Raw genomic sequence first — 56,409 nt, 5'->3', positions numbered from 1 at the left:
GAGGGCGAGCATGAGCAGCTCGCGCAGGCGCTCGCGCAGCGGGTGGGCGGCGGTGAGCGCGGTGAGTTCGGAGACGGCCTCGGCGTGGCTGCCGACTTCGAGGTCGAGGTCGAGTCGGGTCTCCAGGAGCTGGAGGCGCCATTCGCCGAGCCGCACGCGTTCGGTCTCGGCGTAGGGGCCGGGGACCCCGGCGAGGGGTTCGCCGTCCCACAGGTCCAGGGCCCGGTTCAGCAGGGTGCGGGCCAGGGGGCGGTCACCGGCGGCGCGGGCCTTGTCGGCGTCGGCGCTGAGGGCGCGGGCGACGCCGAGGTCGAGGGCGGCGCTGGAGCCGAGCCGGATGGCGTACCCGCCGGACTCGCTGACCAGCAGCCCGGTGTCGAGCACCTTGCGGAGCCGGGACGCGTAGGTGCGGATGGCGGCGAGCGCCTGCGGGGGCGGGTCCTCGCCCCAGATCGCGTCGATCAGCTCGGGTGCGGTGGCGGTGCGGCCGTCGCGCAGCAGCAGCGCGGCGAGCAGGGCGCGCTGCTGCGGGCTGCCGGAGGAGAGGGCCTCGTCGCCGCGCCAGGCGCGGATGGGGCCGAGTACGGCGAACCGAGAGCCGGGCGCGGACGTGTCCCCGGCGGGGGTCGAGGCCGGCCGGGCGGGGGCGGCCTCGGGGAAAGCCTGGCGGGCGGCCGCGCGGGCGCTGTCGGCAGCGGCCTCGCGGGCGGCCTCGGAGGAAGCCTCGGGGGAAGCCTGGCGGGCGGTCTCGGGTGCGGTCGGTGTCACGGGAGCCGGTTCCGGTTCGGGCGGGGCGGGCGGAGGGGGTACGGCGGACCGGGCTGCCGCGGCGCCGGGCCGGGATGCTTCGGGGTGGTTCCGCTGGTGCGGGATGGCCGGCATTCCGTCCATCGTCGTCCCCCCTGCCTTCCGTCGGTGTGGTGGCCAGTCTGCCCTGTCTTGCGGTGGCACGTCAGTCCGCCGGGGACCGATCGCCGTCCAACTAGCTGACGCATCGTCAGATCAGCGCTACCGTGGTGCTCATGGAGACCTTCCCGAAGATCATCTCGGTGGACGACCACACGGTGGAGCCGCCCCACGTCTGGCGGGACCGGCTCCCGTCCAGGTACCACGACGTCGGCCCCCGCGTCGTCCGCGCCCCCCTCAAGGAAATGACTTTCCTGGGCGGCAAGTTCGCCCCGGTCATGGGCGCCAAGGGCGACGACGGGCCGATCGGCGACTGGTGGGTCTACGAAGACCTGCACCGGCCGCTGACCCGACTGGACACGGCGGTCGGATACGACCGCGACGAGATCAAACTGGAAGTCATCACCTACGAGCAGATGCGTCCGGGGTCCTTCTCGGTTCCCGAACGCCTCGCCGACATGGACGTCAACCACGTCCAGTCGGCCCTGTGCTTCCCCACCTTCCCGCGGTTTTGCGGGCAGACCTTCACGGAGGCCAAGGACCGCGACCTGGGGCTCCTCGGCGTCCGGGCCTACAACGACTGGATGGTGGAGGAGTGGTGCGGCCCGCTCGCGCAGGGCCGGCTGATCCCGCTCACCCTCATCCCGCTCTGGGACGCCGAACTCGCCGCGGCGGAGGTCCGGCGCAACGCGGCGCGCGGGGTGCGGGCGGTCGCCTTCTCCGAGATACCGCCGCACCTGGGCCTGCCGTCCATCCACACGGACGCGTGGGACCCCTTCCTGCGGGCGTGCGACGAGACCGGCACGGTCATCGCCATGCACATCGGCTCCTCGTCGAAGATGCCCTCGACCTCGGCGGACGCACCGCCCGCAGTCGGCTCCACGATCACCTTCGCCAACTGCTGCTTCTCCATGGTCGACTGGCTGATGAGCGGCAAGTTCGAGCGCTTCCCGAACCTGCGGATCATGTACGCGGAGGGCCAGATCGGCTGGATCCCCTACATCCTGGAGCGCGCGAACGTGGTCTGGGAGGAGAACCGCGGCTGGGGCGGCGTCGCCGACAAGGTGCTGCGGCCGCCGTCGGAACTCTTCGCCGAGCACGTCTTCGGCTGCTTCTTCGACGACGCCTTCGGGCTGAAGAACCTGGACGCGATCGGCGTGCCGAACGTCCTGTACGAGACGGACTACCCCCACTCGGACTCCACGTGGCCCAAGTCCCGCGAGGTCGGCGAGGGTCAGATGGGCCACCTCGCCCCGGACGTCGTGGAGCGCATCGTCCGCGGCAACGCGATCGACCTGCTCGGTCTCTCCCCCGAAGGGCTGTGGGTGGCTTAGGGGGCGCCGTCCCGGGTATCCGGTGACCGCCTCCACCACCTCCCGTGTCCAGTGAGAGGGTGGAGCGCGGCGGCCCGGGGCGGGCCGCCCCTTGCGGTCGGCGTGGCCTCAAGGCATGCTTCGCCGGAGCAAAGGGGAAGGGGCGGCTGTGGTGGACAAGCGGACCGTGGTGACCGTGGTGCTGTGCGCGGTGGCGGCGCTCGGCGCCTCCGCCGCCATGACCCAGGTGGTGCCGGCCCCGGAGGCGCCGTCCTCCGCGCACGCCAAGGCCGCGCCCGCGGCCAAGCGGCCGACCACTTCGCCATCGCGATCGCAATCATCCGCCCAGTCGCAGCGGACCACCCCTGCTCCGGGCGGCACACCCGCGCCGTCCGTGTCCGGCACCCCCGCCCCGGCCGCCCCCTCGTCCCCGCCCGGCACGCCCACGGCCATCGCGGGGGCGCTCTTCACCGGCGGTCTCGACGGGGACCACTTCTGCACGGCGACCGTCGTGCACAGCGCGGGCCGCAACACGATCGTCACGGCCGGGCACTGCCTGGTCGCCGGGGACCAGGGAGGCGCCGGAGCGGTCTTCGCACCCGCGTACGCGAACGGGAGCGCGCCCTACGGCACCTGGAAGGTCGAGAAGGTCTTCGAGGACCCGCACTGGTCCGAGGAGAACGACGACGACTTCGACCTCGCCTTCGCCCGGCTCGCCCCGGACGCCGCGGGCCGCTCCATCGAGGACGTCACCGGCGCCGCCCCCTTCGACGCCTCCGGCCGGTCCGCCGAGGAGGTCACGGTCACCGGGTATCCGGCCGACCGCAAGGTGCCCCGGACCTGCACCGCCGTCACCGTCCGCGACAGCGCGACCGAACAGCGCTTCGACTGCGCCGACTTCCCCGGCGGCACGAGCGGCAGCGCCTGGATCGCCCGCGACGGAAAGATCATCGGCATCCTGACGGGCGGCGACACCGACGACGTCTCCACCAGCACCGTCTTCGGTGCCTGGGCGTCCGCGCTCTACGCGAAGGCCACCGCGCCGAACGCCTGACGGGCCCGGCCCCGCGCGCTACCGATGACCTGCGCCACCAGCCCCGGGTCCCCGGCCCCGCGCGCTACCCGATGACCTGGTCCACCAGCCCCAGGTGCACCGGCCCCGCGTCCGGTCCCGCCGCCAGCAGGTCCGGGAGCAGCGGGGGCCACAGGGGCTCGCCCAGGGCGGCGAGGTGCGGCGGGGAGAGCCACTGCCAGTGGGCCTCCGGGTATTCGGGGACGGGGTCGCGGTGCGGGCCGGTGGTGACGTAGATGTGCTCGTGCTGGCGGACCGGGATGCCCTGGTGGGTGAAGTCGTGCTCCCAGGTGCACAGCAGCCGCTGCGGGGCGAGGTCCGTCCAGCCGGTCTCCTCGCGCAGCTCGCGCCGCACGCACTCCTCGGGGCTCTCGCCGGGGTCGATGCCGCCGCCGGGCGGCAGCCAGTGGATCCCCACTTCGATGTTGTTCTCGCGGAACAGGAAGACCGATCCGCTGGGCGAGAGGACGACAATTCGCGCTGCCTGCCGTGGAGTTCTCATCAGATCAATGTACGACGGGACCCCCGGCGGGCCGTAGGGGTCTGCACGCACCCGCACGCACGCACCCCGCACGCACCCGCACGTCCCCGCCCGCCGCCTCCCGCCGCCGCTACGCCGCCTGCAGGGCCAGCGTCGGGGACAGGCGGGCCGCCCGCACCGCCGGGTAGAGGCCCGCGACGGTGCCGATGACCAGGGTCGCGCCGAAGCCGCCCGTCACCGCCCACGGCGGAACCACCCAGGGCAGGTCGCCCGCCCGTGCGTAGACCAGGGTGGCGATCCCGCCGAGCGCGATGCCGGCCAGGCCGCCGAGTCCCGACAGCAGGAGGGACTCCGTCACGAACTGCACCCTGATCTGGCCCCTGGTCGCGCCCAGGGAGCGCCGCAGCCCGATCTCGTGGCGCCGCTCCAGCACCGAGATGATCATCGTGTTGGCCACGCCGACCCCGCCCACCAGCAGGGCGATGCCGCCCAGACCGAGCAGCAGGGTGCTGAAGGCACCCTCGGTGGCCGCCTTCGCCTGGAGCGCCGCCGACGGGTCGGTGACCGCCACCGCGCCCGGCGACGCCGGGTTGGCGGTCCTGCCCATGAGGGCGCGGACCGCCCGCACGCGGTCGTCCGCGGAACGCTCGTAGACGGACGTGGGGTGCCCGTCGAAGCCCAGCAGGCTCTGCGCCGCCTCCCAGCCGATCAGTGCCGAACGCTCGATTTCGGGGGCCAGCGGGACCGGGTCCAGGACGCCGGTCACGGTGAAGTACCGGCCGCCGATGAAGACCTGGCCGCCCGGCGCCGTGATGCCCAGGCGCTCGGCCGCGACGTGGCCGAGGACGACGGCGGGATAGCGGCCTGTGGCGCCGTTGAGCCAGCTGCCGGCGCGCATCCGCGCGCGCAGGGTTTGGAGCAGGTCGTCCTTGGCCGCCTTGAGGGCGATGCCGCCGGTCTCCTCCTTCGGGATGTTCTCGCTGCGGCGGACCGTTTCCTTGACGTCCCCCGTCGTCCCCACCGACTCGACTCCGTCGATCCGGGCGATCATGCCCGGGGCTTCCTTCGGCAGGCTGGTGTCCTGCCCGGAGAACATGGCCGCGGCCGGGGTCGCGACCAGCATGTTCGTGCCCAGCGCGTCGAGTTCGCGCAGCAGCTTGGCCTGACTGGACGAGGAGACGCCGACCACCGCGATCATCGTCGCGATGCCGATGGCGATGCCGAGCGCGGACAGGAAGACGCGCAGCGGACGCGAGCGCAGCCCCGCCGAGCCCACGTGCAGGACGTCCCCGGGTCCCAGCCGCGGCGGCGCGAGCCGGCGGCCGGAGCGCCGGGCGCGGGCGTGCGTACGGGTCGCCCTCACGCGATCACCCCTGCGGCGCCCCCGTCGGGCGAGCCGGCGTTCCACCCGTCCGCCACGATCGCGCCGTCGCGCAGGCGGACCTGCCGGGGCAGGCTCGCCGCGATCTCGTTGTCGTGGGTGATCACGGCGATGGTGGCTCCGTCCTCGTTCAGTTCGCGCAGCAGTTCCATCACCGAGGCGCCGGACGCCGTGTCGAGCGCGCCCGTCGGTTCGTCGGCGAGCAGCAGGTCGGGTTCGCCCGCGACGGCCCGGGCGATCGCCACGCGCTGCTTCTGGCCGCCGGAGAGTTCGTGCGGCCGGTGGTCCATGCGGTCGCCGAGGCCGACGCGCTCCAGGGCCCGCTCGGCCCGCCGTCCGCGCTCGGCCCGGGAGAGGCCCGAGTACAGCAGGCCCTCGGCGACGTTGGCCCGGGCGCTGATGCCCGGGACCAGGTGGAAGGACTGGAAGACGAAGCCGACGTGCCGGGAGCGCAGGGCGGAGAGCGAGCGGTCGGAGAGGCTCGCGATGTCGTACCCGGCGATGGCGACGCGGCCCGCGCTCGGCCGGTCCAGGGTCCCCACGATGTGCAGCAGCGTCGACTTGCCCGATCCCGACGGGCCGACGATGGCGAGGAGTTCGCCGTTCATGACGGTGAGGTCGACCCCGCGCAGGGCCGAGACCCCGCCGGGGTACTCCTTGGTGACCGCGGTCAGCTCGACGACGGGACGGGCGTGCCGGGGGGCGGGCGGCGCGGGCGCGCCCGCGAAGGCGGGATCGGTCATGACGCCGGTACTCCCACGCGCATGCCCTCGGTGAGGGCGTCCCCCTTGACCTCGACGCGGCCCTTGCCGAACATGCCCGGTTCGACCTTGACCTCGCGGACCGTGCCGTTCTCCACGACCTGGACGCCGAAGCCGCCTTCGGCGAGGGCGAGGAGGGAGTTGACCGGTACGGAGAGGACGTTCTTGCGGACCTCGCCGGTCAGGTTCACCGAGACGGGCGCCTGGTCGGGGCCCTTGGCCCCGGCGGCGTCGTCGAGGGTGACGTCGATCCGGACCTTCGGCTTCTTGTCGCCGCCGCCGCCGCCGCCGCTGCCGCCGTTGGCCGGGTCGTCGGGGTTGGCGGTGCTGCCCACCGACTCGATCTTCCCCTGGGCGACGCCGCCGCCGGGCAGGCCCACCGTCACCGGGTCACCCGCCTTCACCGTGCCCGCCTTGGCCACGTCCAGCTGGAAGCGGACCATCCGCTCCGTCCCGGTCAGGGTCAGCAGGGGCGTGCCGGCCCCCGCCTCGGCGCCGACCGCCATGTCGTTCTTCTGGACCCGCTGCGGCCCCGGGGCGAACGCGATGTCCTCCCTGCCGATCTCGCCCGTCTCCTTGAGACCGTGGGACTTCTGCCAGCGCTTGACGCCGGTGACGGTGCCCGCGGTGAAGGTGGCGTCCGTGGCGTCCAGACCGGTGCCGAAGCCGAGGGCCTGGAGGTTGCGCTTGAGCTGCTTGACGTCCTCGCCCTTGTCCCCGCCGCGCATGGTCCGGTAGACGGGGGTGGTGCCGTACATCAGGCGCACCACCCTGCCGTTGACCTCGTAGAGCCTGCCGTCGCGCTCGACCGCGGAACCGGCGGGGGCGGTCCAGGTCAGGGTGGCGGAGCCGGCTCCGGCGCCCGGGCCCGTACCGCTGCCGCCCGTACCGCTGCCGCCTGCCCCCGGCGCGCCTCCCGGGGCGCTGAGCTTGCGCTCCTGCGCGTACCCGAGCGTGCCGTCGACCCGCAGGCCGGAGGCCAGGTCGCCGCGGGTGACCGGCGCCGTCGCGCCCGGCAGCCCGTCCGTGCGCCGGTGGTGGGTCCCCCCGCCGTCCGTCCCGGCCTGTGCGACGACCGCGTACCCGCCCCCCGCCACGGCGAGCACGAGGGCCACCGAGCCCAGGAACCACTTCCGGCGCCCGCTCATTCGCCCGCGCTGCACTTGTTCATCCGGGCGACGAAGGCGTCCTTGTCGACGCCCTCGGGTATCGAGGTCGCACTCATCGCACTCCCGTTGAACTCCGGGTCCGGCACGTCGAAGCCGTGGTCCCGCATGCACTTCGCCGTCTTGAGGGCCCTGTCCTTGTCCGCCTGGCGGACCTCGCCGGTGCCCGGGGCCTGCATGCCGCACTTCTCGAACGCCTTCTTCACCGCCTCCGGGTCGCCGCCCGCGCCCAACGTCATGCCCCGCGGGTCCTCGCCCGGCTTGGGGTCGGGGGCGTCGATGCCGTTGTCGCGCAGGCACTTGCGCGTCTTGAGCGCCTTGTCGGCGTCCGCGCCGCCGTTTGCGCCGCCGTTTGCTCCACCGCTCGCGCCGGCCGAGTTCGAGGACTCCTGTCTTCCGTCCTTCTTACCGTCCGGGCCGCCGGCGCCGCCCGCGCACGCGGTGACGAAGAGGGCCATCCCGGTGAGGAGGGCGGCCGTGGTCGTGGTCGTGGATCGCTTCATGCGGCAGAGCCTGCGCGAGGAGGGGATCTCCCTTCTCTAAGGCCCCGTGCTTACAACGGCGAAATGCGCCTCTCCGGTAAAGAGGACACCATGCGAGTTCTGGTGGTGGAGGACGAGGAGTTCCTCCGGGAGATGATCGCCGAGGGTCTGCGCCGCGACGCGCTGGCCGTGGACGAGGCGAGCGACGGCCCGGAGGCCCTGCGGCGGCTGCGCCTCGGCGCGTACGACGTCCTCGTCCTGGACCGCGACCTGCCCGGGCTGCACGGCGACGAGGTGTGCCGCCAAGTGGTACGCGAGCGGCTGCTCACCCGGGTCCTGATGCTCACCGCCTCCGGCACGGTCCGCGACCGGGTGGAGGGCCTCGGCCTGGGCGCCGACGACTACCTGACCAAGCCCTTCGCCTACGACGAGCTCCTCGCCCGGGTCCTCGCCCTGGGCCGGCGCGCCCGGCCCGCGCTGCCGCCCGTGCTGGAGGCCGCCGGGATCGCCCTGGACACGGCGCGGCGCAGCGCGGTCCGCGACGGGCACCGGCTCGCCCTGTCGCGGAAAGAGTTCGCGGTCCTGGAGGCGCTGCTGCGTGCCGAGGGGGCGGTGATCAGCAACGAGGACCTGATCGAGCAGGTGTGGGAGGCGGACACCAGCTACCGCACGAACGCCGTCCGGGTCACGCTCAGCAAGCTGCGCGCCAAGCTGGGCGAGCCGCCGCTGATCGAGACCGTGCCGGGCGCGGGCTACCGGATCCCGCGATGAGGGGGAGGCGCGGGACCCCCGGGGTCCGCGGGGCGCACCCGGTCCGCGGGGCCGGCCGGCTCCGCCCGTACCTCTCGCCGGCCGCCCTGCTGCCGCGCAGCGAGCGCGCCCGGCTGACCACGCTCTACGGCGCGCTGCTGGTGCTCGCGGGCGGCGGCCTGGTCGCGCTGCTGAACGTCCTGGTCCGCAAGGGCCTGTTCCGCAGCATCAACCAGGCCGTCACCACCTACGCCCCGGCCCTCCACCAGACGCAGACCCTGCGCGAGGGGCCGGCGCTCGCGGTGCCGGCTCAGAAGGTGCCGGGCGCCGCGCTGACCCCGGAACAGTTGGCGACGTACCGGGCCACCCGCGACCTCAGCAGCGCCGCCGAGCGGGCCGCGCTGCACGAGCTGCTGACCGTGTCCCTGGTCGCGCTCGCCGTGTTCGCGGTGCTGTCGATCTGGCTGGCCTGGTGGATGTCGGGCCGGGTGCTGCGCCCCGTCGGGGTGATCACCGAGACGGCCCGGCGGCTGTCCGGGGCGAACCTGCACGAGCGGATCGGCCTGGCCGCGCCCCCCGGCGAGCTGAAGCGGCTCGCGGACACCTTCGACGGGATGCTCGACCGGATGGAGGACCTGGTCGGCGCCCAGCGGCGGTTCGCGGCGAACGCCGCCCACGAACTGCGCACCCCGCTCGCGGTGCAGCGGGCGGCGGCCGAGATCGGGCTGGCCGGGGAGCCGGATCCGGCGAAGGTGGCCCGTATCCGCGAGAAGCTGATCGGGGTCGCGGACTCCAGCGAGCACCTCATCGAGTCGCTGCTGCTCCTCGCGGTGTCCGAGGAGGGTCTGGAGAGCACCCGGACGGTGGACCTCGCCGCGCTGGCGGCGGCGGAGCTGGCGGAGTGCACGGGGGAGGGGGCGCACGGGCCGGACCGGCCGGCCGGGCTGTCGGTGGAGCGGGCGCTGGCGCCGCTGCCGGTGGCGGGGGACCGGCTGCTCCTGGGCCACCTGGTCCGCAACCTCCTGGCCAACGCGGTGCGCCACAACCGCCCGGGCGGCCGCATCGCGCTGCGGACCGCGCCCGACGGGGTCCTCACGGTCTCGAACACCGGCCCGGTGATCCCGCCCGGAGAGGTGGCCCGGCTGCTGGAGCCGTTCCGGCGGCGCGCGGAACGGCGTCACACGGCGGGCGAGGGCGCGGGCCTCGGGCTCTCGATCGTCGCCTCGATCGCGCGGGCGCACGGCGCGGCCCTGACCGCCGAGGCCAACCCGGCCCCGTCCGGCGGCCTGACGGTGCGGGTCCGCTTCCCGGCGGCCGGATCCCCGCCGCTCCCCGAGGGGTGACCTGGTGCGCGCCCCGCCGTAGGGTGCACCCCATGAGCCCTGAGATCACCGTCTACTGGCGGCCCGGATGCGTCTTCTGCATGAAACTCTGGCTCAAGTTGCGTCTCACCGGCACCCCTTACCGGCCCGTCAACATCTGGCGCGACCCCGAGGCGGCCGCCTTCGTCCGCAGCGTCGCGAACGGCAACGAGACCGTCCCCACGGTCCGCGTCCGCTCCGCGACGGGCACCGAACAGGCCCTGGTGAACCCCTCGCTCGCCGCCGTCAAGCGGGCTCTGGCGGCCTGATCCGCCGCGCGCGGTCCGTGTCCGTGTCCGCGTCCTTGTCCGTGACGGGCAGAGCGCGCTCGCGCGCCAGCAGGGCGATGTAGGCGAGGTCGAACACCGAGCACAGCAGGCCCAGTCCGAGGACGAACGGCGCGTCCTCGATCACCCCGAAGAGCAGTGTCGGGGCCAGCGTGCCGAGCCATTTGGCGACGGCGACGACCAGGCTCTGCCCGCGCGCCCCGCCGCGCCCCGCGAACAGCGCGATGAACAGCCCGGACATCAGCAGGTTCTGCAGGAACGCGGAGTAGCGGGACGCGTCGTGCGCGCCGAAGTGCGCGAGGAAGAGCCACTGCACGGCGAACGCGCTGCCGAAGACGAGCACGCTCCAGACGGCGAACAGCGGCCGGGTGACGAACCCGGGCAGCTCGGCCCGCCCGAAGCGCAGGAACGTGCAGACGATCACCAGGTCGGCGACGGCCCACACGATGTTGACGACCCCTTGCGCGGAGATCCCGCCGCGCACGTCGTTCACGGCGTACGTCGTCTCCCACGCGAAGTTGAGCGCGAGCGCGGCCACGGGCATCGCGTACGTCCGCTGCCGCAGCCCGAGCCGGATGGCCTCGACGTAGACGACGGTCCAGGCGATCCCGCTCACCAGGGTCAGCAACAGCTCCACGCGCGTCTCCCGCACTCGCACAACCCACTCGCACCCGCACTCCGCGCCCCTGCCGGCCCGGGCACCGCACCCTAGCCAACGCAGGGCGCGGGGCCCAGGCCCCGCGAGGTCAGAACCGCTGCTGCTCGACGCCGGGCGGCAGGAGGCAGGGCGTGTTGACCACGTAGGTGAAGGTGTTGCCGTCGAGATCCCCCGCGCTGACGAACTGCCGGTCCTTCGGGTGCTCGGCGTCCACCAGGTAGGCGGGATCCACGCTGGTGTCCTCCCGGTAGCCGACGATCTCGAAGCCCTGGGTCTTGAGCTCCTCCCGCAGCGCCCGGATGGCCGCCTGCTGCTTGTCGCGCGGCACGGTGGCGCGCCCGTTGTACTGGAGGGTGAACCGGCCGTCCTCGGCCGTTTCGCTGCCCTTGCCGGTGCATTCGGAGAAGTGGGCCTCCAGGGTGCCGGGCAGGGTCTCGCCCTGCGTGGTGCGCACCATGGATTCCACCCAGTGCCGGCCCCACTCCTCCGCCTTCTCCCTGCTCATCCGGGGCAGGGGATCGTTGATTCCGTCGTCGGACATGCAGCCTCCCAGCAGCAGGACGAGCGCCAGCGCGACCGCAGCGTTCTTCCGTCGGTTCATGAGCGGGGCCCTTCGGGCGTCTTGCCGGCGATGATGCGGCCCTGATTGTTCAGGCTCTTGCTGCCCTCGTCCCAGTAGCCGCTGTGCCCGGCCGTGTCCACGTACATCCGCTGCGCGCCGAACCCGGGATCCTTCGGATCCTCGCCGAGGGTGAGTCCCGAGAGGTCGTTGGAGACGAAGTCGTCCGCGGCGGCGCCGACCCACATGTGCCGGGGGTCGACGTGCAGCTGGTCCGCGCGTTCCACGGTCAGGCCCGGGCTGCCGACCACCAGGACGTCGTCCGCTCCGAGCCCCGCGCCGCCGGCGTCGGCGGCGCCCGTCATGGTCGAGCCGTAGCTGTGTCCGATGACGGTGAGGTGGGCCGGGTCGCCCTGGTGGGAGGCGCGCAGTCCGTGCGTGAAGTCGCGCAGGTCCTGCGCACCCGCCTCCGCCCTGCCGCGGGTGGCCACGCTGAGGTCGGGCTCGGGAGCGTCGTAGTCCATCCAGCTGATCACGGACACATCCGTTCCGGCGCCCGGACTCCAGGTCGCGGCGGCCTTCTGGAGCTTTCCGATGCGGTCGACCTGGCCGCCGAACTTGTCCAGTTGCGTGTCCGTGCCCGGGACCAGCACCGCAGTGTGCCGGGCGGTGTCCGGGTTGCCCAGGGCGACGATGGCGCGGCCGTCCTTCTCGGTGCCGAAGCCGAGGAGGTACAGCTGCTTGTGGGCGGGCCCGCTGTCGGACTTCTCCAGGCGGTCCTTGAGGGCGGTCAGCCCGCGGTAGCCGTAGCGGTCGTGGTAGCCGAGGCTGCTCTCGCGCAGCGCGTAGTCGTTCAGGCGCTGGTCCAGGACGTCCCGGTTGGCGTGGTCGCGGACGGGGGTGGGCAGGCCGTCCAGGGCGCCGATGGCGTCGGGGTAGGCCGCGAGGTAGAAACCCCGCTTCTCGTCGTCCAGCGAGGCCCACCACTCCTGGGAGCGCTGCGGGTCCTTGCCGTCCGGGATGTCCTTGGGGCTGATCCCGGCGAACGCGGCGACCGCCGCCGCGTCCTTCTGCGCGTTCTCGCCGCCGTAGCGCTTGTCGAGGTCGAAGGGGTCGAGCTGGCGGAGCGTCTCGGTGGCGTTGGCGCTGACGCCGACCGCCTCGTTCACCGCCGCCTCGATCCGCGCGCGGTAGCCGCCCAGGCCGCTGTTGGCCTGCTGCTGCACGGCCTGGTAGTCGGGGTCGTTGTGGTAGGCGGGATCGACCGCCTGTTTGGCCTCGACCCAGCCGTCGTCACGGACCGTGTGCCCGGCCTGTTCGGCGTCGGACACGGCGTGGCGCAGGGTGCGCTGGGCCGCCTGCATCTTGGTGGTGAGGGCGTGCAGGACGACGGAGATCAGGACCGCGTTGCGCTGGCCGGTGCCGAGTTTGGTCTCGGTGGCCTCCATCGCGTCGAAGCCGTTGGTCGCGGCCGCTCCGGTCCAGCCCGCCTTGTGCAGCGGGCCGCTCACCCGCCTGCGGCTGCCCGACTGGGTGTCGTCCAGTGCCTTGGCGAGCTTCTTCCAGGAGGCGGTCGCCGCCTCGATCTCGGCGAAGTCCTGCCGCATGAGCTGTGCGAAGAGTTCCGGCATCGCGGGCGCTCACCAGCCCCGGAACTTGGATATGACGTCGTGCTCCAGGGCGTCGTGTCCGTCGGCGAGCAGCCGCAGGCCTTCGGCATGGCTCGCGAAGACGTCCTGAAGGGTGCCCAGCGCGTCGCCCCACCCCTGGCTCGCCCCCGTCATCCTGGCCCCCGCGGTCCACGGTGCGAAGGACGCTCCGGCCTCGGCGAGGTCGGTCAGCGCCTTCTTCAGGTGCGGCCGCAGATCCGTCACCAAGGTGTCGACCGCGCCCGCCGAGGCGCGCAGGTCGGTCTGTGACACGTTGAGGTCCCACCCCATGTCGTTTCCCCCCGTTACTCGTGCGAATTCGTTGATCGTATGGACATTCGAGGCGGGTGGCCAGCCGGTCGGTCCCGGCGCCCGTCCGAACGGGGCTGCCGGGGGCCTTGCCTGACGGTGCGTCAGCTACGACGATGGCCCCACGGCTCCACGGGACGGCACGTCGGTCCGTGCGGCGGTGAAGGCGGCTTCCACGACGAAGGCGAGGCGGGGACGGCATGGCGCGCGTGTTTGCGGAAGGTCGGCTGGTCTACGGGATGCAGCTCCCGGTCCAGTCGCAGAGCACCCTCTACGCCGAGCCCTGGGAGGCCTCGGCCGGCGCGGCCGATCTGGTCGAGGTGGCGCGGGCCGCGGACCGGGCCGGGTTCGGGTACCTCGCCTCGTGCGACCACGTGGCCATCCCGCGGCGGCTCGCCGGGCCGATGGGCACCGTCTGGTACGACCCGGTCGCCACCCTGTCCTACCTGGCCGCGGTCACCGAGAACGTACGGCTGCTCAGCCACGTCGCGATCGTCGGCCTGCGCCACCCGCTGGTCAGCGCCAAGCAGTACGCGACCCTCGACCACCTCTGCGGCGGCCGGCTGATCCTGGGGGTCGGCGCCGGGCACGTCCAGGAGGAGTTCGAGGCCCTCGGCGTGGACTTCGCCCGGCGCGGGCCGCTGCTCGACGAGACCCTCGATGCCCTGCGGGCGGCCCTCGGGCCCGGCGAGTACCCGGAGTTCGAGGGCGAGGCCTTCGCCTTCAAGGACCTGGGGCAGCTGCCGCGCCCGGCCCAGGAGCGGATCCCGGTGTGGATCGGCGGGTCCTCGCCCGCCGCCCTGCGCCGGGCGGCGCTGCGCGGCGACGGCTGGCTCCCGCAGGGCGATCCGCGGGAGGAGCTCCCCGACCGGATGGCCCGCATCCGCGAGCTGCGCGCCGCCGCCGGGATCACCGCGCCCGTCGAGATGGGCGCGATCACGGAGGCGCTGTACGTCGGGGAGCCCGGATGGGACACCGGCCGGCGCACCCTCACCGGCAAGGCGGAGGCGCTGGCCGAGTCCCTGCGCGCGTACAAGGCGCTCGGGGTGGACCAGATCCAGGTGCGCTTCCGCAGCCGCGACCGGGCTGAACTCGTGAACCAGATCGCCGCGTTCGGGGCCGAGGTCGGTCCCCTCCTCAACGACTGAGCGACTGAACGGCCAACCAATCCATCACGGAGGGCATCGGCATGGGCAAGCTGGACGGGCGCGTCGTCATCATCACGGGGGCGGCGCGCGGCCAGGGCGAGCAGGAGGCCCGGATCTTCGCCGCCGAGGGTGCGAAGGTGCTGCTGGGGGACGTGCTGGACGAGCAGGGCGCCGCGGTCGCCAAGGAGATCGGCGAGGAGCGGGCCCGGTACGTACGGATGGACGTGAGCCGGGAGGAGGACTGGGCGGCCGCCGTGGCCGCCGCGAAGGAGGCCTTCGGCCAGGTCGACGGGCTGGTCAACAACGCGGGCATCCTGCGCTTCAACGAGCTGGTGAGCACCCCGCTGGAGGAGTTCCAGCAGATCATCCAGGTCAACCAGATCGGCACCTTCCTCGGCATCAAGGCCGTCGCCCCCGAGATCGGGGCGGCGGGCGGCGGCACCATCGTCAACACCTCGTCCTACACGGGTCTGACGGGCATGGCCTACGTCGGCGCCTACGCCGCCACCAAGGCGGCGATCCTCGGCCTGACCCGGGTGGCCGCGCTGGAGCTGGCCGCCGGGAACATCCGGGTCAACGCGATGTGCCCGGGGGCCGTCGACACCCCCATGGCGAACCCCGGGCTGCTGGACCCGGCCGGGATGACGGACGAGGCGCGGGACGCGATGGCGGAGCTGTACAAGCGGGTCGTGCCGATGGGGCGGGTGGGCCGCCCGGAGGAGATCGCGCGCCTGGCCCTGTTCCTGACCAGCGAGGACTCGTCGTACATCACCGGCCAGCCCTTCGTGATCGACGGCGGCTGGATGGCCGGCGTCAGCATCCTCTAGGTGCTTATCTGATGGAGCGTCAGCTATTGACGGCTCCCGCACGCGGTGGAACAGTCAGGCCCATCGATCTGACGCAACGTCAGAAACCTAAGGACGGTGAACCCCTTGGAATTCGGGCTCTTTGTGCAGGGATACGTGGCTGAGGCGCGGTCCAAGGTCGACCCCGAGGCAGAGCACAAGGCGCTGATCGAGGAGACCGAGTACGTCATCCAGGCCGACAAGTCCGGCTTCAAGTACGCCTGGGCCTCGGAGCACCACTTCCTGGAGGAGTACTCCCACCTCTCGGCGAACGAGGTCTTCCTCGGGTACCTCGCCCACGCCACCGAGCGCATCCACCTCGGCTCCGGCATCTTCAACCCGCTCGCCCCGGTGAACCACCCGGTCAAGGTGGCCGAGAAGGTCGCCATGCTCGACCACCTCTCCAAGGGCCGCTTCGAGTTCGGCACCGGCCGCGGCGCGGGCAGCCACGAGATCCTCGGCTTCCTCCCCGGCATCGAGGACATGAACGGCACCAAGGAGATCTGGGAGGAGACCATCGCGGAGTTCCCCAAGATGTTCCTCCAGGAGGAGTACGAGGGGTTCCAGGGCAAGCACTGGTCGCTGCCGCCGCGGAAGATCTTCCCCAAGCCGTACGGCAAGGCCCACCCGGCCATGTGGTACGCCGCCGGCTCGCCCGCCTCGTACGCGATGGCGGCCAGGAAGGGCCTCGGCGTGCTGGGCTTCAGCGTGCAGAAGGTCTCCGACATGGCGTGGGTGCTGGACCAGTACAAGACGGCCATCCAGGAGGCGAAGGCCATCGGCGCCTTCGTCAACGACAACGTCATGGTCACCTCGACCGCGATCTGCGCCGAGACCCACGACAAGGCCGTCGAGATCGCCGTCAACGCCAACATGAACCGCTTCCAGTCGCTGGTCTTCCGCTACCACGACACCTTCCCGCGGCCCGAGGCGATCCCGCAGTGGCCCGAGATCCTCCCCGAGTACAACGCGGAGATCATCGAGCTGCTGATCGCCGAAGAGCTGCTGATCTGCGGCGACCCCTCCGAGGTGCTCCAGCAGTGCAAGCGGTGGGAGCAGGCGGGCGCCGACCAGCTGTCCTTCGGCCTGCCGACCGGGGTGTCGTACGAGGACACCATGACCACCGTCAAGCTCATCGGCGAGCACGTGATCCCGCAGATCGACACGGACCCGGTGCACCGGACGACCCGCTTCCGGGACGCCGTCTGATCCCGGGGGGCCTTGCGGTGCCGCTGCCGGGGCTCCGCCCCAGACCCCGCGCCTCAAACGCCGGCGAGGCTGAAAAATCCAGCCTCGCCAGCGTTTGAGGCGCCGCCGGAGGCAAGGAAGCCCAATGCCAGAAGGGACGTCATGCTCGACCACCTGATCAAGGGCGCCACCGTCGTGGACGGTACGGGCACCCCGGCCCGCATCGCCGACGTCGGCCTGCGCGACGGTCGGATAGCCGTCATCGCACCGCCGGGGACCGTCACCGAGGAAACCCGGACCAGCGAGGACGCGCACGGCCTCGTCCTGACCCCCGGCTTCATCGACCCGCACACGCACTACGACGCCCAGCTCTTCTGGGACCCCTACGCGACCCCCTCCATGAACCACGGGGTCACCACCGTCGCGGGCGGCAACTGCGGCTTCACCCTGGCCCCGCTGCACCCCGACCGCCCCGAGGACGCCGATTACACGCGCCGGATGATGAGCAGGGTCGAGGGCATGGCGCTGGCCGCCCTGGAAGAGGGCGTCGACTGGACCTGGTCCACCTTCGGCGAGTACCTCGACGCCCTCGACGGCCGGATCGCCGTCAACGCGGGCTTCATGGTCGGCCACTGCGCGCTGCGCCGCCACGTCATGGGCGAGGACGCGGTCGGCGGCCAGCCCACGCCCGAGCAGATGGACCGGATGCTGGCGCTGTTCCACGACGCGATGGACGCGGGCGCCTGGGGCCTGTCCACCACCCAGTCCTCCACCCACTCCGACGGCGCGGGCGCCCCCGTCGCCTCCCGGCACGCGAAGCCCGCCGAACTGCTCGCCCTCTCCCGGGCGGTGGCCGAGCACGAGGGCACCCAGCTGGAGGCGATCGTCGCGGGCTGCCTGGACCAGTTCGCGGACGAGGAGATCGACCTCTTCGTCGAGATGAGCGCGGCCGCCGGCCGCCCCCTGAACTGGAACGTGCTGACCATCGACGCCGCCGTACCGGAGCGGGTGCCGCGCCAGCTGCTGCCGAGCGAGCGGGCCCGTAAGGCGGGCGGCCGGATCGTCGCCCTCACCATGCCGATCCTGACGCCGATGAACATGTCGCTCGGCACCTTCTGCGCGCTCAACCTGATCCCCGGCTGGGGCGAGGTCCTCGGCCTGCCCGTGCCCGAGCGGATCGCCCGGCTGCGCGACGCGGACGTACGGGCCGAGATGCTGCGCCGCGCCGACAGCAAGGAGGCGGGGGTCTTCCGGCGCCTCGCCGACTTCGGCCGCTACGTCATCGGGGACACCTACACCCCGCAGAACGCCGGGCTCTCCGGCCGTGTGGTGCGCGACATCGCGGCCGAGCGCGGCCAGGACCCCTTCCACTGCCTGGTCGAGATCTGCGCGGCCGACGACCTGCGCACCGTGCTGTGGCCGATGCCCACCGACAACGACCCGGCCAGCTGGGCGCTGCGCCAGGAGACCTGGCAGCACGAGGACGTCATGCTCGGCGGCTCGGACGCGGGCGCGCACCTGGACCGGATGTGCGGCGCCCCGTACACGACGCGGTTCCTCGGGGACTGCCTGCGCGGGCGCAAGCTGGTGCCGCTGGAGCAGGCGGTACGGATGCTGACGGACGACCCGGCGCAGCTCTTCGGGCTGCGCGAGCGGGGCCGGATCGCCGAGGGGTTCCACGCCGACCTGGTGCTCTTCGACCCGGAGCGGATCGAGGCGGGGCCCGCCACGCTCGTGCACGACCTGCCGGGCGACAGTCCGCGGCTGGACTCGCGGGCCATCGGCATCGTCTCCGTCCGGGTCAACGGGGTGGAGACGATCCGCGACGACGAGATCACGGGGGCGGTCCCCGGGACCGTGCTCCGTTCGGGCCGGGACACGAGGACGGTGAGCACGCGGTGAGCGGGGCGAGCGGGGCGGGCGCGGACCAGCCGCAGCAGCTCCTGATCGACGGTGAGTGGGTGGCCCCTGCGGGCGGCCACTACGAGGTGATCAACCCGGCGGACGAGTCGGTGGTCGGCCTCGCCCCCGAGGCCTCGCGGCAGCAGGTGCACGAGGCCGCCGCCGCGGCCCGGGCGGCCTTCGCGAGCTGGTCCCGGACCAGGCCCGAGGAGCGGGCCGCGATCCTGGACCGCGCCGCGGACATCATGCAGCGGGAGTACGAGCCGTGGGCGCGCCTGGCCCGGGCCGAGACCGGCGCGCCGACCGGGATCGCCCGCGGCATGCAGGTCGGGGTCGGGGTGGCGCGCTTCCGGCGGTACGCGAAGGGCGCCCTGGAGCCGGTCGAACGGGGCCTGCCCCCGCAGGTCACCGAGGCGGGCCCGATGGGCGCGGCCAGTGTGCTGGGCGCGCTGGAGATCCGTCAGCCGGTCGGCGTGGTCACCTGCATCACCTCCTACAACAACCCGTGGGCCAATCCGGCGGGCAAGGTCGCCCCCGCGCTGGCGATGGGCAACACGGTCGTGGTCAAGCCCGCTCCGCAGGACCCGCTGTCGGTGTTCCGCATGGCGGCGGCGCTCCAGGAGGCGGGGGCCCCGCCCGGGGTGGTGAACGTGGTCAACGGCGCGTCGGTGGAGGTCGGCGAGGCGGCCGTGGACGGCCCGGACGTGGACATGGTGTCCTTCACCGGCTCCACGGGCGTCGGGCAGAAGATCGCCGAAGTGTGCGGCCGGACCATGAAGCGCCAGCTGATGGAGCTGGGCGGCAAGGGCGCGGCGGTCGTCTTCGACGACGCGGACCTGGACGCGGCGGTGCTCGGCATCGGGACGACGTTCTCCTTCTACAGCGGCCAGATCTGCACGGCCCCGACCCGGGTGATCGCCCAGCGCGGCGTCCACGACCGGCTGGTCGAGAAGCTGATCGGCTACCTGGGCTTCATGAAGGTCGGCGACCCGGGCGCGCGCGGCACGGTGGTCGGCCCGGTGATCTCCGCGGCGCACCGCGACCGGGTGGAGTCGTACGTCGAGCTGGGCCGCAAGGAGGGGGCGCGGGTCGCGTACGGCGGCGAGCGCCCGGTGGTGGGCCCGGACGGCAAGGGGTTCTACGTCGCCCCGACGCTGCTCGTGGACTGCACGAACGACATGCGGGTGGTCCGGGAGGAGATCTTCGGGCCGGTGGTCGTGGTGGTCCCCTTCGACGACGAGGAGGAGGGGATCGCGCTGGCCAACGACAGCGACTTCGGCCTGCTGCACTACGTGTGGTCCGGGGACGCGGCGCGCGCCTTCCGGGTGGCGCGGCGGATGCGGGCCGGCGGGGTCGGCGTGAACACCATCGGGCGCAACATGGAGGCGCCGTTCGGCGGCTTCAAGCGCAGCGGGGTGGGCCGGGACGTGGGCTCGTACGCACTGCACGCCTACAGCGAGGTCCAGTCGATCGTCTGGGGCTGACGCGGCGGGCGGGGCCGGGCGCGGTCGCCCGGCCCCGGCCGCGCTCAGTGGTCGTTGTAGTAGTCGGTGACGACACAGCCCTTGGCCTGGGCGTTCGTCTTCACGTAGCCGCTGGGCGCGGTGAAGCCCGGGTGGCAGTTCAGGATGAGGAGACCGCCCGGGCGGGCCATGGCGGTGATGGCGTTGTCGCTCGTTGCCAGGACGGCGAAGTCCTGACCGATGAGGAATCCGCCGGTGAGGCCCCGGTCCGGCGACTGGGCGCGTTCCTTGTCCAGGTCGGCCTTGTAGGCGGCCTGGAACTTCTTCATGTCCTTGACCATGAAGATGCGGGTGCCGCGGCCGCAGTAGCCGCGCTCGGTGACGGACCAGCCGGCGTCGTACTTCGCGTCGTCGGCGGGGCTCTCGTCGTCCGTGGGCTCCGTGGAGACGGAGGGGCACCGCGTGTAGCCGCCCACGAAGCGGGCGGCGGCGGCCATGGTGCCCGCCTTGGGCAACTGCTGGAAGGGCGTGCCGTCCTTGGGGGCGTTGCCGTTGACGCCGCCGTTCCTGGTGGGGTTCTCCAGGGTGCCCTCCATCCCGTCGCCGTCGCTGCCGCCGTCGGCTCCGATGCCGCCGACGACTCCGACGTCCCCGCCGCCGGAGCCGCTCGCGCCCGTACTCGCGCCCCCGCAGGCGGTCAGGACGAGCAGGGCGGTGACGGCCGCGCCGGAGGCGAGGGCTGAGGTGATGCGCATGGAACGGACTCTCCCCGTGAAAATGACCTTGAACGGCGGCGACTGTAGGGGCTTCGCCATGTCCACGGCAAAGCGGGCGCCGGAGGGGGGTCGTACGGAGTCCGGGAAAGTCACACGGGAAAGTTTCGAACTGTACAAAACGGACACGGCTGCGATTTCCGCATACCGGAACACGTTGTCCGGTGCCTTGTGAAGTGCGGACGGGTAGAGTTCATGGCTTCCATTGCCAGCCAAGAGCGCACCATTTGGTCAAGATTCAAAGGTCATCTGGCGTTCACTTAAGTGGACTTAAGCCCTCCGAATGTGGAAACCGCACCGTCTAACGTCCTGAGGCATGACACAGCTGGACGTTCGGCCCCCGGCCGCAGACACCGTGAGCGGAGCCCCCGAAAGCGCCGCCCGAGGCGACGTCCGGGGCAAGGGCCTCGGCAAGGGCTCCGTGGGCCTCCTGGGCAGCGCCGTCATCGGCATCTCCACCGTGGCCCCCGTCTACTGCCTGACCTCCACCCTCGGTTCCACCGCGGGCGAGGTCGGCGTCCAGATGCCCGCCGTGTTCCTCGCGGGGTTCCTGCCCATGCTGCTCGTCGCCTTCGCCTACCGCGAGCTCAACAAGGCGATGCCCGACTGCGGCACCTCCTTCACCTGGACCGTCAAGGCCTTCGGCCCGCGCGTCGGCTGGATGTGCGGCTGGGGGCTGGTGATCGCCACGATCATCGTGCTCTCCAACCTGGCCGGCGTCGCCACCTCGTACTTCTGGCTGCTCGCCGGTGAGATCACCGGCAACCCCGCCCTCGCGGCCCTGGACGACAGCAAACCCGTCCACATCGCCACCTGCCTCAGCCTGATCGCCGTCGCCACCGCCATCAGCTACCGAGGGATGACCGCCACCAAGGGCATCCAGTACACCCTGGTCGGCCTCCAGCTCGTCGTGCTCGCCGTCTTCGCCGCCATGGCCTTCCAGAAGGCCTCCGCCGGGACCTTCGACACCGGGCTCGACTTCTCCTGGCAGTGGATGAACCCCTTCGCGGTCGGATCCATGGCCTCCTTCACCGCCGGGCTCTCGCTCTCGATCTTCATGTACTGGGGCTGGGACGCCTGCCTGGCCACCAACGAGGAGACCACCGGCTCCGCCAAGACCCCCGGCCGCGCCTCGCTCATCGCGATGGTCGTCCTGGTCGGCTCGTACCTGGCCACCGGCATCGTCGCCCAGATGGCCGTCGGCTCCGGCGACAAGGGCTTCGGCCTCGGCAATCCCGACACCTCCGGCAACGTCTTCGCCGCCCTCGCCGGCCCCGTCATGGGCCCCGGCCTCGGCGTCCTGCTCTTCGTCGCGGTCCTCGCCTCGGCGACCGCATCCCTCCAGACGACGTTCATCCCGGTCGCCCGCACGGTGCTGGCCATGGCTACCTACGAGGCCCTGCCGTCCGCGTACGCGAAGGTCCACCCCCGGTTCAAGACCCCCGGCCGGGCGACCGTCATGGCGGGCGCGGCGACCGGCACCTTCTACACCGTGATGACCCTCGTCAGCGAGAACGTCCTCACCGACACGATCTTCGCCCTCGGCCTGATGATCTGCTTCTACTACTCGCTGACCGCCTTCGCCTGCGCCTGGTACTTCCGCGGCGAACTGCGCCGCTCCGGCCGCGACCTGCTGTTCAAGGGCGTCTTCCCGGTGGCGGGCGGGCTGCTCCTCGCCGCGGTCTTCTGCAAGACCCTCGTCGACATGTGGAACCCGTCCTACGGCTCCGGCTCCACGGTCTTCGGCGTCGGCAGCGTGTTCGTCATCGGCGTGGGCCTGCTGCTCCTGGGGCTGGTCATCATGCTGGTCACCGAACGCCGCAGCCCCGCCTTCTTCCGCGGGCGCGTCCTCACCCGAGCGACCCCGGCACTGGTCGTCAACGACTGAGGCCGGGGCGGCCGACGGACGGGTCGGCCGGTCAACGGCGCCGGCGCCCCGGGGTGACCCGCGGGCGCCGGTGTCGTTGGGCGTGGCATGAACGCCATGAAGCGCACCCTCGCCGCCCTGGTCCTCTCCGGCGGCGCCGCCATCGCCCTCACCCCGGGCCTCGCCCAGGCCGCGGACGAGACCACGCCGCAGGGCCCGCCGATCACCGCACGGGTCGGCGAGATCGTCGACAACCCGAGCGGGGCCGTCAAGGACGCCAAGACCGCCGTCGGCGTGGCCGCGGGAGTCGCCAAGACCTCCGCCCACGCCACCGACAGCTCCCTCGCGGGCACGGGCACCGCCCTGGAGACGGGCCTGCCGAAGGCCCCCAAGGTCGGCGGCTGAGCCCGCACGCGCGGGCCGCCGCGCGCTGAGCGGCGCAACGGTCTCACCCCCGGCTTGACCCTCGACCTGGTGGAGGTCGCAGAGTCGTGGTCGTGGAGAACGACCAGCGCGCGGACGAGCGCGACGAAGACCGCGACGACGCGCGCCGTGACGGGCGCGCCGACGAGCGCGACGGCCTGCGCAGCATCGGCGAGCTGGCCCGGGGCAGCGGCCTCGGCGTGAGCGCCCTGCGCTTCTACGACCGGGCGGGCGTCCTGATGCCCGCCCGGGTCGACCCGGCGACCGGATACCGCTGGTACGGGCCCGGTCAGCTCGCCGAGGCCCGCGTCCTGGCCCGGCTGCGCCGGGCCGGGATGCCCCTGGCGGACATCCGGCTGGTGCTCGCGGGCTGGTCCGGTGCGGACACCGGCCTGGTGCCCGGCCTGCTGGAAGGCCACCTGCGCCGGCTCGAACGCGGCCTCGCCGAGGCGCGTGCGGAGTTCTCCACGCTACGAGCGCTACTCGCACCCAAGGGGAACACCACGATGACCGCATCCACCGCCACTGCCGCCACCGCCCGCCTGACCGTGCCGGCCACCGATTTCGCCGCCGCCCTCGACGCCGTCCGTTTCGCCGCCGGGACCGATCCCGAGCTGCCCGTCCTCGGCGGGGTCCTGTTCGACATCGAGGGCCGCGACCTGCACGTCGTGGCCACCGACCGCTACCGGATGGCCGTCGCCCGCACCTCCACCACCGGGCACGGCGGCGAGCGGGTCCAGGTGACCGTCCCCGCCGCGCTCGTCGACGCGATGCGCGCCCTGCTGACCGGTGACGGCGCCCCGGCCCACCTGAGCGTGGCGGGGGACCGGGTGGAACTGGAGACCCTGGGCCACGAGGTCGCCGGCCTGGTCATCGGCGAGGACTTCCCCGACTACCGCCGCCTGACCCGGCTGCCCGAAGGCCGCCGCATCCCCCTCGACGTCCCCGCACTGCGCCGGGCGCTCGCAGGCCAGGCCGAGGGCGGCGAGGAGGTGTGCACCCTGGCCCTGACGGCGGACACGGTCACGGTCGTGACGGCCACCGAGGACGACGGAACGCCGGACCCGGCCGTCGACCGCGTGGGGGTCAACCCCGCCTACCTCCTGGAAGCCCTCGCCGCCGGGCCGGGCACCGAAGGCCTCCTCCTGGAGTACGTCGGCCCCAAGGCCCCCCTCGTCCTCCTGCGCCCCGCCGCCGAGGACACCTTCTCCCTCCTGATGCCGGTGAGCCTGGACGCCGACTAGCGGAAAGGTTTTTCGCCTTCTCCACCTTCTCCACCTTCTTCGCCTTCTTCGCCTTCTCCGACTTCTTCGGCCGACCGGTCACATCCGTGCGCCGAGCTCCGTCAGAGGTGTGTAGCCACGCGACCCACGCGGGCGGCGCCCGGCCGCCACGGCCGTCACCACCGAAGGAGAACCGCCATGAACGCACGCTCGACCGTCACGGAGCAGGCCGTCGCGGAGAAGACCGTCGCGGAGCAGGCCGTCCGTCCGCGGATGTCGGACCCGACCGAACTGATCCCCGAGCTGGCGACCATCGGGGGCGCGCTGTACAAGGCCACGGGCAACCGGTCGGTGCCGCGCACCACGATCGGACTGATCCACCTGCGGGCCGGCCAGATCGTCGGCAACACGTACCTGACGCTCATGCACTCGGGCCTGCTGCGCAAGGCGGGCGAGTCCGAGGAGCGCATCGCTGCCGTGGCGTCCTGGAAGGACGCGCCGTTCTACACCGCTGCCGAGCGGGTGGCGCTGGAGCTGGTCGAGGCCGTCATCCTGCCGAACCCCCGGGGCGAGCGCGTCTCGGACGACCTGTACGCGCGGGTGGCGGAGCAGTACGACGAGAAGGCCCTGGCGACCCTGACGGTCGCGATAGGCCAGGTCAACTTCTTCACCGCCCTGGCAGTAGTGGGCAAGCCCCTCGCGGGGGTGGGGGCTTCGGGGCAGTGGGGGTGAGGTGTGGGGTGGGGGCCCGGCTGCGCCGGGTCGCGGCTTCGCCGCTCGTGGGTAGGTTTCGCGCTTCGGGGTCGGGGTGGTTCCGGGGGCTGCCCGTCAGTTCCACTGTCTTCCCGTGCCGGGGCGTCCTGTCAAGAGCGCTCCTTCGTCGCGTCGCTGCGCGATGGCCTGCGGCCACTCTTGACATGCCACCCCGTCCCGGAAAGCCAAGAACTGTCGGGCCGCCCCCGGGGGGAGGCATGGGGGAGGGTCCCCGTTGCTTGCCGTCCGGCGCCCGGCCGCAGGCCGAATGGGGCTCATGTGGCGCCCTTTGGGCGACAGGAACGCAGTCAATCGCTACGCGCTTCTCCGAGAGAGGCGTCTGCGGGTTGTTTTGGGCTGGTGAGGGGTGCGGCGGAGCTCAAAGCTCGGCCAGACGAGAGTTCACGAGGGTCAAGGAGCCGTCGAGACTCAACAATTGCTCAATACGTCCCTTTTGGGGCGATTTGATCTCCATCTTTGGGACGGCCGGGCATCAGACCCGGACCAACACCCATCTGACCGAAGTCCCAGCCCCACGCAGCCCGCAGACGCTTCTCTCGGAGGAGCGCGTAGCGATTAGGGGCGCTCTTTCCGCCCAAAGGGCGGCACCTAGGGCCCACTCGGCCTGCGGCCGGGCGCCGGGCCTCAGGCAACGGGCAGCCTCCCCCCTGCCTCCCCCCGGGGGCGGCCCGACAGTTCTTGGCTTTCCGGGACGGGGTGGCATGTCAAGAGTGGCCGCAGGCCATCGCGAAGCGACGCGACCGCAGGGAGCGCTCTTGACAGGACGCCCCGGCACGGGAAGACAGTGGAACTGACGGGCAGCCCCCGGAGCATCACCGACCCCGAAGCTCGAAACCCAGCCCCCTCGGCGCGCAGCCGCGCCCCGGCGCAGCCGGAGATCCGCACCCGAAGGGTGAAGGTGAGGCGAATGCTCTGTCACATGTTGGTGGGGGGACGGTGAGTCGTTCTCGAATACCTGATAGACAGTGAATATTCATGGCTCGTCCGGCCGCGCACTCACATGTCCACGGCTGCCTTGGGGGGATTGCCGCACTGTGAAGCCTCTTCACCGTCACCTTGTCAGCACATCGCGCAAAGTCCTGTGCACCGCCGCACTCGCGGCGAGTCTGACCACGGCGGCGGTCGTCACCACCGCCCCGACGGCCGATGCCGGTGAGGCCGAGCCGGGGCCCGACAGCCCGCAGGCCAACGACCGCGGCAACGCGCGCCTCGACCTCCCGGACCTGGTCGCCGACCCGCCGCCCGCGCCCGGCTCCGGAGCCCCCGAGGGCGCCAGCGGCATCCCCGCCACCGCCCTCGACGCCTACCGCCGGGCCGAGATATCGGTCGGCGTCGCGCTGCCGCACTGCAAGCTGCCCTGGCAGCTGCTCGCGGGCATCGGCAGGATCGAGTCCGTCCACGCCTCCGGCTACGGCCTCAAGGCGGACGGCTCCACGGAGAAGCCGATCCGCGGCCCCCGCCTGGACGGCAACGGCTTCGCCTCCATCAAGGACACCGACAAGGGTGCCTGGGACGGGGACACGGAGTACGACCGGGCCGTCGGCCCGCTCCAGTTCATCCCCTCCACCTGGCAGACGTGGGGCGCCGACGGCAACGGCGACGGCAACCGCGACCCCAACAACCTCTACGACGCGGCGCTCGGCGCGGGTCTCTACCTCTGCGCGGGCGACCGGGACCTGTCCGACCCGGCGTCCCTGGACAAGGCGATCCTGAGCTACAACAGCTCCCGCGAGTACGTGAATTCCGTACTCGGCTGGATGCGCCAGTACCAGGCCGGAGCCACGGACGTACCGAACCCGCCGGTGGGCAACTACCCGACGCCGCCGCCCGGCTCGCTCCCCACCCCGCCGCCCGCGCCGGTGACCCCGACGAAGCCGCCGACCGTCCCGCCGACGGCTCCGCCCACCAAGCCGCCGACCAAGCCCACCGAGCCGCCGAAGCAGCCCGCGACGGTGTCCGGGCTGACGGTGCTCGGCGAGCCGAAGATCACCGCCGAGGCGGGCACGGTCTTCGCCGCCGCCCCGAAGGTCAAGGCGGTCCTGAGCGACGGCAAGCCCGCCGTGGGCGAGACGGTGACCTTCGAGGTCGGGACCGACAGCTCCGGCACGGTATTCGAGGGCGACGGCAAGGTGTCCGCCGTGGTCAAGACGGACAAGGACGGCATCGCGACCGCCCCGGCCCTGAAGGCCGGCGACAAGGCGGGCGAGAAGCCGGGTGCCTTCACCCTGCGCGCCACGCTCTACAGCCAGGGCAAGGGCAGTGCCACCGGCAGCCGGTCGTTCACGGTGTCGTTCGACGGCACGGTCACCCCCGCGGCCAAGCCCGCCCCCGTCGTGGACGCCCTCGCCCGTACCGGGACGAAGCCGCTCACCGCGGTCCAGGGCTCCAGCTTCGTGGGCGTCGAGGTGAAGGCCACCGCCAAGGGCGCGGCCATCGCCGGGACGAAGATCACGGCCGCCCTGGTCGAGAAGGACACGAAGGGCGCCTGGGTCCCCGTGGACCCGGCCGCGCGGACCCCCTTCTTCAAGGGCGAGGGCGGCAAGGAGCTGCACACGGTGGCGCTGGCGCCGACCGGCGCCGACGGCCTGGTCGTCCTGCCGGACCTCTTCACCGCCTCGGCCCCGGGCGCGGCCGCCACCCCCGCCGAGCCGGGCACGTACCACCTGCGCCTGGTCACGGAGAACGGCGTGGAGCTGATCCTGGACCTGACCGTCACCGCGCCTCCGGCGGCCCCGGCAACCCCGGCGGTCCCGAAGGCCTGAGCGGCGCCGACGGCGGCACGGCGGAGGGGCGGAACCCGATGGGTTCCGCCCCTCCGCCGTGCCCGTCCGCCGGGGCGGAAAGGCAGGAGCCCCGCCACCTCCGCTCGCGCGGAGGAGGCAGGGCTCCTTGGGTACTGCATCTCCAACCCGCGATCGGGCTGGCCCAGGCGACTAGGCCGGGGTGACGTTCTCCGCCTGCGGGCCCTTCGGACCCTGCGTGACGTCGAAGTTCACGAGCTGGTTCTCCTCGAGGGAGCGGAAACCAGCCGCGTTGATCGCGGAGTAGTGGACGAAGACATCCGGGCCCCCGCCGTCCTGGGCGATGAAGCCGAAGCCCTTTTCAGCGTTGAACCACTTCACGGTTCCGGTAGCCATGAGCCCTCCTATGGGCCAAAGGGTCGCCCTGCTCCAGAACCTGCTAAGAAGTCTGAAAACTACAAAAGCCTGCGGGTTACATGCTCCGCAGGCCTCGTACTGCAAGGGAAACCAAACTGCAACTTGCGACGAGCCTAGCATGCAGACTGCGGGGTCGACCAGAGGGAAAGATCACGTCACCCGGACGTTTGAGACCCGTCCGAAGGCTGACGGCGGGAGGGGGGCTAGTCTCGCGATGTGGACGTCTATCGCAGCCGGCCCAGGGTCGGCCACATCCAGTTCCTGAACTGCCTGCCGCTGTACTGGGGGCTGGCCAGAACCGGCACGCTGCTCGACCTCGAGCTGACCAAGGACACCCCGGAGAAGCTCAGCGAGCGGCTGGTCCGGGGTGACCTCGACATCGCTCCGATCACCCTCGTGGAGTTCCTCCGCAACGCCGACCAGCTCGTCGCCTTCCCCGACCTCGCGGTCGGCTGCGACGGCCCCGTGATGTCCTGCGTGATCGTTTCTCAGGTGCCGCTGGAGCAGCTCGACGGGGCCCGGGTCGCGCTCGGGTCCACCTCCCGCACGTCCGTACGGCTGGCCCAGCTGCTGCTCGCCGAGCAGTACGGCGTCCAGCCCGACTACTACACCTGCCCGCCCGACCTCGGGGTGATGATGCAGGAGGCCGACGCCGCCGTGCTGATCGGTGACGCGGCCCTGCGGGCCTCCCTGCACGACGCGCCGCGGCTCGGTCTCACCGTGCATGACCTGGGGCTCATGTGGAAGGAGTGGACCGGGCTGCCGTTCGTCTTCGCCGTCTGGGCCGCGCGCAAGGACTACCTGGAGCGCGAGCCGGCCACGGTCCGGGAGGTCCACAAGGCGTTCCTCGCCTCCCGGGACCTCTCCCTGGAGGAGGTCACCAAGGTGGCCGAGCAGGCGGCCCGCTGGGAGGCCTTCGACGCCGAGCTGCTGGAGCGGTACTTCACCACGCTCGACTTCCGCTTCGGCCCGGATCAGCTGGCGGGCGTGCGCGAGTTCGCCCGCCGGACCGGGGCGACGACCGGCTTCGCGCAAGACGTGCCGGTGGAGCTGCTGACCCCCTGAACGGAGCCCGGGCCGGGCCGCGGCGCGGCGGGGCCCGGCGGCCTCCTCAGGCCGTCGGGACCGGTGGCTGGAGATGGGCGCTGAGCCACTTCATGCTGCCCTCGCCCATGCCCCGGATGTAGGTCTTCGCGTTGTGCTCGCCACCCGCGATGACCTGCAAATGGGTCTTTACGGGACCCTTTCCGTAATTCCTGATGAATTTCTCCACATTGGGCTTTCCGCTTTCCTTGCTGCCGACCTGGAAGGCGAGATAGACATCGGGCCCCTCCTTCTCCGCGAGTTCCGCGGCGAGGCGTTCCGGATTGTTCGCCTGGCGCTCCTCCTCGTATCCCTTCCACAGGGGGGAGTCGGGCACGATGTCCGGGCCGGAGGCGATGACCCCCTTGAATTGGTCCGGCTTCTGGAGCACCGCCTTCAGCGCGGCGAAGCCGCCGGAGGAGGAGCCCATGAAGGCCCAGCCGTCCCGGGAGTGGAAGGTCCGGAAGTTGGCCCGCACCAGGTCCGGCACGTCCTCCGTGAGCCAGGTGCCCATCTTGGGCTGCCCCGGGATGTCGCTGCCGTCGTAGAAGTGTGACTTATCCGGGTTGAGCACCGGCATCACCACGATGAAGGGCAGGCTCCGGCCGTCCTTCGACCAGGCGGCGATGCTGCTCTCCAGTCTGAGCCCGGCGGCCATCCAGTAGTTCTTCGGGAAACCCCGGCCGCCCGGCAGGGCGATCAGCACCGGGAAGCCGCTGTGCGCGTACTGGGATTCGAAGTACTGCTTCGGCGCCCACACCCAGACTTTGCCGGTGAATCCCGATTTCTGGCCCTCCAGGGTGGTCACGCCGATCGTCGTCCCGTCGTCGAGGGTGCTCTCCTCGTGGAACTCCGCCTCGGGGCCGGTCGGCAGCTGGGTCAGCCGCTCCGCCTCGGCCACCGGGTGGGGCGTGACGCTGCTGGTGGGGGTGCCCGTCGGGGCCGTGGCCGGGGCCTCGAAGCGGACCCGGCCGCCCTGGCCGGAGCAGCCCGCGAGCATCAGGGCGAGGCAGGCGGTGAGGCAGGCGGTGAACAGGACGGATCCCCTGGCCGCCGTGTCCGCCGTGGTCGTGCGCGGTCTCATGCCGATCACCGTGCCACGGATCCGGTGCCTCCGCGGGCCGACAGGGCCTATCGTGCTGAGCCGTCAGGCATGCACGGGGGAGCAGAGGACGGGGGACGCGATGCAGCCGCTCGAAGCCGGCGAACCGCGCACGATCGGCGCGTACCGGCTGCTGGGCCGGCTCGGCGCGGGCGGGATGGGCCGGGTCTACCTCGGGCGCAGCGTGGGCGGCCGGACGGTCGCGGTCAAGGTCGTGCACCCGCATTTCGCCGCGGACGACGAGTTCCGGGCCCGGTTCCGGCGCGAGGTGGCCGCCGCCCGGCGGGTGGGCGGGGAGTGGACCGCCGAGGTGCTGGGCGCCGATCCGGACGCCGCGGTGCCGTGGGTGGCGACCGCGTACGTCGCCGGGCCCTCGCTCGACCGGGCGCTGGCCGCGCACGGGCCGCTGCCGGAGCGTTCCGTCCGGGCGATCGGCGTGGGGCTGGCCCGCGCCCTGGTGGCGGTGCACGCGCTGGGCCTCGTACACCGTGACGTGAAGCCGTCGAACGTGATGCTGACCCTGGACGGGCCGCGGCTGATCGACTTCGGGATCGCGCGGGCCACCGACGGCACCGCCTCGCTGACCTCCACCGGGGTGTCGGTGGGTTCGCCCGGTTACATGGCGCCCGAACAGATCCTCGGCAAGGGCGTCACCGGGGCGTCCGACGTCTTCTCGCTCGGCGCGGTCCTGGCCTTCGCCGCGACCCGCCGGCCCCCCTTCAGCGGCGACAACGCGGCCACCCTCCTCTACAAGGTGGTGCACGAGGAGCCCGACCTCGGCGGGATCCCCGCCGGGGAGCTCCGCGAGCTGATCGGTGCCTGCCTGGTCAAGGTGCCGGGCGAGCGGCCCGCCCCGGAGGCGCTCGCCGCGGCGCTGGGCGGGGCGCCGGGCGGGCCGGGCTGGCTGCCCGGGCCGCTGGTGGAGGAGGTGAGCCGGGCCGCGTCCCGGCTGCTGGACCTGGACGCGGACCTGGACGCGGGCGGGGGAGCCGCCGGCTGGGGTCCGGGCACGGGGCCGGGTCCCGATGCCTCGGGGCCGGTTCCGTTCGAGGCGTCGTCGCCCTACGGGGCCGGTGTCCCGGGGGGTTTCGGGCCCGCCGACTCCTCGTACGACGCCCGGCCGCTGCCCGCCGGACCCGTGGGCCCGTACGGCCCCCCGGCCCCGGCGCACCCGCCGGCCGGGACGGGCGCGGGCGGCGCGGCCGGTGACGCGGTCGGCGGCGCGCCCACGGGATCCGGATCGGGAGGGGACTCCGGACGCGGCCTCCGGTTCACCGCGGCCGGCCGCCGGATGAGCTGCACGCTGGTGCTGGCCCTGGGCGCGGTCGCGGTGGCGCTGGGCGGCGGGCTGTACGGGCTCGGGCTCTTCCCGGGGAGCGGCGGCACGCACGACGCCGCGAGCCCCGTCTCCTCCGTGCCGGGCGCGACCCCGGCGCCGTCCGCGTCCCGGTCCCCGTCCGGGTCGGGTTCCCCCTCCGGGTCCGGTTCCCCCTCCGCCGACGGGTCCGCCGCGCCGACGCGGGGCGCGCGGGAGGACGTACCCAAGGAGTTCATCGGCACCTGGAAGGGCTCGGTCACCACGAACCTCGGGCTCCCGACCCCGTTCGAGATCACGATCCGGGCCGGGAAGAAGGGGACGGTGGTCGCGCGCGACCACTCGGTCATGGACCTCCTCGGCACGTCCTACGACTGCAGCGGCGACTGGAAGCTCTCGGCCGCCACCGACCGCGCCCTCGTCCTGGACACCGCGGGCGGCCCCAACCCGCATCCCGGCGTCTGCGCCCCCGGCTCCGCCGACGAGCGCTTCACCCTCACCGAGGGCGGCGCCCTCCACTACCGCTCGGGCGACCGCGCCGCCGGAAACCCCGAGGGCGACCTCACGCGGCAGTAGCGGCGGTGGCCGCGCGCCCGCGCGGCGGCCCCCCGCAACCGCACCCGGGCGCTGGCGTAGGCTGGATCGGTCCGGACAACCCTTGACACACCGCCGAAAGGTGACGCACCGGTGACCGACCAGGCCGCTCTCCAGTCTGTCCTCGACCGCGCCGCCGCGGGGGGCCGGATCACCCGGCAAGAGGCTCTCGACCTCTACCGCGACGCACCGCTGCACGCGCTCGGCCAGGCCGCCGACGCCGTGCGCCGCCGCCGCTACGCGGGTACCGAGCACATCGCGACGTACATCATCGAGCGCAACATCAACTACACCAACGTGTGCGTCACGGCGTGCAAGTTCTGTGCCTTCTACGCGGCCCCGAAGGACACCAAGAAGGGCTGGTCCCGGGACCTCGACGACATCCTGCGCCGCTGCGCGGAGACCGTCGAGCTGGGCGGCACGCAGATCATGTTCCAGGGCGGGCACCACCCCGACTACGGGGTCGAGTACTACGAGCACCACTTCGCCGCGATCAAGAAGGCCTTCCCGCAGCTGGTCATCCACTCCCTCGGCGCGTCCGAGGTCGAGCACATGGCCCGCATCTCGGGCGTCTCGGCGGAGGAGGCCATCACGCGCATCCACGCCGCCGGCCTCGACTCCTTCGCGGGCGCGGGCGCCGAACTCCTGCCGGAGCGGCCGCGCAAGGCGATCGCCCCGCTCAAGGAGTCCGGCGAGCGCTGGCTGGAGATCATGGAGATCGCCCACCGGCTGGGCGTGGAATCCACCTCCACGATGCTCATGGGCACCGGCGAGACCAACGCCGAGCGGATCGAGCACATCGCGATGATCCGGGACACGCAGGACCGTACGGGCGGCTTCCGCGCCTTCATCCCGTACACCTACCAGCCCGAGAACAACCACCTCAAGGGCCGGACGCAGGCCACGGTGTTCGAGTACCTGCGCATGATCGCGATCGCGCGGCTCTACCTCGACAACATCGCGCACATCCAGGGCTCCTGGCTGACCGTCGGCAAGGAGGCGGGCCAGCTGGCGCTGCACTACGGCGCCGACGACCTCGGTTCGATCATGCTGGAGGAGAACGTCGTCTCCTCGGCCGGTGCCAGGCACCGCTCCAACCGCATGGAGATCATCGACCTGATCCGCAAGGCGGGCCGGACCCCGGCGCAGCGCGCGACGACCTACGAGCACCTGCTGGTCCACGACGACCCGGCGAACGACCCGGTCGACGACCGCGTGGTCTCGCACATCTCCTCGACGGCGATCGAGGGCGGCACGGCGCACCCCGAGCTGAAGCTCATCGCGACGAACTGAGCCCGGCGAACCGATGCTGACGCTGCACACCGCCGGCCTCCTGGTCACCGGGCCCGGATCCGCTCCGGTCCCGGACGGGGCGGTCCTGGTCGAGGGCGACCGGATCGCGGGCCTGGGCCCGTACGAGGTCCTCGCCGAGCGCCATCCGCTCGCCCGCGCGCGGCGCTGGCCCGGGGTGCTGACCCCGGGGCTGTCGGTGCGCGGCGCGGAGGCGCTGCTGGAGCGGACGTACTACCCCGACGATCCGTACGAGACCGCGGAGCTGGGCGCTGACCCGGTCACCGGGGCCGAGGCCCTGGACGCGCTCGGGCTGAGCGAGGTCCGGTGGGGCAACAGCGCCCGGCGCGCCACGCAGAAGCTGCTGTCGCGCGGGGTGGTCGCGCTCAGCGGCCGGCTGCGCGTCCCGGCCGTGCGCACCGCGGTCTCCCGCTCGGGGCTGGCCCTGCTGCCCGCGGCGCCGGACGCGGCTGACGCCGTCCCGTCACTGGACCCCTTCGCGGGGCGGGCGGCGGCCGCCGAGGCGTTCCACGGGTCGCTGGAGCGCGGCGGACCGGCCCGGTTCGCGGTCTTCGACGCGCCGGACCCGGACGCGCTCCTCGCGCTCGGCGCCACGACCTGTGTCGCCACGGTCATCGGCGGCCGGCTCCTGCACCGCCGCCGCTGAGCCCCCGCCGCCGCCACCGGGCGGGCCTGCGAGAATGTGCGGGCACCCCACCGCGCCGTGCCCGCCGCCCGCGCCCCGCGCAGCGGCACCGCACCCGATCCCTGCGAGGCCAACCAGTGACCCGCGCATCCCTGGACAAGCAGCCGCACGAAGTCGCCTCCATGTTCGACGGAGTGGCGGCCAACTACGACCTCACGAACGACGTCCTCTCCCTCGGCCAGGCCCGGCTGTGGCGCAAGGAGGTCGCCAAGGCGGTCGACGCGCGCCCCGCCCAGAAGGTGCTCGACCTGGCCGCCGGGACCGCGACCTCCTCGCTGCCCTTCGCCGCGACCGGTGCCTACGTCGTCCCCTGCGACTTCTCCCTCGGCATGCTCCGCGAGGGCAAGAAGCGCAACCCGTGGCTGCCGCTGACCGCGGGCGACGCGACGAAGCTGCCGTTCAAGGACGGCGTCTTCGACACCGTGACGATCTCCTTCGGGCTGCGCAACGTGCAGGACACCGAGGGCGCCCTGCGCGAGCTGTACCGGGTGACCAAGCCCGGTGGGCAGGTCGTCATCTGCGAGTTCTCGCAGCCGACCTGGGCCCCCTTCCGCACGGTGTACACCGAGTACCTGATGCGCGCCCTGCCGCCGGTGGCCCGCGCGGTGTCCTCGAACCCGGACGCGTACGTGTACCTCGCCGAGTCCATCCGCGCGTGGCCCGACCAGCCGGCCCTCGCCGGGCTGCTGCAGAAGGCGGGCTGGGGCAAGGTCGCCTGGCGCAACCTCAGCGGCGGCATCGTGGCGCTGCACCGCGGTACCAAGGCGTAGGGGCCGGCCGCGCCGTGGACTACCCGGACCTGCTGGAGCGGATCGCGGCGGACATCGCCCCGCTCGTCGGAAGCGGGACGCCCGCCGAGTACATCCCGGCGCTGGCGTCCGTGGAGCCGCGGCAGTTCGGCATGGCGATCGCCGATCTCGACGGGAACGTCCACGGGGTCGGCGACTGGCGGACGGCGTTCTCCGCGCAGTCCATCACCAAGGTGTTCGCGCTGGCCCTCGCCCTCGCGGAGGGCGGCGACAGCCTCTGGGAGCGGGTCGGCCGCGAGCCCTCCGGCAACCCCTTCAACTCGCTGGTGCAGCTGGAGTACGAGAACGGCATCCCGCGCAATCCGTTCATCAACGCGGGCGCCCTCGTCGTCACCGACCGGCTCCAGAGCCTCACCGGTGACGCGAGCAGCGAGCTGCTGCGGTTCCTCCGTGAGGAGAGCGGCAATCCGGACGTCGCGTTCGACGCGGAAGTCGCCGCCTCCGAGCAGGAGAACGGCGACCGCAACGCGGCGCTGGCCCACTTCATGGCCTCGTACGGCAACCTCGACAATCCGGTCCCCGCGCTCCTCGACCACTACTTCTGGCAGTGCTCGATCGAGCTGTCCTGCGGTGACCTGGCCCGCGCCGCCCGTTTCCTGGCCCGGCACGGGCTGCGGGCCGACGGCTCGCGGCTGCTGACCCGCAGCGAGGCCAAGCAGATCAACGCGGTGATGCTGACGTGCGGGACGTACGACGCGGCGGGCGAGTTCGCCTACCGCGTCGGCCTGCCCGGCAAGAGCGGTGTCGGGGGCGGCATCGTCGCCGTCGTCCCGGGCCTGTGCACGCTCGCCGTGTGGAGCCCGGGACTGGACGCCCAGGGCAACTCGGTGGCGGGCGTGGCGGCCCTGGACCGGTTCACGACGCTGACCGGCCTCTCCGTCTTCTGAGGGCTGCCGCCCCTGACGCCTGCCGTGTGCTTACGCCGCCGTACGGAAGTCCAGCGTGTACTTGCGTCCCGGATGGCCACTCGGAGAGGTGAACTCCTCGGCGAGTTCCATGCCGAGGCGTTCCGCCACCGCGAGGGAACGCACGTTGCGGGCATCGATCATCGCCATGACCTGCGGCACGCCCGCCGCCCGGACCCGGTCGACGGTCGCGAGCGCGGCGGCGTACGCGTAGCCCTTGCCCCAGTACGCGCGGCCGAGCCGCCAGCCGATCTCGATCTCGCCGAGGGGCGGCCCCCAGGGCTTGGGCCAGGGCTGGGCCCCGGTGAACCCCATCACGTCGCCGTCCCGGTCCACGAGGGTCCACAGGCAGAAGCCGTGGCGGGCGTCGTGCATCCGCTGGCGGGCGGTGAACTCCTCATACACGGAGAGTTCGGCGGGGCCGCCCAGGAACTCCATGACGTCGGGGTGGCCGAACACCCGGTGCCAGGCGTGCGCGTCCTCGTCGGTGGGCACACGCAGCTGTACATCGGGGAGCGGCCGGGTCGGTGAGGCGGTCATCGTGGGGCAGCCCTTCGGATCGTGATCTCTCTGGCTGCTTAGACTGCACATGTCTCGTGCCGTTCGGCACCCCTAATCGAGCCTTCGGGAGATCCCGCAGTGACCGAGCCCCTCTCCGAACACTCCGCGGATGTGATCGTCGTCGGGGCCGGGCCCGCCGGCTCCACCACCGCGTACTACCTCGCCAAGGCCGGACTCGACGTCCTGCTCCTGGAGAAGACGGCGTTCCCGCGCGAGAAGGTCTGCGGTGACGGTCTGACCCCGCGGGCCACCAAGCAGCTCGTGGCGATGGGCGTCGACGTCTCCGAAGAGGCCGGCTGGCTCCGCAACAAGGGCCTGCGGATCATCGGCGGCGGGCAGCGGCTCCAGCTGGACTGGCCGGAGCTGGCCTCCTTCCCCGACTACGGACTGGTCCGCAAGCGCGACGACTTCGACGAGACCCTCGCCCGGCAGGCCCAGAAGGCCGGGGCCCGCCTCTACGAGCGCTGCAACGTCGGCGAGCCCGTCCGCGACCCGCGCACCGGGCACATCACGGGCGTGCACGCGAAGCTGGGCGAGGAGAAGACCCCGGTCACCTTCAGCGCCCCCCTGGTCGTGGCGGCCGACGGCAACTCCTCGCGGCTCTCGCTGGCGATGGGCCTGCACCGGCGCGACGACCGCCCGATGGGCGTCGCCGTGCGCACGTACTTCACCTCCCCGCGCCACGACGACGATTACCTGGAGTCGTGGCTGGAACTGTGGGACCGGCGCGGCGGCCAGGAGCGGCTGCTGCCCGGCTACGGCTGGATCTTCGGCATGGGCGACGGCACGTCGAACGTCGGTCTCGGCATCCTCAACTCCTCCTCCGCCTTCAAGGAGCTGGACTGGCGCGAGGTGCTGAAGGCGTGGTGCGCCTCCATGCCCGCCGACTGGGGCTACACCCCGGAGAACATGACGCAGCCGATCCGCGGTGCGGCCCTGCCGATGGCCTTCAACCGGCAGCCGCACTACACCAAGGGCCTGCTGCTGGTGGGCGACGCGGGCGGGCTGGTCAACCCGTTCAACGGCGAGGGCATCGCCTACGCGATGGAGTCGGGCCAGATCGCGGCCGAGGTCATCGTCCAGGCCCACGCCCGCGCCACCCCGGCGCAGCGCGAACTGGCGCTGCACAGCTACCCGAAGGTCCTCAAGGAGACCTACGGCGGCTACTACACGCTGGGCCGCGCCTTCGTGAAGCTGATCGGCAACCCGAAGGTCATGAAGATCGCCGCCCAGCGCGGCCTGACGCACCCGGTGCTGATGCGCTTCACCCTGAAGATGCTGGCGAACCTCACCGACCCCCAGGGCGGCGACGCGATGGACCGCATCATCAACGGCCTGAGCAAGGTGGCCCCGAAGGCCTGACCACCAGGACCGGGCCGCTCACCGGACAACCGGGCGGCCCGGCCGGTGGCGTTGGGCGCCGTCAGACGTTGACGATTTTCACCTTCGGCGAGCCCGGAAGCTGCTCGGCGGCCTTGCACAGCGCCGGAATGTGCGACTTGTCAGAAGTGACGAGCAGTACCGGGGGAGCGCAGAGCGCGGCCGTGGCCACCACGAGTGCATCCACGAGGCATTCGTGCCCGTCAAGGCCCGACGCGTCCAGCAGCTTCGCTGCCGCGTCTGTCACCGCGTCGTTGACCGGCTTCACATCGAACCGGGACAGCAGGAACTGGAGTCGCTTTGCGGCTTCTCCCGTTCGGCGCACCTCCAAGGGCGTCAGGGCGGACATCGCCACGCGTCGGCCGCTCTGCTGAGCGACCTCGATGCGTGCACGCATCCCCTCGTCACCGTCGACGTGCAGGGAAAGCCCTCGGGCGTCCAGGACGAGCGTGCCCTCGCTCTTGGCCTTGATCTTGAGGCGCTTGCTTACCACTCCTGCTCCGCCTGCCGCCGCGCTTCGGCGGAGACGCGGCCGAACGCCTTGCGGTCGGCGGTCACGACCTCGCGGAGCTTCTGCGCAGCGAGCCATTCCTCCAGCGCTTCGGCCACCACGGAGGAGAACCCGCTCTTGCCGGCGCGCTCCTCGACTTCCTTGATCAATGACTGGGCGAGCGACACGGATCTCTTGCCCGCGCGCTCGGTGCCCTGGGATGCTGCGTGACTGCTCATACCTAAAACGTAGCACCGCCGGTAGGAAATTTCTCGCGGATCCGGTGGCGGGCCGACGCGGACAGAAGAGGCGCGCGCCTGGTCGGCTTCTGCAGCGGCGCCTTCACCCTGGCCGAGGCCGGCGTCCTCGACGGGCGCCGGGCCACGGCCCACTGGCAGTGGGCGGATTCCTTCCGGGCCCGCTTCCCCTCCGTCCGGCTCGCATCGGACGTGCTCTTCGTGGACGACGGCGACATCCTCACCGCGGCGGGCAGCGCGGCCGCGCTCGATCTCGGGCTGCACGTGGTCCGGCGCGACCACGGCGCGGAGGTCGCCAACTCCGTGAGCCGTCGGCTGGTCTTCGCGGCGCACCGCGGCGGCGGCCAGCGGCAGTTCGTGGAGCGCCCCGTGCCCGACCTGCCGGACGAGTCCTTGGCACCCGTCCTGGCCTGGGTCCAGGAGCGGCTGGACGCACCGCACACCGTCTCCGGCCTCGCGGCGCGGGCGGCGGTCAGCCCGGCGACGCTGCACCGCCGCTTCCGGGCGCAGCTGGGCACGACGCCGCTGGCCTGGCTGATTGGGGAACGGCTCGCGCTGGCGTGCCGGTTGATCGAGCGGGGCGAGTCCCGTTTCGAGCTGGTCGCCCGGCGCAGCGGGCTGGGGACCGCCGCCAACCTGCGGACGCTGATGCGCCGCGAGACCGGCATCACGCCGTCGGCGTACAGGCGCCGGTTCGGGCCGGAGGCGAACTGACGGCAGGGCTTCAACGCCCGGGTCAGGCCGGGGGCTCGGGTGGGGTGGGGAGGGGGAAAGAGGGGGAATGGGTGTTCTGGGCGGGTACGTTGCCCCAGGGGCCCGCGTCGGGGGCGTGGACGCCGACGCCGTGGACGGAGTGCACGCCGCGGCGCAGCAGGACGAGGCCGCACAGCAGGACGGCCAGGGCCGAACCCCAGTACAGGGCCAGGACGGCGGGGCCGTCGGGGCGGGTCCAGGGGCGCGTGGTGGTCAGCAGCCAGCCGCCGAGGGCGAGCAGGCCGAGGCCGACGGCGGCCGCGACGGCCGTCGGGTCGTCAGGGGCCGGGGCGTGGCGCGTCGTGTCGCCGCCCGCGCCGTCCGGTCCGTCGTGGTTGCTGCGGTGCGCGTCGTGGTGCGTGCTCAATCCGGCCACCTCCTGCCCCAGATGGTAGGGCTCCGGGGCGCGCGTCGGAGCCCTCGGGGCGCGTGAGGTTCCGTACGCCGGGGGCGCGCGCGGCAGCGAGAGGCGCCCGGGGGGCCTTGAAGGCCGTCACGGCGGCGGCAGGGGTGCGCGAGGGGCCCCCGGGCCCCCGTGGGGCCCGGCAGGCGGTGAGACGGGTCGTCAGCCGGGCATCGGTGCCGCACGGAAGCCGGTACTCGCCCCCCGAGCGGGGGAGTACCGGCTTCCGGCGGTCCCGGTGCCGACCTCGATGCCGGCGGTGGCGCTGGTCCTGCGGTCCGATCCGGTCGGATCAGAGGATGCGGACGGCGCCGGTCGGCGGGTCGTAGCTCAGCGAGCGCTCGACGATGCCCGTGCCGGAGTTCTGCGCGCCGATGAACTTGCCGCCGCCGCTGTAGATGGCGACGTGGTAGGCGCTGCCGCGGCTGCCCCAGTACAGGACGTCGCCCGGCTGGAGGTTGCTCAGCGAGACGGACGTGCCCTCGGAGGACTGGTCCTGCGACATGCGCGGCAGGGAGATGCCGGCCTGGCGGTAGGCGGCCTGCACGAGACCGGAGCAGTCGAACGAGGACGGGCCGGTGCCGCCCATGACGTACGCCTTGCCGACCTGGTTGCGGGCGAAGTTGATGATGGCCGAGGCAGAACCGGTCGCCGGGGCGCGGACGCCCGAGTCGTCGGAGTCCGCCGAGGAGCCGGAGGAGGAGGACGAGCCGGAGGCGCTCGCGAGCTGCGTGCGGGCGGAGCTGCGGTTGGCGCGCTCGGCCTCGGCCTTGCGGTTGGCCTCGTCCGTGGCCTTCTTCTCCGCGTCGGCCTTCGCCTGGGCGTCGGCCTTGGCGAGCTTGGCCTCGGCGGCGGCGCCGGTGCGGGCCGTCTCCTCCTGGGCGGTCAGTTCGCCCACGAGAGCCTGGGCACGGGTGTTGTCCGCGGCCTTGATGACGGCGGAGGACACCTCGGAACCGAGGTCCAGGTTCAGGACCGGCATCTCGAGGGTGGTCTCGGTGGCGGGTTCGGCGGCGGGGGACGCGCTCGCCGTGCCGGCCATCGCCAGCGTGCTGAGAACGCCACCGGCAACTCCGGCGCGGACCGCGAGCTTCGAAGCGCTGCGGCGGGGCTTCCGGTGGCTGGGTATGTGAGCGGTGTGGGACATAGGGACAACCGGTATCAGGGGGTTGTGGTTCGCATCAAGAAAGGTGGTCTGCGCCACAGTTGCTCCGGAAGAGGTTTAACCGGGCGCGCCACGGGCCTTATTGACGCCGTAACGGGCGAACCGGACACTCGGCCGCAAGCCTGTGATCATGGGCTTTCGCCAATAAGTCCGAATTGATCACGTGGCTACCATCGACCCGCACAGATGGCCAAGCCCCCTTTCCCGGCGGGGAGTGCGGGTGTGGCGCAGGTCACAGAACCATCACGCCGTGCGGACGCCGTGACCCGCCCGTGATGCGCGTGCGGAGTTCGTGAACGGATGCACGCGTCCACCGCCGTCCCCGGAGGGTCCCCCGGCGGGGTTACGCGGCTTTCCTTTATCACCCCGCCCCGACTCCTCGCCAATTTGCGTGCAGCGGGCACCGTTGATAGAGCAACACCCCTTCCACCTGCGGCGACAGGCCCGGATGTCACCTTTGGTGATCATGTGGATGCTTCGCGTATGAAGATCACCACTCAGTGGGCTTCATGATCGTTCGCCTGGTGGTGGAGATCACAAACTCGTTGTTGTTACCCGTGTCGCAGATCACAGACCACCGGGCATAAGATGCGCACCAGTCCGGCTTGTGAACTGCCTCACATGCATGCGCTCGCTCCACGGCGTGATCTTCGCGAGGCGGGACAGTGCGCCGGTGCGGCGGTCCAACGGTCAAGGACGACTGGAAGGAGCGAGGAGCGTGAATGCGTACGCACCCATCCTCGTGCTCGGCGCCCTCGGCGCAGGGTTTGCGATCTTCTCCGTGGTCATGGCCACGCTGATCGGCCCAAAACGGTACAACCGGGCAAAGCTCGACGCCTACGAATGCGGGATCGAACCCACCCCGGTCCCGGCCGGCGGTGGTCGCTTCCCGATCAAGTACTACCTGACGGCGATGCTCTTCATCGTCTTCGACATCGAGGTTGTCTTCCTCTACCCCTGGGCCGTCACCTTCGACTCCCTGGGGATCTTCGGGCTCGTCGAGATGCTGCTCTTCGTGCTCACCGTCTTCGTCGCCTACGCGTACGTATGGCGGCGGGGCGGCCTGGAATGGGACTGAGGGGCTGAATTTTCCATGGGACTGGAAGAGAAGCTGCCGAGCGGCTTTCTGCTGACCACCGTCGAACAGGCCGCGGGCTGGGTGCGCAAGTCATCCGTCTTCCCGGCCACGTTCGGCCTCGCGTGCTGCGCCATCGAGATGATGACCACCGGAGCGGGCCGGTACGACCTGGCCCGCTTCGGCATGGAGGTCTTCCGGGGTTCGCCGCGCCAGGCCGACCTGATGATCGTGGCCGGCCGGGTGAGCCAGAAGATGGCGCCCGTGCTGCGGCAGGTGTACGACCAGATGCCGTCTCCCAAGTGGGTCATCTCCATGGGGGTTTGCGCATCATCGGGCGGAATGTTCAACAACTACGCAATTGTCCAGGGCGTCGACCACATCGTCCCCGTGGACATCTATCTGCCCGGCTGCCCGCCCCGCCCCGAGATGCTGATGGACGCGATCCTCAAGCTCCACCAGAAGATCCAGGGTTCCAAGCTCGGTGTGAACCAGCAGGAGGCGGCCCGCGAGGCGGAGGAAGCGGCCCTCAAGGCGCTCCCCACCATCGAGATGAAGGGGCTGCTCCGGTGAGCGCGACGAACGACGCGGCGAACGGCGCCACGAACGAAGAGCCCGGGGGGACCGCGAACGTCCCCGTCCCCCGCGGCGGGGCCGCGGACGAGGTCATCGGCGTCCGCAAGGGCATGTTCGGGGCCTCGGACGGCGCCGACACCAGCGGCTACGGCGGCCTCGTGCGCACCGTGGCCTTCCCGGGCGCGAGCAGCCGCCCGTACGGCTCGTACTTCGACGAGGTCGCCGACGAGCTCGAAGGCGCCCTGGAGGAGCAGGACCTGCTCCCGGAGAACGCCATCGAGAAGACGGTCGTCGACCGCGGCGAACTCACCTTCCACATCGCCCGCGAGCACCTGCTGCGGGTGGCCTCCACCCTGCGCGACGACCCGGCCCTGCGCTTCGAGCTGTGCACCGGCGTCTCGGGCGTGCACTTCCCCGACGACAAGGGCCGCGAGCTGCACGCCGTCTACCACCTGCGCTCGCTCACCCACGGCCGGGTGGTGCGCCTGGAGGTCGCCGTCCCGGACCGCGACCCGCACGTCCCGTCGCTGGTGTCGGTCTACCCGACCAACGACTGGCACGAGCGCGAGGCGTACGACTTCTTCGGCCTGGTCTTCGACGGGCACCCGGCCCTCACCCGGATCATGATGCCGGACGACTGGCAGGGCTTCCCGCAGCGCAAGGACTACCCGCTCGGCGGCATTCCCGTCGAGTACAAGGGTGCCCAGATCCCGGCTCCCGACCAGCGGAGGTCGTACAGCTGATGTCCACTTCACCTGAGACGTCCCACGCCTCCCCCCGCGAGACCACCGAGGGAACCGTCTACACCGTCACCGGCGGCGACTGGGACGAGGTCGTGCAGTCGGCCGCCCGCGCCGACGACGAGCGGATCATCGTCAACATGGGTCCCCAGCACCCGTCCACGCACGGCGTGCTGCGGCTGATCCTGGAGATCGACGGCGAGACGGTCACCGAGGCCCGCTGCGGCATCGGCTACCTGCACACCGGCATCGAGAAGAACCTCGAATTCCGGAACTGGACGCAGGGCACCACCTTCGTGACGCGCATGGACTACCTGACGCCGTTCTTCAACGAGGCGGCCTACTGCCTGGGCGTCGAGAAGCTCCTCGGCATCACGGACCAGATCCCCGACCGCGCCACCGCCATCCGCGTCCTGCTGATGGAGCTGAACCGGCTCTCCTCGCACCTGGTGTGCATCGCCACCGGCGGCATGGAGCTCGGCGCGACCACGATCATGATCTACGGCTTCCGTGACCGCGAGCTGATCCTGGACCTCTTCGAGCTGATCACCGGCCTGCGCATGAACCACGCGTTCATCCGCCCCGGCGGCCTCGCCCAGGACCTGCCCCCGGGCGCCATGGACCAGCTGCGCGACTTCCTGAAGACCATGAAGAAGAACCTGCCGGAGTACGACAAGCTCGCCACCGGCAACCCCATCTTCAAGGCCCGCATGCAGGACGTCGGCTACCTCGACCTCACCGGCTGCATGGCGCTCGGCGCGACCGGCCCGGTGCTGCGCTCGGCGGGCCTGCCGCACGACCTGCGCAAGAGCGACCCGTACTGCGGGTACGAGGAGTACGAGTTCGACGTCCCGACCACCGAGTCCTGCGACTCCTACGGCCGGTTCCTGATCCGCCTCGAAGAGATGCGCCAGTCGCTGCGGATCATCGAACAGTGCCTGGACCGCCTGGAGCCGGGCCCGGTCATGGTCGCCGACAAGAAGATCGCCTGGCCCGCGCAGCTCGCGATGGGACCCGACGGCCTCGGCAACTCGCTCGACCACATCAAGAACATCATGGGCACCTCCATGGAGGCCCTCATCCACCACTTCAAGCTGGTGACCGAGGGCTTCCGGGTACCGGCCGGCCAGGTCTACGCGGCCGTCGAGTCGCCCAGGGGCGAACTGGGCGCCCACGTCGTCTCCGACGGCGGCACCCGCCCCTACCGGGTCCACTTCCGCGACCCGTCCTTCACCAACCTGCAGGCCATGGCGGCGATGTGCGAGGGCGGCCAGGTCGCCGACGTCATCGTGGCCGTCGCCTCCATCGACCCCGTGATGGGAGGCGTCGACCGATGAGCGCCAGCCAGTCGACCAGCCTGGGCATGCCCCAGCTGCCGGCCCCCGACTACCCGGCCGAGGTGCGCGCCCGGCTCGAAGCGGACGCGAAGGAAGTCATCGCCCGCTACCCCGACAGCCGCTCCGCGCTGCTGCCGCTGCTGCACCTCACGCAGTCCGAGGAGGGGTACGTCTCGCGCACCGCCATCCGGTTCTGCGCCGAGGTGCTGGGCCTGACCACCGCCGAGGTCACCGCCGTCGCCACCTTCTACACGATGTACCGCCGCAAGCCCTCGGGCGACTACCAGGTCGGGGTCTGTACGAACACCCTGTGCGCGGTCATGGGCGGCGACGCCATCTTCGACGAGCTGAAGCAGCACCTGGGCGTCGGCAACAACGAGACCACCGACGACGGCAAGGTCACGCTGGAGCACATCGAGTGCAACGCGGCCTGCGACTTCGCGCCCGTGGTGATGGTCAACTGGGAGTTCTTCGACAACCAGACCCCCGAGTCCGCGAAGGCCCTGGTCGACGACCTGCTCGCGGGCCGCCCGGTGCAGCCGACCCGGGGCGCGCCGCTGTGCACGTACAAGGAGACGGCCCGGATCCTGGCCGGGTTCCCGGACGAGCGCCCCGGTGCCGTGGAGGCCAGTGGCGGCGCCGGCCCCGCCTCGCTGATCGGTCTGCGGATCGCGCGCGGCGAGGTCCCGCACCAGAGCGGCAAGGTCGTCCACCCGCGCGCCGAGGCGAGCGCCGAGGAGGGGGAGTGATGACGGTGACCACCGAACTGAACGAGAACGGCACCAGCCCGGAGAAGCTGCTGTCCCCCGTGCTCTCGGCCTTCTGGGACGAGCCGCGGTCGTGGACGCTGGAGACCTACCGGCGCCACGACGGCTACGAGGGCCTGCGCAAGGCGCTCGCGATGACCCCGGACGACCTGATCGCCTACGTGAAGGACTCGGGGCTGCGCGGACGCGGCGGCGCCGGCTTCCCCACCGGAATGAAGTGGCAGTTCATTCCGCAGGGTGACGGCAAGCCGCACTACCTGGTCGTGAACGCGGACGAGTCGGAGCCGGGGACCTGCAAGGACATCCCGCTCCTCTTCGCCAACCCGCACTCCCTCATCGAGGGCATCGTGATCGCCTGTTACGCGATCCGCTCGCAGCACGCCTTCATCTACCTGCGCGGCGAGACGGTCCCCGTCCTGCGCCGCCTGCACGAGGCCGTGCGGGAGGCGTACGCGGCGGGCTACCTCGGCAAGGACGTCCTCGGCAGCGGCCTGGACCTGGAGCTGACGGTCCACGCGGGCGCGGGCGCGTACATCTGCGGTGAGGAGACAGCGCTCCTCGACTCGCTCGAAGGCAGGCGTGGCCAGCCCCGGCTGCGCCCCCCCTTCCCGGCCGTCGAGGGGCTCTACGCGTGCCCCACCGTGGTGAACAACGTCGAGTCCATCGCGTCGGTTCCCGCGATCCTGAACCGGGGCAAGGACTGGTTCAAGTCGATGGGGACCGAGAAGTCCCCCGGTTTCACGCTGTATTCGCTCAGCGGGCACGTCGTGGGTCCCGGCCAGTACGAGGCCCCCCTCGGCATCACCCTGCGCCAGCTGCTCGACATGAGCGGCGGCATGCGCCCCGGGCACCGGCTGAAGTTCTGGACCCCCGGCGGCTCCTCCACCCCCATGTTCACCGAGGAGCACCTGGACGTGCCCCTCGACTACGAGGGCGTGGGCGCGGCCGGTTCCATGCTGGGCACCAAGGCGCTGCAGTGCTTCGACGAGACGACCTGCGTGGTGCGGGCCGTCACCCGCTGGACCGAGTTCTACGCGCACGAGTCCTGCGGCAAGTGCACCCCCTGCCGCGAGGGCACGTACTGGCTGGTCCAGTTGCTGCGCGACATCGAGGCGGGCAAGGGCGTCATGTCCGACCTCGACAAGCTGAACGACATCGCCGACAACATCAACGGCAAGTCGTTCTGCGCGCTCGGTGACGGCGCGGCCAGCCCCATTTTCTCCTCGCTGAAGTACTTCCGCGAGGAGTACGAGCAGCACATCACGGGCAAGGGCTGCCCCTTCGACCCCAAGAAGTCGACCCTCTGGGCTGACACGGAGGTGAACGCGTGACCGTCACCAGCAACGCTCCCGCCGGTGGCGGAGAGGCCGCGGTGCCGCCGAAGGCCGCCGACGACACGGTCTCCCTGACCATCGACGGCGTCGAACTGTCGGTGCCCAAGGGGACCCTGGTCATCCGGGCCGCCGAGCGGATCGGTGTCGAGATCCCCCGGTTCTGCGACCACCCGCTCCTCGACCCGGCCGGCGCCTGCCGCCAGTGCATCGTCGAGGTGGAGGGCCAGCGCAAGCCGATGGCCTCCTGCACCATCACCTGCACCGACGGCATGGTGGTCAAGACGCAGCTGACCTCGCCGGTCGCCGACAAGGCCCAGCGCGGGGTGATGGAGCTGCTGCTCATCAACCACCCGCTGGACTGCCCGGTCTGCGACAAGGGCGGCGAGTGCCCGCTGCAGAACCAGGCGATGTCCCACGGCAACGCCGAATCGCGTTTCGAGGGCATGAAGCGCACCTACGAGAAGCCGGTGCCGATCTCCGCGCAGGTGCTGCTCGACCGCGAGCGGTGCGTGCTGTGCGCGCGCTGCACCCGCTTCTCGAACCAGGTCGCCGGAGACCCGATGATCGAGCTGCTGGAACGCGGCGCGCTCCAGCAGGTCGGTACCGGGGAGGGCGACCCCTTCGAGTCGTACTTCTCAGGGAACACCATCCAGATCTGCCCGGTCGGCGCCCTCACCTCGGCCGCGTACCGGTTCCGTGCCCGCCCCTTCGACCTGGTCTCCTCCCCGAGCGTGTGCGAGCACTGCGCGGGCGGCTGCGCGACCCGCACCGACCACCGGCGCGGCAAGGTGCTGCGCCGCCTGGCGGCCGAGGATCCCGAGGTCAACGAGGAGTGGATCTGCGACAAGGGCCGCTTCGGGTTCCGCTACGCGCAGCGCCCCGACCGGCTCACCACCCCGCTGGTGCGCGGCGCCGACGGGGTGCTCGCCCCGGCGAGCTGGCACGAGGCCCTCGCCGCCGCGGCCGCCGGGCTGTCCGCGTCGCGCGGCCGGGCGGGGGTGCTCACCGGCGGGCGGCTGCCCGTCGAGGACGCCTACGCCTACGCCAAGTTCGCGCGGGTGGTGCTGGACACCAACGACATCGACTTCCGGGCCCGGGTGCACAGCGCGGAGGAGGCCGACTTCCTGGCCTCCTCGGTCGCCGGACGCGGCAAGGACCTCGACGGCAGCGGCGTCACGTACACCTCGCTGGAGGCGGCCCCCGCCGTCCTGCTCGCCGGCATCGAGGCCGAGGAGGAGGCCCCCGGGGTCTTCCTGCGGCTGCGCAAGGCGCACCTCAAGCGCAAGCAGCGCACCTTCGGCCTCGCGCCGTTCGCCACCCGCGGACTGCAGAAGGCGGGCGGCACCCTGCTGGCCGCGGCCCCCGGCACCGAACCGGAATGGCTCGACGCCCTCGCCTCCGGCACCGGGCTGGAGGACGGCGGGCAGGCCGCCGCCGAAGCGCTGCGGCTGCCGGGCGCGGTCATCGTGGTCGGCGAGCGGCTCGCGGCCGTCCCCGGCGCGCTGACCGCGGCCGTACGGGCGGCCACCGCGACCGGCGCCCGCCTGGTGTGGATCCCGCGCCGGGCCGGCGAGCGGGCCGCCGTCGAGGCGGGCGCGCTGGCGTCCCTGCTGCCGGGCGCCCGCCCGGCCACCGACCCGCGGGCCCGGGAGGAGGTCGCCGCCGCCTGGGGGCTGGACGAACTCCCGCACCGCTACGGCCGCGACACCGGCCAGATCATCGAGGCCGCGGCGGGCCGCGAACTGGGCGCCCTGCTGATCGCGGGCGTCGAGGTCACCGACCTGCCGGACCCGGAGCGGGCCCGCGAAGCCCTCAAGGAGGCCTTCGTGGTCTCCCTGGAACTGCGGCCGAGCGAGGTCACCGACCACGCGGACGTGGTCTTCCCGGTGGCGGCCGTCGCCGAGAAGGCGGGTGCCTTCATCAACTGGGAGGGCAGGGTCCGCCCCTTCGAGGCCTCCCTGAAGCCCGACCAGATGACCCGCAGGCTGGCCCCGGCCGACGCCCGCGTGCTGCACATGCTGGCCGACGCCGCCGACCGGCCCATCGCGCTGGCCGACGTACACGCCGTACGCCGGGAGCTGGACCGGCTCGGGCCGTGGGCCGGTGCCCGCGCGAGCGCGCAGGCCGCGGACACCGCGGCGCTGCCGCGGCCCGCAGCGGGCGAGGCGGTCCTCGCGGGCCACCGGCTGCTGCTGGACCAGGGGCGGCTCCAGGACGGCGACGAGGCCCTGGCCGCCACCCGGCACGAAGCCGGTGCCCGGCTGTCGGCGGCCACCGCCGCCGAGACCGGGGTCAAGAACGGTGACGTCCTCGCCGTCACCGGTCCGGCCGGGTCCGTGGAACTCCCCCTGCGGATCACCGAGATGCCCGACCGGGTGGTCTGGCTCCCGCTGAACTCCACCGGCTCCGGCGTCCTCGCGGACACCGGCGCCCGCCCGGGCTCCCTGGTCCGCATCGGCCCCGCGACCCGGCGGGCCGAGACCGGCGACGCCACTTCGGAGGTGGACGCGTGAACGGCGTACAAGGCGTACAGATGGCGGCCGAGGACCTGTCGCTGTTCGGCAAGGACGTCTGGTGGCTCGTGGTCATCAAGGCGGTGTTCTGCTTCGCCTTCCTGATGGTGACCGTGCTCTTCTCCATCGTGTGGGAGCGCAAGGTCGTCGCCTGGATGCAGCTGCGCATCGGCCCCAACCGGCACGGCCCCTGGGGCTTCCTCCAGTCGCTCGCCGACGGCGTCAAGCTGATGCTGAAGGAAGACATCGTCGTCAAGCGGGCCGACAAGGTGGTGTACATCCTGGCCCCGATCATCGCGGCGGTACCGGCCTTCATGGCCATCGCGGTGATCCCCTTCGGGCCCTCCGGCAACGAGGTCTCGATCTTCGGCCAGCGCACCACGATGCAGCTCACCGACCTGCCGATCGCGATGCTCTACGTGCTCGCGGTGGCCTCGGTCGGGATCTACGGCATCGTGCTGGCGGGCTGGTCCTCCGGCTCGACGTACCCGCTGCTCGGCGGCCTGCGCTCCTGCGCGCAGATGATCTCGTACGAGATCGCGATGGGCGCGGCCTTCGCCTCGGTCTTCCTCTACTCCGGGTCGATGTCGACCTCGAAGATCGTGGAGGCGCAGGGCGACCGCTGGTTCATCGTGCTGCTGCCGGTGTCCTTCATCATCTACGTCGTCACGATGGTGGGCGAGACCAACCGCGCCCCCTTCGACATGCCGGAGTCCGAGGGTGACCTGGTCGGCGGCTTCAACACCGAGTACTCCTCCATCAAGTTCGCGCTGTTCATGCTGGCCGAGTACGTCAACATGGTCACCGTCTCCTCCGTCGCGACCACCCTGTTCCTGGGCGGCTGGCGGGCGCCGGCGCCGATCTCGACGTACTGGGAAGGCGCGAACCACGGCTGGTGGCCGATGCTCTGGTTCGTCCTGAAGGTGCAGCTGCTGCTGTTCTTCTTCATCTGGCTGCGCGGCACGCTCCCGCGCGTGCGCTACGACCAGTTGATGAAGCTCGGCTGGAAGGTCCTCATCCCGGTCTCCGTCGTCTGGCTGATGCTCGTGGCGACGGTGCGGGCGCTGCGCAACGAGCGGTACGACTTCTCGGAGATCGTGCTGTACGTCGGCGGGGGCGTCGTCGCGGTCCTGCTGCTCTCCCTGGTGGTGGACGTCTTCCGCGACCGCAAGGGGAAGGCGGCCGCGGTGGCGGGCCCGAGCGACGCCGAGCCCTTCGATCCGCTGGCGGGCGGCTTCCCGGTCCCGCCGAAGCCCGGCCAGACCCTGGCACCCGTACCGCGCAGGCGGCCCCGCGGCGAGCGGGAGCTGATCGTCAGTGGCGGCCCTAATACCGACAGTGACCGAGAGGAGGGTGCTGAGGATGTCTGACGCGGACGAGAACGAGAAGTGGCAGAACCCGGTGGCCGGCTTCGGCGTGACCTTCAAGGCCATGTTCAAGAAGCGGCTGACCGAGCAGTACCCGGAGCAGCCCAAGACCACCGCTCCCCGTTTCCACGGACGGCACCAGCTCAACCGCCATCCGGACGGTCTGGAGAAGTGCATCGGGTGCGAACTGTGCGCCTGGGCCTGTCCCGCCGACGCGATCTACGTGGAGGGCGCGGACAACACCGAGGAGGAGCGCTACTCCCCGGGCGAGCGCTACGGCCGCGTCTACCAGATCAACTACGCCCGCTGCATCCTGTGCGGGCTGTGCGTCGAGGCGTGCCCCACCCGGGCGCTGACCATGACGAACGAGTTCGAACTGGCCGACTCCAGCCGCGGGGCGCTCATCTACACCAAGGAGCAGCTCCTCGCCGGTCTGACGGAGGGCATGGTCGAGGCCCCGCACTCGGTGTTCCCGGGTACGGACGACCAGGACTACTACCGCGGGCTGGTGACGGAGGCCGCGCCGGGCACGGTCCGGCAGGTCGCCGTCTCCAAGGGCGAGAGCGCCGACGGGAACGCCACCGAGGGGGTCGGCGCGTGAACGCCATGGCCGCCGCTTCGCTCACCTCCACCGGTGAGGCCGTGCAGTTCTGGGTCCTGGGCACCGTCGCCGTGGTCGGCGCGCTGTGCACGGTCCTGCTGAAGAAGGCCGTCCACAGCGCACTGTGCCTGGCCGGGACGATGATCGTCCTGGCGGTCTTCTACCTCGCCAACGGGGCGTACTTCCTGGGCGTCGTCCAGGTCATCGTCTACACCGGCGCGATCATGATGCTCTTCCTCTTCGTGGTCATGCTCGTCGGCGTCACCGCGGCCGACTCGCTCAAGGAGACCCTCAAGGGCCAGCGCTGGCTGGCCCTGCTGTGCGGCCTCGGCTTCGGCATCCTGCTGATCGCCGGGATCCGCAACGCCTCCCTGAACCACTTCAACGGGCTGGAGAAGGTCAACTCCGCGGGCCACGTCGAGGGGCTGGCGACGCTGATCTTCACCAAGTACGTGTTCGCCTTCGAGATCACCGGCGCGCTGCTCATCACGGCGGCCGTCGGCGCGATGGTGCTCACCCACCGCGAGCGCACCGAGCGCGCCGCGACCCAGCGCGAGCTGGCCGACAAGCGCGTGCGCGAGGGCGTCCAGCTCCCGCCGCTGCCCGCCCCCGGCGTCTACGCCCGGCACAACGCGGTGGACATCGCCGGTCTGCTGCCGGACGGCACGCCGTCCGAGCTGACCGTCAACAAGACCCTGCGCGCCCGGGGCCAGATCCGGGACGTGTCCGGCACGGCGCTGGAGGACATGAAGGCGCTGGAGCAGGCCTCGTCCGAGCGGCTCGGCCGTGAGGAGGCATCGAAGTGAACCCCGTCAACTACCTCTACCTCGCCGCCCTGCTGTTCACCATCGGCGCGGCGGGCGTGCTCGTCCGCAGGAACGCGATCGTCCTGTTCATGTGCGTCGAGCTGATGCTCAACGCCTGCAACCTGGCCTTCGTGACCTTCTCCCGGATGCACGGCAACCTGGACGGCCAGATCATCGCCTTCTTCACGATGGTCGTCGCCGCCGCGGAGGTCGTGGTGGGCCTCGCGATCATCGTGTCGCTGTTCCGTACGCGCCACTCGGCCTCGGTCGACGACGCCAGCCTGATGAAGCTGTAAGGGGCGCTCACAGTGGAGAACCTGATCGCGCTGCTGGTAGCGGCGCCCCTGCTCGGAGCGGCGGTGCTGCTGTGCGGCGGCCGCCGGCTCGACAAGGCCGGGCACCTGCTCGGCACCCTGTTCGCCGCCGCGTCCTTCGGGATCGGCGCGGTGCTCTTCGCCGACATGCTCGGCCGCGGCGCCGAGGACCGGGCGATGCACCAACGGCTGTTCAGCTGGATCCCGGTGGAGGGCTTCCGGGCCGACCTCGGCTTCCAGCTCGACCAGCTGTCGATGACCTTCGTCCTGCTGATCACCGGCGTCGGCACGCTCATCCACGTGTACTCGATCGGGTACATGGAGCACGACGAGCGCCGCCGCCGCTTCTTCGGCTACCTGAACCTCTTCCTCGCGGCGATGCTGCTCCTGGTCATCGCCGACAACTACCTGCTGCTGTACGTCGGTTGGGAGGGCGTCGGCCTGGCGTCGTACCTGCTCATCGGCTTCTGGCAGCACAAGCCCAGCGCGGCCACCGCCGCGAAGAAGGCCTTCCTGGTCAACCGGGTCGGCGACATGGGCCTGTCGATCGCCATCATGCTGATGTTCACGACCTTCGGCACCTTCGCCTTCGGGCCGGTGCTCGGTGCGGCGGACGGCACGTCCGAGGGCAAGCTGACGGCCATCGGCCTGATGCTGCTGCTCGCGGCCTGCGGCAAGTCGGCCCAGGTGCCGCTGCAGTCCTGGCTCGGCGACGCGATGGAGGGCCCGACCCCGGTCTCGGCCCTCATCCACGCGGCGACGATGGTGACCGCCGGTGTCTACCTGATCGTCCGCTCGGGCGCCATCTTCAACGGGGCGCCGGACGCGCAGACCGCGGTCGTCGTGGTCGGCGCGGTGACGCTCCTCTTCGGTGCGATCGTCGGTTGCGCGAAGGACGACATCAAGAAGGCCCTCGCCGGGTCCACGATGTCGCAGATCGGCTACATGATCCTGGCCGCGGGCCTCGGCCCCATCGGCTACGTCTTCGCGATCATGCACCTGGTGACGCACGGCTTCTTCAAGGCCGGTCTCTTCCTCGGCGCGGGTTCCGTGATGCACGGGATGAACGACGAGGTCGACATGCGCAAGTACGGCGGCCTGCGGACCTACATGCCGGTCACCTTCGTCACCTTCGGCCTCGGCTACCTCGCCATCATCGGCTTCCCGGGCCTGTCGGGCTTCTTCTCCAAGGACCGCATCATCGAGGCGGCCTTCGCGAAGGGCGGCACCGAGGGCTGGATCCTCGGCGGCGTGGCCCTGCTGGGCGCCGCGATCACCGCGTTCTACATGACCCGCGTGATGCTCCTGACGTTCTTCGGCGAGAAGCGGTGGCAGCCGGCGCCCGACGCGGACGCGGTGCCCAGCGCCGAACCCGCGGCCGAGCACGCGGCCGGGCGCATGCCGCACCCGCACGAGTCCCCGAAGTCGATGACCGTCCCGATGATCGTGCTGGCCTTCGGGTCGGTCTTCGCGGGCGGGTTCTTCGGGATCGGCGACCGGTTCCTGAAGTGGCTGGAGCCCGTCACCGGGCACGAGCACGGGAACCCGCCGGTCAGCGCCCTGACGGTGACCCTGTCCACCATGGTGGTGCTGGTCGTCGGCGTCGCGATCGCCTGGGCGATGTACGGGCGCAGGCCCGTCCCGGTGGTCGCCCCGCGCGGCTCGCTGCTCACCCGCGCCGCCCGGCGCGACCTGCTCCAGGACGACTTCAACCACGTCGTGCTGGTGCGCGGCGGCGAGCACCTGACCCGCTCGCTCGTCTACGTCGACCACAGCCTCGTCGACGGTGTGGTCAACGGAACGGCCGCCGCGGTCGGCGGGCTGTCGGGCCGGCTGCGCAAGCTCCAGAACGGCTACGCCCGCAGCTACGCGGTCTCGATGTTCGGGGGCACGGCGATCCTGATCGCCGCGACCCTGCTGATGAGGGCGGTGTGAGATGAGTTTCCCGCTTCTGACGGCGACGGCGGCGCTGCCCGCGGTCGGCGCGATCCTGACGGCGGCCGTACCGGCCGCCCGCAGGACCGCCGCCAAGTGGCTCGCGCTGCTGGTCTCGCTGGCGACGCTGGCGCTGGCCGCCCTCGTCGCGGTCCGCTTCGATCCGGGCGGCGACCGCTACCAGCTCACCGAATCCCACTCCTGGATCAAGGACTTCGGGGTCCGCTACGAGCTCGGCGTGGACGGCATCGGGGTGGCGCTCATCGCGCTCACCGCCCTGCTGATCCCCTTCGTGATCGCGGCGGGCTGGCACGATGCCGACCCGCTTGAGACGCACTCTTCGCGCTGGCGGCCGACCCAGGGCTTCTTCGCCCTGATCCTGCTGGTCGAGGCGATGGTGATCGTCTCCTTCGAGGCCACCGACGTATTCCTCTTCTACATCTTCTTCGAAGCCATGCTGATTCCGATGTACTTCCTCATCGGTGGCTTCGGGGACCGGGCTCACTCCGGGACCGACGAGAACGCGGCCGCGCAGCGCTCGTACGCGGCGGTCAAGTTCCTCCTCTACAACCTGGCCGGCGGGCTCATCATGCTGGCCGCGGTCGTCGGGCTGTACGTGGTCGCCGGGAACTTCTCCCTCCAGGAGATCGTCGAAGCCCGGGCCGCCGGCACCCTGGACATGTCCCAGGGCACCGAACGGCTGCTGTTCCTCGGCTTCTTCTTCGCCTTCGCGGTGAAGGCCCCGCTGTGGCCGCTGCACACCTGGCTGCCCAACGCGATGGGCGAGGCCACCGCCCCGGTGGCCGTCCTGATCACCGCCGTCGTCGACAAGGTCGGCACCTTCGCGATGCTCCGCTTCTGCCTCGGCCTCTTCCCCGAGGCGAGCAAGTGGGCCACCCCGGTCATCCTGGTCCTGGCCCTGATCAGCATCGTCTACGGCGCGCTGCTCGCGGTCGGCCAGCGGGACATCAAGCGCCTGGTCGCCTACGCCTCGATCTCGCACTTCGGCTTCATCATCCTGGGCATCTTCGCGATGACCTCCCAGGGCCAGTCCGGCGCCACCCTCTACATGGTCAACCACGGCCTGTCGACGGCGGCGCTGATGCTGGTCGCCGGATTCCTGATCTCGCGCCGCGGCTCGCGGCTCATCGCCGACTACGGCGGCGTGCAGAAGGTGGCCCCGGTCCTCGCCGGGACCTTCCTGATCGGCGGCCTGGCCACCCTCTCGCTGCCGGGCCTCGCGCCCTTCGTCAGCGAGTTCCTGGTCCTGGTGGGCACCTTCGCCCGCTACCCGGTCGTCGGGATCATCGCCACCTTCGGCATCGTGCTGGCCGCGCTCTACACGCTGGTCCTCTACCAGCGCACCATGACCGGCCCGCTCAAGGAGGAGGTCCGCCACATGCCGGACCTGCGCCTGCGCGAGGTGCTGGTGGTCGCCCCGCTGATCGCCCTGCTGATCGGACTCGGCGTCTACCCGAAGCCGCTGACCGAGATCGTCAACCCGGCGGTGAAGCACACCATGTCCGACGTCAACCAGAAGGACCCCGAGCCCACCGTGCCGGTACAGAGCGTGGAGGCCGCCAAGTGAGCACGACCGCCGTGGGCCTGTGGTCCCTGGCCGCCGATCCGATCGACAAGATCCCGGCCCCGCACATCGAGTACGCGCAGCTCTCGCCCACGCTGATCGTGCTGGGCGCCGCGCTGATCGGCGTCCTCGTCGAGGCCTTCGTCCCGCGCAAGGCCCGTTACTACGCCCAGGTGTTCCTCACCGTCGCCGCGCTCGCCTCGGCCTTCGCGGCCGTGGTGGCGCTCGCCGCGGGCGGGTACGGCACCGCCAAGGCGCACGTCGCCGCCATGGGCGCCGTCGCCGTGGACGGACCGGCGCTGTTCCTCCAGGGCACGATCCTGCTGGCCTCCGTCGTGGCCGTCTTCACCTTCGCCGAGCGGCGCCTGGACCCGGCGGCCCACGGCAGCCGGGTGGACTCCTTCGCCGCGCAGGCGGCGTCCGTCCCGGGCAGCGACAGCGAAAAGGCCGCCGTCAAGGCCGGTTTCGCCACCACCGAGGTGTTCCCGCTGATGCTGTTCGCGGTCTCCGGGATGCTGATCTTCCCGGCGGCCGACGACCTGCTGACCCTGTTCGTGGCGCTGGAGGTCTTCTCCCTCCCGCTCTACCTGCTCTGCGCCCTCGCCCGCCGCCAGCGGCTGATGTCGCAGGAGGCCGCGGTCAAGTACTTCCTGCTGGGCGCCTTCTCCTCCGCCTTCCTGCTCTTCGGCATCGCGCTCGTCTACGGCTACGCGGGCTCCGTCTCCTACGCCGTGATCGCGGACGTCG

General features: G+C 71.8%; 54 protein-coding genes and 1 pseudogene (2 of these 55 running past the window's edge). 37 read left to right on the top strand and 18 right to left on the bottom strand.

Annotated elements, in window-relative coordinates; genetic code table 11:
- A protein-coding gene (locus AC0693_RS03995; protein WP_478800888.1) for an AfsR/SARP family transcriptional regulator crosses the window boundary here: on the bottom strand, positions 1-768 show its beginning. It extends 2,361 nt beyond the left edge of the window; 768 of the gene's 3,129 nt are visible here — the first part of the coding sequence; the start codon lies at positions 766-768; its stop codon lies beyond the left edge, outside the window.
- Between the two features lie 254 nt (positions 769-1,022).
- On the opposite strand from AC0693_RS03995, the gene AC0693_RS03990 reads away from it, so the two are divergent.
- Both AC0693_RS03990 and AC0693_RS03985 read left to right on the top strand, forming a co-directional pair.
- Complete coding sequence (locus AC0693_RS03990) at positions 1,023-2,240, top strand: amidohydrolase family protein (RefSeq protein ID WP_356411426.1); 1,218 nt, start codon at positions 1,023-1,025, stop codon at positions 2,238-2,240.
- A 151-nt stretch (positions 2,241-2,391) separates the two neighbouring features.
- On the top strand, positions 2,392-3,273 hold the full coding sequence (locus AC0693_RS03985; protein WP_478800887.1) for a trypsin-like serine peptidase: 882 nt from the start codon (positions 2,392-2,394) through the stop codon (positions 3,271-3,273).
- A gap of 64 nt (positions 3,274-3,337) precedes the next feature.
- On the opposite strand, the gene AC0693_RS03980 is transcribed toward AC0693_RS03985, so the two are convergent.
- The 5 genes from AC0693_RS03980 to AC0693_RS03960 form a co-directional block, all read right to left on the bottom strand.
- On the bottom strand, positions 3,338-3,793 hold the full coding sequence (locus AC0693_RS03980; protein WP_469320422.1) for an NUDIX domain-containing protein: 456 nt from the start codon (positions 3,791-3,793) through the stop codon (positions 3,338-3,340).
- A gap of 109 nt (positions 3,794-3,902) precedes the next feature.
- Positions 3,903-5,135, bottom strand: coding sequence for an ABC transporter permease (locus tag AC0693_RS03975; protein ID WP_478800886.1), 1,233 nt, complete (start codon positions 5,133-5,135; stop codon positions 3,903-3,905).
- A complete protein-coding gene (locus tag AC0693_RS03970; protein WP_478800885.1) occupies positions 5,132-5,896 on the bottom strand; it encodes an ABC transporter ATP-binding protein in 765 nt (254 codons plus the stop codon). Before AC0693_RS03970 ends, AC0693_RS03975 begins: the two co-directional genes overlap by 4 nt.
- Complete coding sequence (locus AC0693_RS03965) at positions 5,893-7,062, bottom strand: peptidoglycan-binding protein (RefSeq protein ID WP_478800884.1); 1,170 nt, start codon at positions 7,060-7,062, stop codon at positions 5,893-5,895. Before AC0693_RS03965 ends, AC0693_RS03970 begins: the two co-directional genes overlap by 4 nt.
- Positions 7,059-7,583, bottom strand: a complete 525-nt coding sequence (locus AC0693_RS03960) for a hypothetical protein (protein WP_469332986.1) — start codon at positions 7,581-7,583, stop codon at positions 7,059-7,061. Before AC0693_RS03960 ends, AC0693_RS03965 begins: the two co-directional genes overlap by 4 nt.
- Positions 7,584-7,673: 90 nt before the next feature.
- Here AC0693_RS03960 and AC0693_RS03955 point away from each other — a divergent pair, with 90 nt between their 5' ends.
- Genes AC0693_RS03955 through AC0693_RS03945 form a run of 3 tightly spaced genes read left to right on the top strand, consistent with a single transcriptional unit; the run spans position 7,674 to position 9,942 of the window.
- Positions 7,674-8,333, top strand: a complete 660-nt coding sequence (locus AC0693_RS03955) for a response regulator transcription factor (protein ID WP_356411447.1) — start codon at positions 7,674-7,676, stop codon at positions 8,331-8,333.
- A complete protein-coding gene (locus AC0693_RS03950; RefSeq protein ID WP_478800883.1) occupies positions 8,330-9,655 on the top strand; it encodes an ATP-binding protein in 1,326 nt (441 codons plus the stop codon). Before AC0693_RS03955 ends, AC0693_RS03950 begins: the two co-directional genes overlap by 4 nt.
- A gap of 32 nt (positions 9,656-9,687) precedes the next feature.
- Positions 9,688-9,942: a glutaredoxin domain-containing protein gene (locus AC0693_RS03945; RefSeq protein ID WP_478800882.1), complete on the top strand. Its 255-nt coding sequence runs from the start codon at positions 9,688-9,690 to the stop codon at positions 9,940-9,942.
- On the opposite strand, the gene AC0693_RS03940 is transcribed toward AC0693_RS03945, so the two are convergent.
- The 4 genes from AC0693_RS03940 to AC0693_RS03925 form a co-directional block, all read right to left on the bottom strand.
- Positions 9,920-10,597 carry a transmembrane-type terpene cyclase gene (locus AC0693_RS03940; RefSeq protein ID WP_478800881.1) on the bottom strand — a complete coding sequence of 226 codons (678 nt, stop codon included), beginning with the start codon at positions 10,595-10,597 and terminating at the stop codon, positions 9,920-9,922. The two genes, AC0693_RS03945 and AC0693_RS03940, sit on opposite strands and share 23 nt — an antisense overlap.
- 109 nt (positions 10,598-10,706) lie before the next feature.
- Positions 10,707-11,219 carry a hypothetical protein gene (locus tag AC0693_RS03935; RefSeq protein ID WP_469320417.1) on the bottom strand — a complete coding sequence of 171 codons (513 nt, stop codon included), beginning with the start codon at positions 11,217-11,219 and terminating at the stop codon, positions 10,707-10,709.
- Complete coding sequence (locus AC0693_RS03930; protein ID WP_478800880.1) at positions 11,216-12,808, bottom strand: alpha/beta hydrolase; 1,593 nt, start codon at positions 12,806-12,808, stop codon at positions 11,216-11,218. Before AC0693_RS03930 ends, AC0693_RS03935 begins: the two co-directional genes overlap by 4 nt.
- A gap of 9 nt (positions 12,809-12,817) precedes the next feature.
- Complete coding sequence (locus tag AC0693_RS03925) at positions 12,818-13,099, bottom strand: hypothetical protein (protein ID WP_356411465.1); 282 nt, start codon at positions 13,097-13,099, stop codon at positions 12,818-12,820.
- Between the two features lie 236 nt (positions 13,100-13,335).
- Between AC0693_RS03925 and AC0693_RS03920 the strand changes: the two genes are divergently transcribed.
- From AC0693_RS03920 to AC0693_RS03900, 5 genes are all read left to right on the top strand, one after another.
- Positions 13,336-14,283: an LLM class F420-dependent oxidoreductase gene (locus AC0693_RS03920; RefSeq protein WP_478800879.1), complete on the top strand. Its 948-nt coding sequence runs from the start codon at positions 13,336-13,338 to the stop codon at positions 14,281-14,283.
- Positions 14,284-14,324: 41 nt separating this feature from the next.
- Positions 14,325-15,110 carry an SDR family NAD(P)-dependent oxidoreductase gene (locus tag AC0693_RS03915; protein ID WP_469320414.1) on the top strand — a complete coding sequence of 262 codons (786 nt, stop codon included), beginning with the start codon at positions 14,325-14,327 and terminating at the stop codon, positions 15,108-15,110.
- A 105-nt stretch (positions 15,111-15,215) separates the two neighbouring features.
- Entirely contained in the window at positions 15,216-16,337 is a 1,122-nt protein-coding gene (locus AC0693_RS03910; RefSeq protein WP_356411517.1) for an LLM class flavin-dependent oxidoreductase, read from the top strand.
- Positions 16,338-16,478: 141 nt separating this feature from the next.
- A complete protein-coding gene (locus AC0693_RS03905) occupies positions 16,479-18,218 on the top strand; it encodes an N-acyl-D-amino-acid deacylase family protein (protein ID WP_478800878.1) in 1,740 nt (579 codons plus the stop codon).
- Positions 18,215-19,702: an aldehyde dehydrogenase family protein gene (locus AC0693_RS03900; RefSeq protein WP_469320216.1), complete on the top strand. Its 1,488-nt coding sequence runs from the start codon at positions 18,215-18,217 to the stop codon at positions 19,700-19,702. Before AC0693_RS03905 ends, AC0693_RS03900 begins: the two co-directional genes overlap by 4 nt.
- Before the next feature lie 44 nt (positions 19,703-19,746).
- Here AC0693_RS03900 and AC0693_RS03895 read toward each other — a convergent pair whose 3' ends face one another.
- Complete coding sequence (locus AC0693_RS03895) at positions 19,747-20,436, bottom strand: hypothetical protein (protein ID WP_478800877.1); 690 nt, start codon at positions 20,434-20,436, stop codon at positions 19,747-19,749.
- A gap of 334 nt (positions 20,437-20,770) precedes the next feature.
- Here AC0693_RS03895 and AC0693_RS03890 point away from each other — a divergent pair, with 334 nt between their 5' ends.
- The 5 genes from AC0693_RS03890 to AC0693_RS03870 all read left to right on the top strand — a co-directional run bounded on the left by AC0693_RS03890 (position 20,771) and on the right by AC0693_RS03870 (position 27,503).
- Positions 20,771-22,342, top strand: coding sequence for an APC family permease (locus AC0693_RS03890; RefSeq protein ID WP_478800876.1), 1,572 nt, complete (start codon positions 20,771-20,773; stop codon positions 22,340-22,342).
- A gap of 96 nt (positions 22,343-22,438) precedes the next feature.
- Entirely contained in the window at positions 22,439-22,726 is a 288-nt protein-coding gene (locus AC0693_RS03885; protein WP_478800875.1) for a hypothetical protein, read from the top strand.
- A 176-nt stretch (positions 22,727-22,902) separates the two neighbouring features.
- A complete protein-coding gene (locus AC0693_RS03880) occupies positions 22,903-23,988 on the top strand; it encodes a DNA polymerase III subunit beta family protein (protein ID WP_478800995.1) in 1,086 nt (361 codons plus the stop codon).
- Between the two features lie 177 nt (positions 23,989-24,165).
- Positions 24,166-24,699: a carboxymuconolactone decarboxylase family protein gene (locus AC0693_RS03875; RefSeq protein ID WP_478800874.1), complete on the top strand. Its 534-nt coding sequence runs from the start codon at positions 24,166-24,168 to the stop codon at positions 24,697-24,699.
- Between the two features lie 1,076 nt (positions 24,700-25,775).
- On the top strand, positions 25,776-27,503 hold the full coding sequence (locus AC0693_RS03870) for a lytic transglycosylase domain-containing protein (RefSeq protein ID WP_478800873.1): 1,728 nt from the start codon (positions 25,776-25,778) through the stop codon (positions 27,501-27,503).
- Between the two features lie 171 nt (positions 27,504-27,674).
- Here the strand turns inward: AC0693_RS03870 and AC0693_RS03865 are convergent, their stop codons facing one another.
- Positions 27,675-27,878: a cold-shock protein gene (locus AC0693_RS03865; RefSeq protein ID WP_112451444.1), complete on the bottom strand. Its 204-nt coding sequence runs from the start codon at positions 27,876-27,878 to the stop codon at positions 27,675-27,677.
- Between the two features lie 237 nt (positions 27,879-28,115).
- Between AC0693_RS03865 and AC0693_RS03860 the strand changes: the two genes are divergently transcribed.
- The gene (locus tag AC0693_RS03860; RefSeq protein WP_356415773.1) at positions 28,116-28,964 is read left to right on the top strand and encodes a menaquinone biosynthetic enzyme MqnA/MqnD family protein; all 849 of its coding nucleotides are present in this window, start codon (positions 28,116-28,118) and stop codon (positions 28,962-28,964) included.
- Between the two features lie 46 nt (positions 28,965-29,010).
- On the opposite strand, the gene AC0693_RS03855 is transcribed toward AC0693_RS03860, so the two are convergent.
- Complete coding sequence (locus tag AC0693_RS03855) at positions 29,011-30,066, bottom strand: alpha/beta hydrolase (RefSeq protein WP_478800872.1); 1,056 nt, start codon at positions 30,064-30,066, stop codon at positions 29,011-29,013.
- A 100-nt stretch (positions 30,067-30,166) separates the two neighbouring features.
- Between AC0693_RS03855 and AC0693_RS03850 the strand changes: the two genes are divergently transcribed.
- From AC0693_RS03850 to AC0693_RS03830, 5 genes are all read left to right on the top strand, one after another.
- The gene (locus AC0693_RS03850; RefSeq protein ID WP_478800871.1) at positions 30,167-31,975 is read left to right on the top strand and encodes a serine/threonine-protein kinase; all 1,809 of its coding nucleotides are present in this window, start codon (positions 30,167-30,169) and stop codon (positions 31,973-31,975) included.
- Between the two features lie 111 nt (positions 31,976-32,086).
- Complete coding sequence (mqnC, locus tag AC0693_RS03845) at positions 32,087-33,286, top strand: cyclic dehypoxanthinyl futalosine synthase (RefSeq protein WP_356415782.1); 1,200 nt, start codon at positions 32,087-32,089, stop codon at positions 33,284-33,286.
- 13 nt (positions 33,287-33,299) lie between these two features.
- Positions 33,300-33,950, top strand: coding sequence for an imidazolonepropionase-like domain-containing protein (locus tag AC0693_RS03840; protein ID WP_356415785.1), 651 nt, complete (start codon positions 33,300-33,302; stop codon positions 33,948-33,950).
- Positions 33,951-34,066: 116 nt separating this feature from the next.
- Positions 34,067-34,759 carry a demethylmenaquinone methyltransferase gene (locus tag AC0693_RS03835; RefSeq protein WP_478738790.1) on the top strand — a complete coding sequence of 231 codons (693 nt, stop codon included), beginning with the start codon at positions 34,067-34,069 and terminating at the stop codon, positions 34,757-34,759.
- Between the two features lie 14 nt (positions 34,760-34,773).
- Positions 34,774-35,685: a glutaminase gene (locus tag AC0693_RS03830; RefSeq protein ID WP_469320222.1), complete on the top strand. Its 912-nt coding sequence runs from the start codon at positions 34,774-34,776 to the stop codon at positions 35,683-35,685.
- Positions 35,686-35,715: 30 nt separating this feature from the next.
- Here the strand turns inward: AC0693_RS03830 and AC0693_RS03825 are convergent, their stop codons facing one another.
- Positions 35,716-36,243, bottom strand: coding sequence for a GNAT family N-acetyltransferase (locus tag AC0693_RS03825; RefSeq protein WP_356415793.1), 528 nt, complete (start codon positions 36,241-36,243; stop codon positions 35,716-35,718).
- 99 nt (positions 36,244-36,342) lie between these two features.
- On the opposite strand from AC0693_RS03825, the gene AC0693_RS03820 reads away from it, so the two are divergent.
- The gene (locus AC0693_RS03820) at positions 36,343-37,626 is read left to right on the top strand and encodes a geranylgeranyl reductase family protein (RefSeq protein ID WP_356415796.1); all 1,284 of its coding nucleotides are present in this window, start codon (positions 36,343-36,345) and stop codon (positions 37,624-37,626) included.
- Between the two features lie 61 nt (positions 37,627-37,687).
- On the opposite strand, the gene AC0693_RS03815 is transcribed toward AC0693_RS03820, so the two are convergent.
- Together AC0693_RS03815 and AC0693_RS03810 are read right to left on the bottom strand one after the other, a co-directional pair.
- Positions 37,688-38,137: a PIN domain-containing protein gene (locus AC0693_RS03815; protein ID WP_478800870.1), complete on the bottom strand. Its 450-nt coding sequence runs from the start codon at positions 38,135-38,137 to the stop codon at positions 37,688-37,690.
- On the bottom strand, positions 38,131-38,373 hold the full coding sequence (locus tag AC0693_RS03810; RefSeq protein WP_469339346.1) for a hypothetical protein: 243 nt from the start codon (positions 38,371-38,373) through the stop codon (positions 38,131-38,133). Before AC0693_RS03810 ends, AC0693_RS03815 begins: the two co-directional genes overlap by 7 nt.
- 57 nt (positions 38,374-38,430) lie before the next feature.
- On the opposite strand from AC0693_RS03810, the pseudogene AC0693_RS03805 reads away from it, so the two are divergent.
- Positions 38,431-39,105: pseudogene (locus tag AC0693_RS03805) on the top strand (helix-turn-helix domain-containing protein); the annotation flags it as partial.
- Between the two features lie 22 nt (positions 39,106-39,127).
- Here the strand turns inward: AC0693_RS03805 and AC0693_RS03800 are convergent.
- Positions 39,128-39,511 (bottom strand): hypothetical protein, encoded by a 384-nt coding sequence (locus AC0693_RS03800; protein ID WP_469320225.1) that lies wholly within the window; start codon positions 39,509-39,511, stop codon positions 39,128-39,130.
- 328 nt (positions 39,512-39,839) lie between these two features.
- Positions 39,840-40,694, bottom strand: coding sequence for a C40 family peptidase (locus AC0693_RS03795; protein WP_356415802.1), 855 nt, complete (start codon positions 40,692-40,694; stop codon positions 39,840-39,842).
- Between the two features lie 736 nt (positions 40,695-41,430).
- Between AC0693_RS03795 and AC0693_RS03790 the strand changes: the two genes are divergently transcribed.
- The 14 genes in view from AC0693_RS03790 to nuoN are tightly spaced (at most 20 nt apart) and all read left to right on the top strand, a layout consistent with a single transcriptional unit that may run on beyond the window.
- Positions 41,431-41,790: an NADH-quinone oxidoreductase subunit A gene (locus AC0693_RS03790; RefSeq protein WP_283452259.1), complete on the top strand. Its 360-nt coding sequence runs from the start codon at positions 41,431-41,433 to the stop codon at positions 41,788-41,790.
- 15 nt (positions 41,791-41,805) lie between these two features.
- Positions 41,806-42,360: a NuoB/complex I 20 kDa subunit family protein gene (locus AC0693_RS03785; RefSeq protein WP_330331952.1), complete on the top strand. Its 555-nt coding sequence runs from the start codon at positions 41,806-41,808 to the stop codon at positions 42,358-42,360.
- Positions 42,357-43,106 carry an NADH-quinone oxidoreductase subunit C gene (locus AC0693_RS03780; protein WP_478800869.1) on the top strand — a complete coding sequence of 250 codons (750 nt, stop codon included), beginning with the start codon at positions 42,357-42,359 and terminating at the stop codon, positions 43,104-43,106. Before AC0693_RS03785 ends, AC0693_RS03780 begins: the two co-directional genes overlap by 4 nt.
- On the top strand, positions 43,106-44,440 hold the full coding sequence (locus AC0693_RS03775) for an NADH-quinone oxidoreductase subunit D (RefSeq protein ID WP_468463096.1): 1,335 nt from the start codon (positions 43,106-43,108) through the stop codon (positions 44,438-44,440). Before AC0693_RS03780 ends, AC0693_RS03775 begins: the two co-directional genes overlap by 1 nt.
- Positions 44,437-45,189: an NADH-quinone oxidoreductase subunit NuoE gene (nuoE, locus tag AC0693_RS03770; protein WP_356415809.1), complete on the top strand. Its 753-nt coding sequence runs from the start codon at positions 44,437-44,439 to the stop codon at positions 45,187-45,189. The genes AC0693_RS03775 and nuoE overlap by 4 nt, the downstream gene beginning before the upstream one ends.
- Positions 45,189-46,538, top strand: a complete 1,350-nt coding sequence (gene nuoF, locus AC0693_RS03765; protein WP_469320226.1) for an NADH-quinone oxidoreductase subunit NuoF — start codon at positions 45,189-45,191, stop codon at positions 46,536-46,538. The genes nuoE and nuoF overlap by 1 nt, the downstream gene beginning before the upstream one ends.
- Positions 46,535-49,054: an NADH-quinone oxidoreductase subunit G gene (locus tag AC0693_RS03760; RefSeq protein WP_478800868.1), complete on the top strand. Its 2,520-nt coding sequence runs from the start codon at positions 46,535-46,537 to the stop codon at positions 49,052-49,054. The genes nuoF and AC0693_RS03760 overlap by 4 nt, the downstream gene beginning before the upstream one ends.
- Positions 49,055-49,074: 20 nt before the next feature.
- Positions 49,075-50,424, top strand: a complete 1,350-nt coding sequence (nuoH, locus tag AC0693_RS03755; RefSeq protein WP_356415832.1) for an NADH-quinone oxidoreductase subunit NuoH — start codon at positions 49,075-49,077, stop codon at positions 50,422-50,424.
- Positions 50,417-51,022: an NADH-quinone oxidoreductase subunit NuoI gene (nuoI, locus tag AC0693_RS03750; RefSeq protein ID WP_356415818.1), complete on the top strand. Its 606-nt coding sequence runs from the start codon at positions 50,417-50,419 to the stop codon at positions 51,020-51,022. Before nuoH ends, nuoI begins: the two co-directional genes overlap by 8 nt.
- A gap of 5 nt (positions 51,023-51,027) precedes the next feature.
- Positions 51,028-51,828: an NADH-quinone oxidoreductase subunit J gene (locus AC0693_RS03745; RefSeq protein WP_469339366.1), complete on the top strand. Its 801-nt coding sequence runs from the start codon at positions 51,028-51,030 to the stop codon at positions 51,826-51,828.
- Positions 51,825-52,124: an NADH-quinone oxidoreductase subunit NuoK gene (gene nuoK, locus AC0693_RS03740; RefSeq protein ID WP_356415820.1), complete on the top strand. Its 300-nt coding sequence runs from the start codon at positions 51,825-51,827 to the stop codon at positions 52,122-52,124. The genes AC0693_RS03745 and nuoK overlap by 4 nt, the downstream gene beginning before the upstream one ends.
- A 12-nt stretch (positions 52,125-52,136) precedes the next feature.
- Positions 52,137-54,077, top strand: a complete 1,941-nt coding sequence (gene nuoL, locus AC0693_RS03735) for an NADH-quinone oxidoreductase subunit L (RefSeq protein WP_478800867.1) — start codon at positions 52,137-52,139, stop codon at positions 54,075-54,077.
- A gap of 1 nt (position 54,078) precedes the next feature.
- Positions 54,079-55,665 (top strand): NADH-quinone oxidoreductase subunit M, encoded by a 1,587-nt coding sequence (locus AC0693_RS03730; protein ID WP_469339339.1) that lies wholly within the window; start codon positions 54,079-54,081, stop codon positions 55,663-55,665.
- Positions 55,662-56,409, top strand: the beginning of a protein-coding gene (gene nuoN, locus AC0693_RS03725) for an NADH-quinone oxidoreductase subunit NuoN (protein WP_469320229.1). The gene runs 899 nt beyond the window's last position; only the first 748 of its 1,647 coding nucleotides appear in the window; the start codon lies at positions 55,662-55,664; its stop codon lies off the right edge, out of view. The genes AC0693_RS03730 and nuoN overlap by 4 nt, the downstream gene beginning before the upstream one ends.

Source organism: Streptomyces sp. NPDC043876, assembly GCF_056435825.1.
This window is presented reverse-complemented; position numbering and strand designations above follow the sequence as displayed.

Coding starts and splice junctions, on each gene's coding strand:
- AC0693_RS03775 (WP_468463096.1), top strand. CDS start 43,106: ATGTCCACTTCACCTGAGACGTCCCACGCCTCCCCCCGCGAGACCACC.
- AC0693_RS03810 (WP_469339346.1), bottom strand. CDS start 38,373: ATGAGCAGTCACGCAGCATCCCAGGGCACCGAGCGCGCGGGCAAGAGA.
- AC0693_RS03955 (WP_356411447.1), top strand. CDS start 7,674: ATGCGAGTTCTGGTGGTGGAGGACGAGGAGTTCCTCCGGGAGATGATC.
- AC0693_RS03980 (WP_469320422.1), bottom strand. CDS start 3,793: ATGAGAACTCCACGGCAGGCAGCGCGAATTGTCGTCCTCTCGCCCAGC.
- AC0693_RS03850 (WP_478800871.1), top strand. CDS start 30,167: ATGCAGCCGCTCGAAGCCGGCGAACCGCGCACGATCGGCGCGTACCGG.
- AC0693_RS03840 (WP_356415785.1), top strand. CDS start 33,300: ATGCTGACGCTGCACACCGCCGGCCTCCTGGTCACCGGGCCCGGATCC.
- AC0693_RS03795 (WP_356415802.1), bottom strand. CDS start 40,694: ATGTCCCACACCGCTCACATACCCAGCCACCGGAAGCCCCGCCGCAGC.
- AC0693_RS03990 (WP_356411426.1), top strand. CDS start 1,023: ATGGAGACCTTCCCGAAGATCATCTCGGTGGACGACCACACGGTGGAG.
- AC0693_RS03825 (WP_356415793.1), bottom strand. CDS start 36,243: ATGACCGCCTCACCGACCCGGCCGCTCCCCGATGTACAGCTGCGTGTG.
- AC0693_RS03745 (WP_469339366.1), top strand. CDS start 51,028: ATGGCCGCCGCTTCGCTCACCTCCACCGGTGAGGCCGTGCAGTTCTGG.
- AC0693_RS03970 (WP_478800885.1), bottom strand. CDS start 5,896: ATGACCGATCCCGCCTTCGCGGGCGCGCCCGCGCCGCCCGCCCCCCGG.
- AC0693_RS03960 (WP_469332986.1), bottom strand. CDS start 7,583: ATGAAGCGATCCACGACCACGACCACGGCCGCCCTCCTCACCGGGATG.
- AC0693_RS03920 (WP_478800879.1), top strand. CDS start 13,336: ATGGCGCGCGTGTTTGCGGAAGGTCGGCTGGTCTACGGGATGCAGCTC.
- AC0693_RS03930 (WP_478800880.1), bottom strand. CDS start 12,808: ATGCCGGAACTCTTCGCACAGCTCATGCGGCAGGACTTCGCCGAGATC.
- nuoH (WP_356415832.1), top strand. CDS start 49,075: ATGGCGGCCGAGGACCTGTCGCTGTTCGGCAAGGACGTCTGGTGGCTC.
- AC0693_RS03730 (WP_469339339.1), top strand. CDS start 54,079: ATGAGTTTCCCGCTTCTGACGGCGACGGCGGCGCTGCCCGCGGTCGGC.
- AC0693_RS03950 (WP_478800883.1), top strand. CDS start 8,330: ATGAGGGGGAGGCGCGGGACCCCCGGGGTCCGCGGGGCGCACCCGGTC.
- AC0693_RS03855 (WP_478800872.1), bottom strand. CDS start 30,066: ATGAGACCGCGCACGACCACGGCGGACACGGCGGCCAGGGGATCCGTC.
- AC0693_RS03905 (WP_478800878.1), top strand. CDS start 16,479: ATGCTCGACCACCTGATCAAGGGCGCCACCGTCGTGGACGGTACGGGC.
- AC0693_RS03890 (WP_478800876.1), top strand. CDS start 20,771: ATGACACAGCTGGACGTTCGGCCCCCGGCCGCAGACACCGTGAGCGGA.
- nuoF (WP_469320226.1), top strand. CDS start 45,189: ATGACGGTGACCACCGAACTGAACGAGAACGGCACCAGCCCGGAGAAG.
- nuoI (WP_356415818.1), top strand. CDS start 50,417: ATGTCTGACGCGGACGAGAACGAGAAGTGGCAGAACCCGGTGGCCGGC.
- AC0693_RS03965 (WP_478800884.1), bottom strand. CDS start 7,062: ATGAGCGGGCGCCGGAAGTGGTTCCTGGGCTCGGTGGCCCTCGTGCTC.
- AC0693_RS03945 (WP_478800882.1), top strand. CDS start 9,688: ATGAGCCCTGAGATCACCGTCTACTGGCGGCCCGGATGCGTCTTCTGC.
- AC0693_RS03785 (WP_330331952.1), top strand. CDS start 41,806: ATGGGACTGGAAGAGAAGCTGCCGAGCGGCTTTCTGCTGACCACCGTC.
- nuoE (WP_356415809.1), top strand. CDS start 44,437: ATGAGCGCCAGCCAGTCGACCAGCCTGGGCATGCCCCAGCTGCCGGCC.
- AC0693_RS03885 (WP_478800875.1), top strand. CDS start 22,439: ATGAAGCGCACCCTCGCCGCCCTGGTCCTCTCCGGCGGCGCCGCCATC.
- AC0693_RS03865 (WP_112451444.1), bottom strand. CDS start 27,878: ATGGCTACCGGAACCGTGAAGTGGTTCAACGCTGAAAAGGGCTTCGGC.
- AC0693_RS03895 (WP_478800877.1), bottom strand. CDS start 20,436: ATGCGCATCACCTCAGCCCTCGCCTCCGGCGCGGCCGTCACCGCCCTG.
- AC0693_RS03935 (WP_469320417.1), bottom strand. CDS start 11,219: ATGAACCGACGGAAGAACGCTGCGGTCGCGCTGGCGCTCGTCCTGCTG.
- AC0693_RS03875 (WP_478800874.1), top strand. CDS start 24,166: ATGAACGCACGCTCGACCGTCACGGAGCAGGCCGTCGCGGAGAAGACC.
- AC0693_RS03915 (WP_469320414.1), top strand. CDS start 14,325: ATGGGCAAGCTGGACGGGCGCGTCGTCATCATCACGGGGGCGGCGCGC.